At 29.9% G+C, this 57671-nt stretch carries 46 protein-coding genes (1 of these 46 running past the window's edge); 14 read left to right on the top strand and 32 right to left on the bottom strand.

What is annotated here, in order from left to right; translation table 11 throughout:
* The 5 genes from recQ to L1S47_RS18420 all read right to left on the bottom strand — a co-directional run.
* Positions 1-941 carry the start of a DNA helicase RecQ gene (gene recQ, locus L1S47_RS18440; protein WP_275297878.1) on the bottom strand. The gene continues 1495 nt to the left of window position 1, outside the view, so 941 of the gene's 2436 nt are visible here — the first part of the coding sequence; its start codon is at positions 939-941; its stop codon lies beyond the left edge, outside the window.
* Positions 942-1040: 99 nt separating this feature from the next.
* Positions 1041-1826, bottom strand: coding sequence for a nitroreductase family protein (locus L1S47_RS18435; protein WP_238885979.1), 786 nt, complete (start codon positions 1824-1826; stop codon positions 1041-1043).
* A 111-nt stretch (positions 1827-1937) separates the two neighbouring features.
* Entirely contained in the window at positions 1938-2198 is a 261-nt protein-coding gene (locus L1S47_RS18430; RefSeq protein WP_202766130.1) for a late competence development ComFB family protein, read from the bottom strand.
* A gap of 67 nt (positions 2199-2265) precedes the next feature.
* Positions 2266-2919: an HAD family phosphatase gene (locus tag L1S47_RS18425; protein WP_238885977.1), complete on the bottom strand. Its 654-nt coding sequence runs from the start codon at positions 2917-2919 to the stop codon at positions 2266-2268.
* A gap of 145 nt (positions 2920-3064) precedes the next feature.
* Entirely contained in the window at positions 3065-4162 is a 1098-nt protein-coding gene (locus L1S47_RS18420) for a glycosyltransferase (RefSeq protein WP_238885975.1), read from the bottom strand.
* Positions 4163-4555: 393 nt separating this feature from the next.
* Here L1S47_RS18420 and L1S47_RS18415 point away from each other — a divergent pair, with 393 nt between their 5' ends.
* Positions 4556-4747 carry a hypothetical protein gene (locus tag L1S47_RS18415; protein ID WP_202766127.1) on the top strand — a complete coding sequence of 64 codons (192 nt, stop codon included), beginning with the start codon at positions 4556-4558 and terminating at the stop codon, positions 4745-4747.
* An 82-nt stretch (positions 4748-4829) separates the two neighbouring features.
* Here the strand turns inward: L1S47_RS18415 and L1S47_RS18410 are convergent, their stop codons facing one another.
* Positions 4830-6059, bottom strand: a complete 1230-nt coding sequence (locus L1S47_RS18410) for a PucR family transcriptional regulator (RefSeq protein ID WP_238885973.1) — start codon at positions 6057-6059, stop codon at positions 4830-4832.
* A 304-nt stretch (positions 6060-6363) separates the two neighbouring features.
* On the opposite strand from L1S47_RS18410, the gene gatC reads away from it, so the two are divergent.
* From gatC to deoC, 4 genes are all read left to right on the top strand, one after another.
* Positions 6364-6651: an Asp-tRNA(Asn)/Glu-tRNA(Gln) amidotransferase subunit GatC gene (gene gatC, locus L1S47_RS18405; RefSeq protein ID WP_238885966.1), complete on the top strand. Its 288-nt coding sequence runs from the start codon at positions 6364-6366 to the stop codon at positions 6649-6651.
* 12 nt (positions 6652-6663) lie between these two features.
* A complete protein-coding gene (gene gatA / locus L1S47_RS18400; protein ID WP_373689123.1) occupies positions 6664-8124 on the top strand; it encodes an Asp-tRNA(Asn)/Glu-tRNA(Gln) amidotransferase subunit GatA in 1461 nt (486 codons plus the stop codon).
* Positions 8125-8149: 25 nt separating this feature from the next.
* Positions 8150-9604, top strand: a complete 1455-nt coding sequence (gene gatB / locus L1S47_RS18395) for an Asp-tRNA(Asn)/Glu-tRNA(Gln) amidotransferase subunit GatB (RefSeq protein ID WP_238885964.1) — start codon at positions 8150-8152, stop codon at positions 9602-9604.
* A 142-nt stretch (positions 9605-9746) separates the two neighbouring features.
* A complete protein-coding gene (deoC, locus tag L1S47_RS18390; RefSeq protein ID WP_373689122.1) occupies positions 9747-10436 on the top strand; it encodes a deoxyribose-phosphate aldolase in 690 nt (229 codons plus the stop codon).
* Positions 10437-10524: 88 nt separating this feature from the next.
* Here the strand turns inward: deoC and L1S47_RS18385 are convergent, their stop codons facing one another.
* The 8 genes from L1S47_RS18385 to L1S47_RS18350 form a co-directional block, all read right to left on the bottom strand.
* On the bottom strand, positions 10525-11061 hold the full coding sequence (locus L1S47_RS18385) for a metal-dependent hydrolase (protein WP_238885961.1): 537 nt from the start codon (positions 11059-11061) through the stop codon (positions 10525-10527).
* An 18-nt stretch (positions 11062-11079) separates the two neighbouring features.
* Positions 11080-12381 carry an MFS transporter gene (locus L1S47_RS18380; protein WP_238885959.1) on the bottom strand — a complete coding sequence of 434 codons (1302 nt, stop codon included), beginning with the start codon at positions 12379-12381 and terminating at the stop codon, positions 11080-11082.
* 500 nt (positions 12382-12881) lie between these two features.
* On the bottom strand, positions 12882-14594 hold the full coding sequence (locus tag L1S47_RS18375) for a methyl-accepting chemotaxis protein (RefSeq protein ID WP_238885955.1): 1713 nt from the start codon (positions 14592-14594) through the stop codon (positions 12882-12884).
* A gap of 104 nt (positions 14595-14698) precedes the next feature.
* Positions 14699-17329: an EAL domain-containing protein gene (locus tag L1S47_RS18370; RefSeq protein WP_238885953.1), complete on the bottom strand. Its 2631-nt coding sequence runs from the start codon at positions 17327-17329 to the stop codon at positions 14699-14701.
* Between the two features lie 113 nt (positions 17330-17442).
* On the bottom strand, positions 17443-17898 hold the full coding sequence (locus L1S47_RS18365; protein WP_238885951.1) for a hypothetical protein: 456 nt from the start codon (positions 17896-17898) through the stop codon (positions 17443-17445).
* Positions 17895-18692 (bottom strand): RelA/SpoT domain-containing protein, encoded by a 798-nt coding sequence (locus tag L1S47_RS18360; RefSeq protein ID WP_238885947.1) that lies wholly within the window; start codon positions 18690-18692, stop codon positions 17895-17897. The genes L1S47_RS18365 and L1S47_RS18360 overlap by 4 nt, the downstream gene beginning before the upstream one ends.
* Positions 18682-19560 carry a S66 peptidase family protein gene (locus L1S47_RS18355; protein ID WP_238886052.1) on the bottom strand — a complete coding sequence of 293 codons (879 nt, stop codon included), beginning with the start codon at positions 19558-19560 and terminating at the stop codon, positions 18682-18684. Before L1S47_RS18355 ends, L1S47_RS18360 begins: the two co-directional genes overlap by 11 nt.
* 137 nt (positions 19561-19697) lie before the next feature.
* Positions 19698-20762: an HD-GYP domain-containing protein gene (locus L1S47_RS18350; RefSeq protein WP_238885945.1), complete on the bottom strand. Its 1065-nt coding sequence runs from the start codon at positions 20760-20762 to the stop codon at positions 19698-19700.
* A gap of 336 nt (positions 20763-21098) precedes the next feature.
* Here L1S47_RS18350 and L1S47_RS18345 point away from each other — a divergent pair, with 336 nt between their 5' ends.
* On the top strand, positions 21099-21707 hold the full coding sequence (locus tag L1S47_RS18345; RefSeq protein ID WP_238885942.1) for a DedA family protein: 609 nt from the start codon (positions 21099-21101) through the stop codon (positions 21705-21707).
* A 42-nt stretch (positions 21708-21749) separates the two neighbouring features.
* Here L1S47_RS18345 and L1S47_RS18340 read toward each other — a convergent pair whose 3' ends face one another.
* Together L1S47_RS18340 and L1S47_RS18335 are read right to left on the bottom strand one after the other, a co-directional pair.
* Complete coding sequence (locus L1S47_RS18340) at positions 21750-23495, bottom strand: ABC transporter ATP-binding protein (RefSeq protein WP_238885940.1); 1746 nt, start codon at positions 23493-23495, stop codon at positions 21750-21752.
* On the bottom strand, positions 23492-25225 hold the full coding sequence (locus tag L1S47_RS18335) for an ABC transporter ATP-binding protein (protein ID WP_238885937.1): 1734 nt from the start codon (positions 25223-25225) through the stop codon (positions 23492-23494). Before L1S47_RS18335 ends, L1S47_RS18340 begins: the two co-directional genes overlap by 4 nt.
* Before the next feature lie 144 nt (positions 25226-25369).
* On the opposite strand from L1S47_RS18335, the gene L1S47_RS18330 reads away from it, so the two are divergent.
* Together L1S47_RS18330 and L1S47_RS18325 are read left to right on the top strand one after the other, a co-directional pair.
* Complete coding sequence (locus L1S47_RS18330; RefSeq protein ID WP_238885935.1) at positions 25370-26236, top strand: LysR family transcriptional regulator; 867 nt, start codon at positions 25370-25372, stop codon at positions 26234-26236.
* 103 nt (positions 26237-26339) lie between these two features.
* Positions 26340-26717 (top strand): CBS domain-containing protein, encoded by a 378-nt coding sequence (locus L1S47_RS18325; protein ID WP_238885932.1) that lies wholly within the window; start codon positions 26340-26342, stop codon positions 26715-26717.
* 71 nt (positions 26718-26788) lie between these two features.
* Here L1S47_RS18325 and L1S47_RS18320 read toward each other — a convergent pair whose 3' ends face one another.
* From L1S47_RS18320 to L1S47_RS18275, 10 genes are all read right to left on the bottom strand, one after another.
* Positions 26789-28939 (bottom strand): transporter substrate-binding domain-containing protein, encoded by a 2151-nt coding sequence (locus L1S47_RS18320; protein WP_238885919.1) that lies wholly within the window; start codon positions 28937-28939, stop codon positions 26789-26791.
* A 196-nt stretch (positions 28940-29135) separates the two neighbouring features.
* On the bottom strand, positions 29136-30299 hold the full coding sequence (locus L1S47_RS18315; RefSeq protein WP_238885917.1) for an iron-containing alcohol dehydrogenase: 1164 nt from the start codon (positions 30297-30299) through the stop codon (positions 29136-29138).
* A 31-nt stretch (positions 30300-30330) separates the two neighbouring features.
* The gene (lon, locus tag L1S47_RS18310) at positions 30331-32712 is read right to left on the bottom strand and encodes an endopeptidase La (RefSeq protein WP_238885915.1); all 2382 of its coding nucleotides are present in this window, start codon (positions 32710-32712) and stop codon (positions 30331-30333) included.
* Between the two features lie 123 nt (positions 32713-32835).
* Positions 32836-33396 (bottom strand): TetR/AcrR family transcriptional regulator, encoded by a 561-nt coding sequence (locus tag L1S47_RS18305; RefSeq protein WP_238885913.1) that lies wholly within the window; start codon positions 33394-33396, stop codon positions 32836-32838.
* A gap of 128 nt (positions 33397-33524) precedes the next feature.
* A complete protein-coding gene (gene rsgA, locus L1S47_RS18300) occupies positions 33525-34562 on the bottom strand; it encodes a ribosome small subunit-dependent GTPase A (protein WP_238885911.1) in 1038 nt (345 codons plus the stop codon).
* Between the two features lie 444 nt (positions 34563-35006).
* A complete protein-coding gene (locus tag L1S47_RS18295) occupies positions 35007-35609 on the bottom strand; it encodes a DUF3793 family protein (protein WP_238885901.1) in 603 nt (200 codons plus the stop codon).
* Between the two features lie 202 nt (positions 35610-35811).
* A complete protein-coding gene (locus tag L1S47_RS18290; RefSeq protein WP_238885897.1) occupies positions 35812-37134 on the bottom strand; it encodes an SPFH domain-containing protein in 1323 nt (440 codons plus the stop codon).
* A gap of 35 nt (positions 37135-37169) precedes the next feature.
* On the bottom strand, positions 37170-38204 hold the full coding sequence (locus L1S47_RS18285) for a Tim44-like domain-containing protein (protein WP_238885894.1): 1035 nt from the start codon (positions 38202-38204) through the stop codon (positions 37170-37172).
* A gap of 157 nt (positions 38205-38361) precedes the next feature.
* Positions 38362-39054, bottom strand: a complete 693-nt coding sequence (locus L1S47_RS18280; RefSeq protein WP_373689120.1) for a L,D-transpeptidase family protein — start codon at positions 39052-39054, stop codon at positions 38362-38364.
* Between the two features lie 168 nt (positions 39055-39222).
* Positions 39223-40443: an MFS transporter gene (locus L1S47_RS18275; RefSeq protein WP_238885876.1), complete on the bottom strand. Its 1221-nt coding sequence runs from the start codon at positions 40441-40443 to the stop codon at positions 39223-39225.
* Positions 40444-40663: 220 nt separating this feature from the next.
* On the opposite strand from L1S47_RS18275, the gene L1S47_RS18270 reads away from it, so the two are divergent.
* Complete coding sequence (locus tag L1S47_RS18270) at positions 40664-41548, top strand: AraC family transcriptional regulator (RefSeq protein ID WP_238885873.1); 885 nt, start codon at positions 40664-40666, stop codon at positions 41546-41548.
* A 482-nt stretch (positions 41549-42030) separates the two neighbouring features.
* On the top strand, positions 42031-44124 hold the full coding sequence (locus L1S47_RS18265; RefSeq protein WP_238885871.1) for a glutamine synthetase III: 2094 nt from the start codon (positions 42031-42033) through the stop codon (positions 44122-44124).
* Between the two features lie 53 nt (positions 44125-44177).
* On the opposite strand, the gene L1S47_RS18260 is transcribed toward L1S47_RS18265, so the two are convergent.
* The 5 genes from L1S47_RS18260 to L1S47_RS18240 all read right to left on the bottom strand — a co-directional run bounded on the left by L1S47_RS18260 (position 44178) and on the right by L1S47_RS18240 (position 47310).
* Positions 44178-44906, bottom strand: coding sequence for a 4Fe-4S binding protein (locus tag L1S47_RS18260; RefSeq protein WP_238885868.1), 729 nt, complete (start codon positions 44904-44906; stop codon positions 44178-44180).
* A gap of 2 nt (positions 44907-44908) precedes the next feature.
* Complete coding sequence (locus L1S47_RS18255; RefSeq protein WP_238885865.1) at positions 44909-45337, bottom strand: DUF3021 domain-containing protein; 429 nt, start codon at positions 45335-45337, stop codon at positions 44909-44911.
* 13 nt (positions 45338-45350) lie between these two features.
* A complete protein-coding gene (locus L1S47_RS18250; protein WP_238885862.1) occupies positions 45351-45800 on the bottom strand; it encodes a LytTR family DNA-binding domain-containing protein in 450 nt (149 codons plus the stop codon).
* A gap of 185 nt (positions 45801-45985) precedes the next feature.
* A complete protein-coding gene (locus L1S47_RS18245) occupies positions 45986-46453 on the bottom strand; it encodes a chemotaxis protein CheX (RefSeq protein WP_238885860.1) in 468 nt (155 codons plus the stop codon).
* Positions 46435-47310, bottom strand: a complete 876-nt coding sequence (locus tag L1S47_RS18240; protein ID WP_238885856.1) for a response regulator — start codon at positions 47308-47310, stop codon at positions 46435-46437. The genes L1S47_RS18245 and L1S47_RS18240 overlap by 19 nt, the downstream gene beginning before the upstream one ends.
* Before the next feature lie 373 nt (positions 47311-47683).
* Here L1S47_RS18240 and L1S47_RS18235 point away from each other — a divergent pair, with 373 nt between their 5' ends.
* From L1S47_RS18235 to L1S47_RS18225, 3 genes are all read left to right on the top strand, one after another.
* On the top strand, positions 47684-49012 hold the full coding sequence (locus L1S47_RS18235; RefSeq protein ID WP_238885854.1) for an FAD-dependent oxidoreductase: 1329 nt from the start codon (positions 47684-47686) through the stop codon (positions 49010-49012).
* Positions 49013-49133: 121 nt separating this feature from the next.
* Positions 49134-49604: a spore coat protein gene (locus tag L1S47_RS18230; RefSeq protein WP_238885852.1), complete on the top strand. Its 471-nt coding sequence runs from the start codon at positions 49134-49136 to the stop codon at positions 49602-49604.
* Between the two features lie 501 nt (positions 49605-50105).
* Complete coding sequence (locus L1S47_RS18225; protein ID WP_238885842.1) at positions 50106-51806, top strand: methyl-accepting chemotaxis protein; 1701 nt, start codon at positions 50106-50108, stop codon at positions 51804-51806.
* Between the two features lie 100 nt (positions 51807-51906).
* Here L1S47_RS18225 and cooS read toward each other — a convergent pair whose 3' ends face one another.
* Positions 51907-53820, bottom strand: a complete 1914-nt coding sequence (cooS, locus tag L1S47_RS18220; RefSeq protein ID WP_238885840.1) for an anaerobic carbon-monoxide dehydrogenase catalytic subunit — start codon at positions 53818-53820, stop codon at positions 51907-51909.
* Between the two features lie 224 nt (positions 53821-54044).
* On the opposite strand from cooS, the gene nifJ reads away from it, so the two are divergent.
* Positions 54045-57572, top strand: coding sequence for a pyruvate:ferredoxin (flavodoxin) oxidoreductase (gene nifJ, locus L1S47_RS18215; RefSeq protein WP_238885837.1), 3528 nt, complete (start codon positions 54045-54047; stop codon positions 57570-57572).
* The last annotated feature ends 99 nt before the right edge of the window (positions 57573-57671 follow it).

The following is a 57671-nucleotide window of genomic DNA, read 5'->3' as shown; positions in this document are numbered from 1 at the left end:
TTAGGCATATTATAATGAATTACATATCTAATATTGGGTTTATCTATTCCCATCCCAAAAGCATTAGTTGCTACCATTATATCTGTCTTGTCATAAATAAACTTTTCTTGATTTTCCGCTCTCTCTACATCACTCATACCAGCATGATACCTACCAGCATTAAAGCCATTCACTAATAATAATTCAAATATTGAATCCACTTCTTTTCTTGTTGCTGCATATATAATACCAGATACATCCTGGTTAGCTTTTAAATATTCAAGTAAATATTTGTTTTTTGGTGCAGCTTTTACTATATCTATCTTTAAATTTTCTCTATCAAACCCCGATATAAATATTTCAGGATTATTTAACCTTAACAATTTTATTATATCTTCTCTTACTTCCTCAGTAGCTGTAGCAGTAAATGAAGTTACTACAGGTCTTCTTTGAAGCATATCTATAAATGAGGATATTCTTCTATAACTGCTTCTAAAATCATGTCCCCATTGAGATACGCAATGTGCTTCATCAATTGCAATTTGAGAAATATTTTTCTGTGAAATTACTGAAATAAACTCATATGATTCAAGTCTTTCAGGTGCTACATAAATTATCTTATACTCATCATTTTTTACTTCTTCAATTGCTTTATTAAATTCCTTTGAACTTAAGGAACTATTTATATATAAGGCATTAATTCCATTTTCTTTTAGTGAATCCACCTGATCCTTCATTAGAGAAATTAATGGAGATATAACAATTGTAATTCCCTCAAGCAAAAGGACAGGAACTTGATAGCATATTGATTTCCCTCCACCTGTAGGCATTATAGATACAACATCATTTCCTTCTATTATTGTGTTTACTATTTCGAGCTGTCCTTTTCTAAAACTTTTATAACCAAAATACTTTTCTAATACATCTAATGCTTTTACCAAAATCTGCTTCACCTCAAACATAATTACTCTATTAAATAATTATAGACTAATTTCATAAAATAGTTGTTCTAAAAAGAAAAAAATCACATGACAAAATCATATGATTTTCTATACTTATTCTTATAACATAACCGAAGTTATGTATTTTAAATTCTTTTTATCTTCAAGCTTTTGATTTTTAATCTCAAAAGTTATATTTCTTTCTTTGCATCCTAGTTCTAAATGCTTTAACGCAATTCCTGAATCTAGTTCACTAAAATGACTTAACCCCTTAGTTAATATATTCCCTTTGTTAGCATACAAATCTATACTATTTTCATTTACATATAGCCTCCAAGGTTGCAAATTGATAGCTGAAGGAGCAACTCTAACTAAATTAAATATCTCTTTAAATTTCTCCTCATAGTTTCCAATAATTATATCCTCTAAAGCTTTTCTTTTAAAGTTTTCAATTTCTTTTATTTCTAACTCTGGCTCATTTGCTGGATATCCAAAAGCCACTACGATAATTGGTTTTTGATTACTTGGAATTTCCATTATATCTTTTAACAACTCTTTTTTAATGGATCCTCCTATATAGCATGTCCCAATCCCTCTATCTGCCAATTCTAAAACTAATTGTTCTAGTGTATATCCTATATTCTCGAGGTAGCCTTCTTTCTCTTCAGAAGTAATTACCATATAATGAGGAGCTTCAATCTTTCCATAACTCCCAATTATGCCCTTACTTATTTCTTGTATCTTTATACCTTCTTTAATTAATGTGATTTTCATTTGTATATCTGAATATAGACTTTGAACATTGTTTACTAAATTTTCTACTTCTCCAAAGTCGCTTTGAGAAATGTTATAAGGTACGTATTTTCTTATTGATTTTCTTTTATAAATAGCTTCAATAATATTCATAATATCACTCCAAAATATAAGTATCAGTTATATTTTATACCTATTATCTTGAATAATCTATACTATTGTATGTATTATAAAAAAATTATCAAAGTATTAATATCTTAGGCATTAATGTTTTGGATTTTTTAGTACCATTTCCGTTGCACTAACCAATTGATTTATAACATCAATTCTAAACTGATTTTCTAGTTCCTTCATTTTAGAATATACCATTCCTTCACTTGTAACTGCATACAATGGCTTCAAGTTGTTAAGTGCAATTGCCTTAATATCCTGGATACACTTTTCACATTTACACATCTCTTTATAATCGTTTAAAACTATTGTTATTACATTATTAACTATATCTTCCATACAATTTCTAATCATTACTTATCCCTCTCCTGAAGTAATTTAAGCAATGTCATTATATCACATTTTATTTACTTATTGTTTTTTATATCAAATCCAATTCTTTAATATCTATTAAGCTCTCTAAAATTGAAGAGGCAAGATGTCTATTTTCATTTGAAATTTCTATTAAATCTGGGATAACTAAACACTTGATATTTCCAGCATTGGCAGCTAAAAGTCCTCTTTCAGAATCCTCTAATACTAGTGCATTTTCAGGAGCAACATTAAGCTTACTACAGGCCTTTAAAAATATTTCAGGATCTGGTTTTCCTTTCGTAACTTCATCTCCACAGACAATAGTATCAAATCTATCTAAAACTCCTGCTTTTGAAATTAATTTTGTTGCTTTCACTCTACCACTTGAAGTAGCTACAGCCTTTTTAATCTTTTTCTCATCTAAATAGTCTAATATTTCTAAAAGTCCTTTTTTAATTTCAAAGCCCTCATTATCTAATATATTCTCCAATTTTTCTTTTTGAAATTTATTAACTTCATCGAACGGAAACTCGTCGCCATAAGCCTTTCTAAACACATTCCCAATAGAATTTACATTCATTCCAATGAATCCAAATAAAAAGTCTTTATCCAATTCATACCCATATGCTTGTCCAGCTTCATACCAGGCTCTCGCTGATATTATCTCTGTATCAAACATCAAACCATCCATATCAAATATAATTAATTCAGTATTATTCATTCTATCACTCTCACTTTTTCTGTAATCTCTTGTGTTACTAAATTATATCATTGTTTATTATTTTATTTTTTCTTTTTTTGAAAAGTAATCTAAATAAAATTAGTGAATCAACAAAATTGATTCACTAATTATGATTTATTTATCACTATCCTACTGATAGTGTTTTAACTAAAGCCAGTGTATTTTCTAAAGATACATTTTGGCTTAACTTTTCTATATTTACTCTCATTCTATTTAACTTTTCTTTATCTCTTACCAAACTGGTAATTATCTCATCTATTTCATCTATATCTGGACAGATGGCTATATTTTCACTTAATAAATATCTTGCATTCTCCTCTTCTTGTCCTGGTATATAGTATGGTATTATAAGCGGTAATTTTTTAGTTAAGGCTTCTGTAACAGTTATTCCTCCCGGCTTAGTAATTATAACATCAGAAATATCCATTAAATCTGGAATATTATTTGTATATCCTAATACAACTAATTCTTTATCTAGTGGTACACTAGAATATATACTTTCTAGCTGATTTTTTAAAACTTCATTATTTCCGCATACAGCTATTACTCTTAGAGGTACTGATGCTAACATCAACCTTTTCAATGCTTTCTTCATGGATTTTAATCCCATGCTTCCCCCCATTAGAAGTATTGTGAATAAATCATCATTTTTATGATTTGCAGTTGTCTTTAAAAAGTCTCTTTTTACCGGAATTCCAAAGGTATGTATCTTTTTCTCTTCTACTCCATTATAAACTAAGCTTTCTTTAGTATATTCGCTGCCAACCACATATGCATCAACATTTTCTTCCACATATGCTCTATGAGCCTTATAATCTGTAACAACTGATATAAATGGGACATTTATAGAACCATCATTTTTTAAAGATGCTACAACACTAACCAATAATGGATGAGTAGAAATTATTAGATTAGGCTTATATTCTTCAATTATTTTTAAAATATCTTCTTTAGTACATTTCTCTATCAACTTATTAATACCATGACTAGTTAGTTTATGATTAGAAACTTTATATAATAATCCAAATAAGCTTGGAGTTTTTGTTGCTAAAATCTCATACCCTCCAGTCATAAACTTGTCTAATTTATCTCCAGTTACTCTAAACGATTCAATACAGTTAACATCATTTCCTTGTAACTCTAATTCTTTTTTCAACGAATAAGCAACCGAATTATGCCCTTGGCCTGTAGCTGCTGTCAAAATTAGAATTCTTTTATTCATTACTACCACTACTCCTTATTATTTCTTGAGTATCCAACTTTCATTGAGTTTATATTCAAATTACTTATATAAAAATTATTCTTATCTATATATTACCTAAATAAAAGTATAAACCTAGCTACTTAATAAAAACTTAAAAAAATCTAAACAAATTCTGAACAATTTATAAATTAATCTTATTATCCATTATTTACCATATTGACTAATTTAAATCATAGCTGTACCCCTTGTATATATATTTTATCTATGAACCTTTATGGATATTCTCCATAAAATGGCCATATAGGAAATAATAAAAATCATATTTATACCTTTACAGGGTTGTTTATTCCTTAACTCGATGTTATAATAAACTCATAATAAGATATTAAATACTATTTAAGGAGGGCCTTTATGAAATACTGTACCCATTGTAATTCTGATAGAGTAATCGAGAGATTCAACATGAGCACAGGTGAAAAGACCTATAGTTGTACAAACTGCAAAGCTTCATTTAGCTCAACAGGAAAAAAGACAAAAACTGTTTATGAAATTCCAGATAAATTAGCTTTTGTAAAAAAATTAAAGTCTTATGGGATTATTTAATCAGTATAGTGATGTAACATTTTAGTAATAGAGAACAGGTATGCTATATAAACATACCTGTTCTTATATTTTATTGAATTTTTTATAATAAATTAGGCTCTACATATCCAATAAATTTTTTTATTTTATAAGCTAGTCTTAAAGTAAAACATTCATTAACATTCTCAAAATCACATGATAAAATTTCCTGAATCCTTGTAATCCTATATTTCAATGTGTTTCTGTGTATAAATAACTCCTCAGCTGTTTTACCTATATTACAATCTTCTGCTAAAAATATATCTAATGTGTGTACTAAGTCACTATTATTTTTTTTGTCATACTCTATTAAATCTTTGAGCACTCCATTATATATACTCATTAATTCCTCATTATCTCTGGCTCTAAAGAATATTCTATATATCCCTAGTTCCTTATAACTTCTTAAATCATTACTTCTTTCGCATGCTTTTAATATTTTAAGTGCCTTTTGTGCTTCCCCTACACTTCTTTTGAAATACTTTAAGTCATTACAAGGTTCACCTATACCTATACTTACTGTTAATCCATTCAGTTTTTTACAAACAGTATCTTTTATTTCACTATTAATTTTATTTATCTCAATATCCCATTGATCTTCATTACTTATTGGCAAGAAATAAATTAAATTAGTTCCTTGTAAAATATAAAATATACTCTTCTTATACTTATTAGAGATACATCTAACTATATTTAATATTGCTGCACCAATATCTAAATTTTTACTCTCTACAATAGATTTGTTACTTAACAAATCTTCAAGTAAATTGTCAACTTGAATTGTTGATGCAACATATTTACTTTGTGGATTATATCCATAGTATACGGCTCTCTCATAAAATTCTTCATTAAATTCTTGATAAATAAGTTCACGCATCAAATCATTCATTGATTTATCTTTAATATAATTATCAAACAATATTCTGCTCATGCTGTATGTTATATCAATTGCTCTAATTTCATATGGGATTTCTAAAATCGGAATCGCACATTTATTTGATAATACTTTAACTGAATTTGGAATTTCCTTTATATATGGGCCCATTACTAGAACTAATCCAGCAGCACTTTTTTTATACAGCTCTTCTACTATTCTAAGCAAATCTTTTTCATGGTTTTCAAGTCCTATTCCTGTTGTAAATATTAGTTCTCCAGAATTAATCCAATTAAATGCATCTGGTAGCTCAACTACATGGCTCCATTCAATAAATTTATCTAATCCTTTTTCTCCAGATACAACTTTAGCCTTTTTCATTTGTGGCAAACTTAGTAAATCATCATAAGTAATATACATTCTGGTTTCCCCCCAAAAATTTCTTGATTATTGATTAATTTATACTATTTTTTTATAAATAAAAAAATGGCGTCCAAAAAAAATTGGACGCCATTATCCTAAGCAAATTAGTTTTTTATTATCTTAATTTTAAACTTATTTCAATCCAATGTAAAGTTTAATAATGACTTTGCTAAAACTTTTTTAATTAGTATTGATTTTCCAATAATGTGCTAATATATTAATATTAACATTATCAAGTATTAATAAGTTATTAGTTGAACTTAAAACCCTGTCCTACAGACTTAAATAGGAGGATTTAATAATGAAAATTACTGCACAGACAGTCAATTATATTTCAAGATTAGCTATGCTTAAATTTTCCGAGGAAGAGGAAATAAAAATGTCCAAGGAGCTTGAAAGTATATTAACTCATTTTGAAACTATTGATAAATTAGATTTATGTGATATAAAATTAGATACTTTTTCTAAAAACTTAAAACCAGTGCTTAGAAAAGATGAGGATATTTATTTTGAAGAAAAAGAAAAACTATTTGCTAATGTGAAATCTTTTAGAAACTCTGCAATTATTGTTCCTAAGATTATTGAATAGGTGGTTGAAAGTATGAATATCGAAGCAATGGAAGCAACTGAAATAATTAAAGGAATTAAAGAAAGACTTTTTTCTTGTGAAGAAGTTATTACTTCACTTTTTGAAAGAATTAAAGTTGTGGAACCGAAGGTTCATGCATATCTAAAGCTATGTGAAGAGGGAGCGATTGTTCAAGCAAGAACTATTGATGAAAAAATTAGAACTGGCATCCCTACTGGAAAACTTGTAGGTGTCCCGATTGCAATAAAAGATAATATCTGTACAGATGGAATAACTACTACTTGCGCATCGAGAATGCTAGAAGATTTTGTCCCACCTTATGACGCTACCATAGTCAAAAGACTATTAGAAGAAGATGCAATACTAATCGGTAAAACAAATATGGACGAATTTGCTATGGGTTCTTCTACTGAAAATTCTGCTTTTGAAGTAACTAAAAATCCTTGGAATCTTTTGAGAGTCCCTGGAGGTTCTTCTGGTGGTTCTGCTGCAGCTGTTGCTGCTGGTTTAGCTACTCTCTCAATTGGTTCAGATACAGGTGGTTCTATTAGGCAGCCTGCTTCATTTTGCGGTGTAGTTGGATTTAAACCTACTTACGGATTAGTTTCTAGATATGGACTCATTGCCTTTAGCTCTTCCCTTGATCAAATAGGGCCATTAACAAAATCAGTTAAAGATGCTGCATTAACTTTAGAAGTAATTCAAGGAGATGATCCATTAGACTCCACTACTTGTAAGGAGAAAATACAAAAAGACTATTTGTCTTCAATCGGATCTGGTATTAAAGAAATGAAAATAGGAATTCCTAGGGAGTTCTTCAGAAATGGACTTGATAAAGAAATAAAGGATTCAATTTTTAATGCAATTGAGAAACTAAATAATTTAGGCACAGTAATTGAAGAGATTTCATTACCTATTACTGAAGAAGGCTTGTCAGCATATTATGTTATTTCTTCAGCTGAAGCAAGCTCAAACCTTGCTAGATTTGATGGCATTAGATATGGTTATAGACCAAAAGAATTTACTAACACTCACGATTTAATTGAGAGAAGTAGAACTGAGGCTTTTGGTCCAGAAGTAAAAAGAAGAATAATGCTTGGGACATATGCACTTTCTTCTGGTTATTATGAAACTTATTACAAAAGAGCTCAACAACTTAAAATAAAAATTGAAGAAGAGTTTAAGAAAGTTTTTGAGAACTATGATGTTATTCTAAGCCCTGTATCTCCAACTTTGGCATTTAAGCTCGGTGATAAGATTCAAGATCCATTATCAATGTATTTAAGTGATATATATAATATTAACATCAATATTGCTGGTTTACCTGCAATCTCAATCCCTTCAGGAATAAGTAATGATGGACTACCAATTGGTATGCAAATAATTGGTCCTCATTATAGTGAGGAAAAAATATTTAAGATAGCTTATGCTTTAGAGCAAGAATTAAAAATTTCTACTCTTGCACCAATTTAGGTTACGAAGAAAGGAAGAATCATTTATGAGTTTAGAAACAATCATCGGCCTTGAAATACATGCTGAATTAAAAACCAAATCTAAAATCTTCTGTTCTTGCTCTACTGAGTTTGGTGCAGAACCCAACCATAATACTTGCCCTATATGTCTTGGTATTCCGGGCACTCTTCCTGTTCTTAATGAAGAAGTAATAAAATTAGCAATTAAAGCTGGAATCTCATTAAACTGTGAAATTAATAAATTAAGTAAAATGGATAGAAAGAATTACTTCTACCCTGATTTGCCTAAAGCCTATCAAATATCACAATTTGATATTCCTATTTGCTCCGGTGGATATGTAGAAATAAACATAAATGGAAAAACTAAAAAAATAAATTTAAATAGAATTCATATTGAAGAAGATGCTGGAAAGCTAGTTCACTTAGAAGCTGACGGAGTCTCATTAATAGATTACAATCGCGTAGGTGTTCCTTTAATTGAAATAGTAACTGAGCCAGATCTTCGTTCTCCTGAAGAAGCTGTCATATTCTTAAGGGCACTTAGAAGTATACTTCAATATGGAGAAATATCTGACTGCAGAATGGAGCAAGGATCTATAAGATGTGATGCTAACATTTCCATAAGAAAATTTGGTGATACTTCATTAAATACAAAAGTAGAAATTAAAAATATTAACTCTTTTAAGGAGCTTCAAAAGGCTCTTGAAAAAGAAGAAAAACGTCAGAATTCATTATACTCTTTAGGTGAACAACTTGAGATAAAACAAGAAACTAGAAGGTGGGATAGTACTAGAGGTGAAACTATACCTATGAGAAGTAAGGAAGATGCTCATGATTATAGGTTTTTCCCAGAGCCTGATTTACTTCCTATAATAATTACTCAAGAACAAATTAATTCAATTAAATGCTCCATACCTGAAATGCCTAGAGAAAAGAAAATAAGATTTATTAGTGAGTATGGCTTAACAGAAAGAGAAATTGATATAATTCTAGACAACAAAGAGTTAGCTTCTTTTTATGAGGAAACTGTTGCTCTTGGCACTAATTCAAAAACTGCTGCTAATTGGATTCTTGGCGATATGTTAAGATTATTAAAAGAAGTAGATGATGAAGCAGATTTATTTACTTCAATAAAAGTTACTCCTAAAGCTCTATATGATTTAATTAAGCTTATAGAAGATGGCAAGATAAGTTCTACTACTGGAAAAGATGTATTAGATGAAATATTTAAAACTGGTATGTCTGCAACTGAAATAGTTAATTCTAAAGGCTTATTTCAAATTAGTAATACTTATGAATTAGAACAGATAATTGCTGAAGTTCTAGATGACAATCCCCAATCGATATCAGACTTTACTTCTGGTAAAACTCAGGCTGCTGGTTTTTTGATGGGGCAAGTAATGAAACTTTCTAAAGGGAAAGCAAACCCAAAACTAGCGAAAGAAATGCTTTATATAAAATTAAAAGAAAGATGTAAATAGCATCATATTTGCAGAAGCCTACTATATATTATGGCTTCTGTTTTTTTACCTAATAAAAATTATGTGTCTACTTTATAAATCTTTATATATTTTATGTGGTAAAATATATATATAACTTTAGCAATTATAGGAGGTATTTTAATTGAATGTAAACTTGTCAGTAAACGATTTAGCTAATATGATTGATCAAACTCTTTTAAAACCTTACGTAACTAATAATGATTTTAAAAAACTTTGTGAGGACAGTAAAAAATACAACTTTAAAATGGTAGCCATAAATCCTTCTGCTACAGAGTTATGTTGCATATACTTAGAAAACTCAACTGTACATGTAGGTGCTGCTATTGGATTTCCTCTAGGACAAACTACCCTTGAATGCAAAATCTTCGAAACTAAGGATGCTATAAAAAAAGGCGCCGATGAAATAGATTATGTTATAAATATTGTTGAACTTAAGAATGGAAATTATGACTATATAACTACTGAAATGGAAAATATCGTTTCAATTTGCAGAGAAAATAATGTAATATCAAAAGTTATTTTTGAAAATTGTTATCTTACAAAAGATGAAATAATAAAACTTTGTGAAATAGCTCTAAAAGTAAAACCTGATTTTATTAAGACTTCTACAGGCTTTGGTACTTCTGGAGCTACATTAGAAGATGTAAAACTTATGAAATCTATAGTTAAGGATAATGTTAAAGTAAAAGCTGCTGGAGGTATCAGAAATCTAGAAACAGCATTACAGTTTATAGAAGCTGGAGCTGAAAGATTAGGAACCAGTGCTGGAATCGAAATTATAGAGGAATTTAAAACTAAATTTAATGTATAAATATCTTGAAGCTGTAAGTATAACCTTACTATTCTTACAGCCTCTTAGTAAATTATAATAGAACTTGTTTATTCTTGGACCCTTATCACTATAACTCACCCTTTAAGATAAATTCCTTAATTTTTTTTCTCTTAATTACACGTATAAAATAATATCCTATAATACAAAAACCTATCAATTCAGGTATAAAGTAACTTGGATCAGTTATTAATCTAATGAAATCACTTTTTAACCAATCTCCTTCTGCCCTTATTGGAAACTTAAATCCAAAATAAGGCCAAAACAATATTGATGGAAATAACCACATGCTATCCAGTATTAAATGTATACTACTACTTATTCCTAACAGCAATATTCTATTTTTATTACTTTTATACAACTTATAACATCCAATAAGTAATAAGCTAATTGAAAAAATTAAAGTATGCGCAAATATTCGACTATTATGAAATATTCCTCTAAATATACCTGCTCCAATTGGTTTATCTATAATATCTGGTAGTATAGACCCAATTAAAATTACTCTATAATCCAATTTTGTTTTAATATCATATTTTTCACTTGAAACTTTTTCATAAATCTTCATTGCTCCAGTTGTTATTCCTAAATGTCCAAAGAAAATCATATATTTCTCCCCTTTACTTTACGAAACATTCATGCAACTCATTTCTTTCTCTTCTATACTTACTTCTTTATCTTTAATAAAAGTCATAATTATACCTAGTATTGAAATGACTAAAAAAATAAAAAATGCTATTTTATATTCTACTAGCCCATAAATCTTTACACCATTACTTATTTCACCACTCCAATTAAAGTCTAAAAAATAACCTATTAAAATACTAATTATTGAGCTTCCAACAAATTCCCCTGAATTAACAACACTTGTAGCTATTCCTATATATAAACTATCAACTTTTTCCTTAATATCTGTAAAGCACAGAATATGAGCCATTGCAAACATCCCCATTGTAAAGAACAAATATGGAACTACTTTTATTGGAGGTTTTCCGCCTTCAATTATTAATATATATATCCAAATACTTGTGTTAACAATTAAACTTATTCTTGGGAATGTTCTAATAGGATTAGATAGAAACCTATCTACATTTCCCACTAAAATTGACCCTCCAACTAATCCATAAATTATAAATGATATGTAAAAGGCTGATGTAGTCTTATCTACTCCATAAATTGATGTAAAATATGAAACTCCCCATAATCCTGTTAATGCTGTTGTGCAGCCTACTAACGAAAATAAAATAAAAAAATTTCTCCAAGTTGCCCTATTACTAACAACTCTTTTTAATGCAAGTCCTAATTTAATTTTTTGAACTTTAGTTTCATCTCCTACAGCGCTAAACCCAACATCCATTGGAGATGAATATACATATTTATAAACCATAAATCCAATAAAAAAACAAGCTAATCCCATTATATAAAAGGATTTCCTCCAACCTAGCGCTATAGCCATAGCAGCTAATGGAAATGTTGCTATTACTCCTCCTAAATTGCCTATAAAAGATAGTTTTGATGATGCTTTAGAAAATTGTTCCTTACTAAACCAAATAGATTGAGCTTTTAACACTGAAATAAATATTACTGAAGTTCCTATACCAACTAAAAGCCTTCCTCCATACGCCATCCAAATATTTTCCGAAAATCCTAGTAAAATTGAACCTATGCCAGTGAAAACTACTCCAAAAATACTTACTTTTTTATATCCGTAAACATCTAGTAATATTCCTGCAGGTATTTGCATAATAGCATAGCTATAAAAAGTTATTGAAGCTAAGTTTCCTAACTGAATAGCTGATAAATTTAATGTCCTTGCTATATCATCTGACACTACTCCTAACGCACTTCTATGAAATAATGACATAACAAAAGTTAGTGAAAGAATTATCCATATTCTCCACTTATAAAAATCATATGATCTTTTCATTTTAGTCCCCCTAAAAAATGTTCTGTAATAATTATGCTTTATGTTTCATCTGTTGTACAGTTATAATTTTATTTTATTGAAATACTTTCCATAGTATACTTCAGCTTATTTGGGGTAACATAATATCAGAGAACAGATTAGATAAGCCACCTTACAATTCTTATTATGATTTGTAAGAAGTTATGGATTTTATAGAGTTAGGAAAAGTGTTATAGTGGTTGAAGTCTTTCTATCACTATGATATTCCAACTTATTCTATAGAGTCTAGCTCACATCATATTCGGTGTTGTAGTGATTTTACTAAGCCATAAGGTTTTTTAAAGTTATGTAAATATCTTATATGGTGGAACGAAGCATTATTACAGGTAGTGATTTGTTTATATTTAGTCTATAGATTAAATATAGATAATAAGTTATTTATAATAGTGTTAGTTATCTAATCTGTTCTTTTTAGTTAAAAAGAACTATATCAAAAATTTGATATAGTTCTTTGTTACATCTTATATTTTAAAATCACTAACTAATGCACTTAGAACTTCTGCAATTTCAGCTTGATGTTGAGCTGCAATAGAAACTTGTTCTATTGCTTTTGAAGTTTCATCAATACCTGTTAAAATATCTTCTGATCTATTTGTTGTATTTTGCATGTTTTCTGCCATGCTTTGTACAACCCTTGCTATTTCATCAGTTGATGCATTTAATTGTTGAGACATTGACGCAATATTTTGTGAAAGATTACTTACATATGTAGCATCTTTACCATATAACTCTCCTGTTTCAACAAGAAGATTATAGTCTTCTTTAACTTTATTATCTATAAATCCAAGAACATCTCTTGAATTTGCAGATAAATTATCAAAGGCTCCTTGAACATTCTTAATAACTCTTTGAATATTTTCTACATAACCTGCTGATTCTTCTGCTAGCTTTCTTACTTCTTCCGCAACAACAGCAAATCCTTTTCCTTGTTCTCCTGCTCTAGCTGCCTCAATTGCCGCATTTAAAGCTAAAAGATTAGTTTGTTCAGCTATTGATGCTATAGAATTAGCAATTACTGATATTTCACTAACAACTTTTCCATCCTCAATAGATTTAATGATATTTTTTTCTTTTTCTTCATATAGATTATCTGCAACTTTAACGGAAGTTACTCCTCTTTCTTTAATGTTTTCAGATCTATCTTTTATTTCTACTGATTGTTCACTTGCATCAGTTGAATTATTCGATAATTGTGTTATCCCTATATTTACTTCTTCCACTGTCGCTGATAATTCTTCTGTTACTGCATTTATATCCTGAATGTTTTGAACTATGTTACTTGTATTTTCTTCGATATTTACAAATGTACTTGACATCTCTTCAAGAGTTGCTGATAATTCTTCACTTGATGCTGAAACTTCTTGTGTTTGTTCTGATATCTTCTTTATTATAAACTTGATTCTTTCTCTTGCTTCATTTAAAGCTCCAATTAATTTACCAAATTCATCTTTCGAATCTATTTCTAATGAATATGTTAAATCTCCTTCTGATAGAGCTTTAGCAAAATTCAAACCTTGTCTTATTACCTTTATTATGTAAATTGATAATATTGTTGCAAGTGCTAGAGATATTATAAAGCCAGCCCCTATTATAAGGTACATTTTTATTATTACTCCACTTTTAGTTGAAGCATTTGAGGATTCTTGTACTTTTGCATCATTTTGATTTTTAGTAATTATCTTTTCTAAATTATCTGAAAGCTGCTTCCTTATATCACTTACATCTTCTAATCTACTAGTCGCTGTATCATAATCTCCTTCTTTTGTTAAATTCAATACTTGCTCCCTAGCATTGGCATATTTTAAGTAATCTTGATTTATTGATTTCCAAACTTCTTTATCTTCATTTTTTAACAATTCTTTACCGTAAAGATCCATAGATTTTCTAAGATTTTTATCTAAGTCACCAATCGCTTTTGTTGCTTCTTCAGTTTGTGCTGCATCCTTATAAACAATTATATTTTGAAGATAAACATTAATACCTGTTACATCTTCTTTAATTGAATGAATAGTATCTACACTTCTTAAATTCACATTGTACATATTATCTGCATTATTAGATATAGTACTAACCCCATAATTACCTATAATCCCTACTGCTAACATCATTAAAACTATAACAACAAATGTAATTATTAGTTTTAATCTAATTGACAAATTCTTGATAACTTTCACTTCTCTTACCTCCTAAGTACCCCAATTAAGAAAACTTAAACTTAAGCTTTTCTTTTTCTAAATCTATAGTATAATTCAATAAATCTAATTATAACATATATTATCTATTTTTTATTAATTTCTTTAAATTTTATCACTTTTTCTATCATTTCCTCAGGCATAGGCTTTCCTAAATAGTATCCTTGAAAATTATCACATTCTGCCTTTTCTAAATATTTAAGCTGATATTCATCTTCTACGCCCTCTGCAATTGTTTCTATATTAAGCTTGTGAACTAGAGAAATTATTGAATCAGTAAGTATTACTTCTTTATTGTTTTCATCAATCTCATCTACAAAAGATTTATCTATTTTTAAAATACTAATAGGTAACTTTTTCAAGTAGCTTAGTGATGAATACCCTGTTCCAAAATCATCAAGTGCTATTCTTATTCCATAATTCCTTAGTCTCTTTAATGTTTCAATACTATTGTCAAAGTTATCAATAAATACGCTTTCTGTAATTTCTAGTTCTATATTTTCTGGTTTTATTTTAAGTCTATCAATTACACCTAAAACTAAATTAACAAAATTCTTCTGTCTTAGCTGAATAGGAGAGATATTTACACTCATTATTACTTCTATTCCATACTTGTTTTTTATCTTTTTATACATTTCAGCTGCAGTATTCAGTACCCATTCACCTAGTTGAACAATTAATCCAGTTTCCTCAGCAATTGGTATAAATTCTAATGGACTTAAAAACCCAACCACGGGATTGTTCCACCTTATTAATGCTTCAAATCCTCTTAATTTTCTTGTTTTTGCTTGATATTGTGGTTGATAGTATAAAAGAAATTCTTTCTTCTTTAATCCATTTCTTATCATACCTTCAATACTTATTTTCTTAATTAATTCCTCTTTCATATTTACATTGAAAATCTGATAGGTATTCTTACCTAATTCCTTAGCTCTATACATAGCAGTTTCAGAATTTTTCATTAAGTCTTCAGCAGTTTGTCCATCATCTGGATAAACTGAGATTCCGATACTCGCACTTAAGTTAATGAAATTCTCATTAATATTAAAATCATCAATAAATAGTTTATTTATATTTTCCACTGTCTCAATAATATCAGTAACCTTATTAATATTTTCAAAAAGAATTGAAAATTCATCTCCTCCAAGTCTAGCAATTAAATTCTTCTCATTTACACATTCGCTTAATCTTTGAGTTGTAAGTAATAGTAATTCATCGCCAACTGAGTGACCTAAAGCATCATTAACTTTTTTAAAATTATCAACATCTAAGAATAATACTGCAACTTTAGTGTTATTTACATTTGAATCTGAAATTGCCTCTTTTAATTTGTCTAAGAAAAGATTTCTATTAGGTAAATTGGTTAAATTGTCGTGATATGCCATATGAGAAATTGTTAACTCATGTTCTTTTAGTGTAGTTATATCATGATTTGTTCCCGTAACCCCTATAACATTTCCTTTACCATCAAATATTGGGCATAACGTAACATTAAAGTACCGTGTTCTACCATCTTGAGCTATAAATTTCCTTTCTGTGATTATTGTTTCCTTCGAACTTATAACTTTTTGAATAACTATGTCCCACTTCTTTGAGTTCTCTTGTTTATTTACTATTTCAGCCATAGTTTTTCCAACAATATCTTTTGAATCGTGTTTCATTATCTCACAAAACTTCTTATTTACAGTGGTAAAAACCCCATTTATATCACAACTATATATCATGTCTTGAGATGAATTAACTAAAGTTTTATATCTTTCTTCACTTAATTCTAACATTTCATTACTATCCTGAATTTCTTGTAATTGTCTAGTTAATTCTTCTTCTGATGCTGCAATTTGTTCGTAAAGTGCTTCTAATTCTTGATTTTTATTGCTTAATCCAATCTCATAATTTACCTTATCAGTAATATCATTAATTACACCAATAACTCGTATTGAATTTTCATTAATGTCTTTTTCAACATCTGCAATTGAATGAATATATCTAAGTTCATTGGTATCTTCCCTTATTATTCTATATTCAATATCATACTTTCCTTTTCCACAAATCAAATCTTCAAAAGCTTTAATTTTTCTCTCTTTATCATCCTGGTGAACATAGAAATTTAAATCTTCAAATTTTAATATATCCCGGTTTTCTTTTAGCCCATATAATTTGAAAGCTTCTTCTGATGCATTCAGATTTCCTGTTATTAAATCCAGTTCCCAGCTACCTAGATTTCCTATTTCTTGTGCTCTTTTTTGTCTTTTTTCTTTTTCTAAAGCCATAGAAATTTTAAGTTCAAGTTCTTCAACTTGCTTATTTAATATTGAATTCTTTTTTTCTAATTCTAATTGTCTTTCCTTTATAGCCGTTACATCTATAAATATTAAAACAAAATATCCATTCTCTATTGAGTATGTATTTATTAGGTACCACCTATTAGTAACTTGACTATATCGTTCTATAATATTACATTTCCCGCAAATAGAAACATCATTATAAAATTCAAGCCAATGAGCCTTTTCCTTGCTGCTATTTTTCATTTCTTCTTTTATACGCTTTCCTATTATCTCTTCACGTCTCATTTCTGCAGCACTTTCAAATGCCTTATTAACTTCAACAATTTCATAATCTATAGCATTACCTAGTTCATCTGTTATTATTTTATTATACGAAAAAGCATTTATCATATTTTCAATTACAGCTCTAATGAATTGCACTGAATATAACATCAAATATACCTACTTTCTGGAATAAAGTTTTGATATAAACCTTCTCTTTTATTTTCGAATTAAACACTTTTATTACATAACAACTTTATCGTATATTTTAGTTTTTTCTTAATTTAATTAAATATAATATTATTTGCCTTACACCAGTCTTTTGCTAAACTTATGAAAAAATTATCCTTATATTCATACCATGCTTCGCCATCAAAAATTTCACTATAATTTTCTCTTATATATCTAATATCTTTCCCTCTAGACAGGTCGGCCTCAATTTTTTCCCTTACACTTTCATCAATTTCTTTTATGAATAATTTTAATATTGTAGTATCATCGAACTCTAATTTATCAGGTAATTTTATATAACTTTCTTTATTTTCAACTATATCATAGGCCCATTTTACTGCTTCTTGCTGCCACTCAGGATAATTATCTATCTCCACTCCAGTTTTAGCTGCTAAATATTCTCTTTGTGATATGGATAAAACTATTTCACTTTTCTTATGATAATACGCCCCTGCTCCCTCATCCATAAAATCCATTGCATATATAATTTCTTCTAAATCTACTCTCATTTTTTCTCCTTTAATCTTTTTATTTCTTCGTCTTTTTCAGTTATTGCTTGGGCATACTTTTGCTCTATTTCACCCAAGTCTTTGCTTAATAAATTAATTAATGATGCCATTTCATCAGCACTTCCAGCAATTCTATTGAATAGTAATAAATTTGATTCAAGTATACTTGGTATTTCTTTATGAGAATACCTAAGTTGATGATCTATCTCCCCATACCCTTCTTCAAATATAGTTCTAACTTGAATTTCTGCTATAACCTTTTGATTAGTAGGATAAAATTCTATGAGATAATGGACTGATCTATATCCAGATTGTCTAGACTTAATTTCAATTCCTAGTTCTTCAAATCTCTTAGTGTCATCTCCTGCTCTTACATTTGCAGTAATTTCTATTACCTTCCAAGTAGCTTGTATAAATTCATGTATACTTTCCCAATCCTGTTTAAATATATGTATTGCTCTTATGCCGATTAAATCATTTATTTCATTTTTATAATTTTCTGTTGTAAACTTAAAACCTTCCCCATACTTTTCCTTCCTATCTGATGTCTTTCTAATGATTTTTTCTATCAATCTTTCAGGTTCCTTAACTCTTGATTTAACTGAGTGAATTTGATTATGAGTTCTTAATATATTTGATATAAAATCTGCTTGAGATTCATAGTTATCTTTAAAATTCATGTAATCATCATATATATTATTTAATTCTACTAAATCAACATAATTATTCTCAATTTCATCCTTTGCATAAGGATACTTTTTTATAAATTTCTCTAAGTTAAATTTATTTTTCATAAAATGTCTCCTTAAATAAATTAATACTCTTACCTATTGAAATAGCCTTACTATTTTGTCTATGCCCTAAATAAGCTGTCTTAATAATAGGGATCTTTTTATCTTCTATAATATTTAAAAGTATTTCTTCAACCTTTGGATAATAATTTCTATCCTCCATTTCCGAAAAAGAGCCTAAAATAATACCACTTATCTTCTCAAAAGCTCCTATTTGCTTGTATTGAGTTAAATATGTAGTTATCTTCTTAGCATCTCCACCTAAACTTTCTAAAAAAAGAACTTTATTATCAAAGCTCGGCATATATTTTGTTCCTGATAGCTTTAAAAAGCATCTTAAATTTCCTCCAATTACTTCACCCTGAAGTTTATCCCCTTGAATCCAGTTATATTTAAAATTTATCAAATCATTATTTCCTTGGAAAAATGTTCTCATAAATTCTTTCTGTTGTTGTTCTTTATATTCTCCTACTAAGTTTCTAATTTGATAATAATAGGTTTCAATCTTTGCCTTAGTGTTTAGTGGATTTATAATGACCGTTAAATCACTATATCCACAGAATATTTTGGGATTATCTTTTATCAAATTAAAATCTAATAAATCTAATACTCCATTAGCTAAATCTCCACCAGAAATATCAAATATTACTTTAACTCTTTTATCCATAAATAGATTCATAAGCCCTTGTGCTTTCTCTCTTGGTTCTTCATAACAACACTCTTCTTCATATATGTTGTTGCCATACTTAATCTTTAAACCTAAACAATTAATAAACTCCTCTAGTTCATGAATTTTTTCTCTATTCCTCAATTGTAATTTATTAGAGCATGCTACTATTCCTATGAAATCTCCAGCTTTTAAACTTTTCATCATATAAATTCCACCATCCAATAAATATCTTCCTTAATTATATCCTTAATTGGCTAAAACTAATATCCATGCAAAAGCAAAAGGATATTATTAGTTTACTTAATAATACCCTTTTAGTCATCAAATTTATTTTTATTTTAAACAAGCAATTTCTCTATGTATATATCTTTTTCTTTCTTTAAGTCTAAGAAACCATCTTTGCTAAATAATAATGGTCTTGCTATATCATTTATATCAATCTGAATTATTTTACATTCTTCTCCATTGCTCAAAAGTACCTTTTCCCCTGTATAATAATTTACTATATTACTTAGAAACACATTACAGAATTCATAATGTAATTTCCCTTTACTTTCTTCTTTTATTATCTCTAATGCTTCAAAAGGTCTTCTCTTCTTTTTATGAACTCTGTCTGAATTAATTGCATCAAATACATCTGCAATTGCTATTATTTTTGCGAAATCATGTATCTGCTCATCTCTTATCCCAAATGGATAACCTGAACCATCCATTCTTTCATGATGCATTAATATACCCAGACTAACTGAACTATCTAAGTATGGCACACTTCTTATAGAATTGTATGCTAATACAGTATGATTCTTGATTTCACTAAATTCTTTAGTTGTTAATGGGTCTACCTTATATAAAACATCTTCTTTTAATTTTGTTTTCCCAAAGTCATGAAGTATGGCTGAATATGTAAGTAAGTTATTATCCTTATCGCTAAGCTCTAACCAATTTCCTAGGATACAACTTAATGCTGCTACATTAACACAATGTCTATATATAGCATCATCTCCACTACCATAGAGTACAATGTTTTTAATAATTGCGCTAGTTGAGTCAAGCTCATCCTGAATCTCTTTAGCAAACTTTCTTACTTCATCTATCCCTGATATTTTAACATTAAATACATTATTAAAAATGTATTTTATATTCTCTGAAAATCTATTAAATTCTTCGGCTATCTGTTTTACTGTTTTCTGTTTTTCAAGAGTGGTATTCATTAAAACTGCATCATCTTCAGAATAGACTTCAATTTTTGTTAAAATATATTTTTCTTTTAACCTATGTAATACTGCCTCGGTAATTGGGAATCCCTTTGCAATAAGCACCTTGCCCTCAGCTCTTATTTCCTTCGCGGCAATCATGCCTGGTTTTAAATCTTCAACTAAAAATGATTTTTTTGCAGCCTCCATATAATGTACCTCCACTTTTGATAATATGACTTTATTTTAACACTTAATTACACACTTAATAAATATATTCTAGATATACAATATTTCGGATAATTACTTACATTAGTTTATATGTAAGACAAAATTTTTCAATTTTATCTAAATTAATCATTAAAAAAAATAATTTCATAAATTTATGAATTGTTTAAGAGGTTTTTTATACAAATTTAACATTGAGTATTTTAACCAAGCCCTTATAAGTAAGCCATTTTATTCACATATTTTTTGTTTATTAAACATTCATATGTTATAATTATGTCTACATAATATATTAACTTTTAATTAAGGAGATTTTAAATGATTGAGTTTATTGTTAATTGGGCTATCTTTGTCTTAGGCAAATTAGGATACTTTGGTGTTTTTTTATTAATGGGACTAGAAAGTGCGTGTATTCCTATTCCAAGTGAAGCAATTTTACCTTTTGGTGGGTATTTAGCTTCTTCAGCATATGCGGGCACACGTCTTAGTCTTCCGCTTGTTATTATCATTGGAACATTAGGTGGAACTGCTGGTTCTATTTTTGCATATTACCTTGGTGCCAAAGGCGGTAGACCTTTAGTTGAAAAATATGCAACTAAATTGAGATTATCAAAATCACATCTAGAAATGAGTGACAATTATTTTAATAAATATGGAGAGAAAATAGCCTTTTTCTCTAGATTACTACCTATTATTAGAACATTTATCTCACTTCCTGCTGGAATTAGCAAAATGAATTTCAATAAATTTGTTATATATACATTCTTAGGCTCATTAATTTGGAGCATAGTACTTGGCTATGCAGGCTATATTATGGGGGAAAATTGGGAAGTAATTCGTTCTTGGCTTCATATAGCTGACTATATAGTTATAGCTGCTGTACTAATATTTATTGTTTATGTATTTGCCAAAAAGAGAAAAAAGTAAAATGTACATGAAAAGGGAGCATTAGAATTAATGCTCCCTTTTTTATATATCTTCAAATTGGCTATTATACAACTTGTAATAGTAACCTTTCATCTTTATTAATTGATCGTGATTTCCACTCTCTACAACATTCCCATTATCCATGACTAATATTAAATCTGCCTCTTTAATAGTTGACAACCTGTGCGCTATAATGAAGCTAGTTCTTCCATTAAGTAATTTTAAAAATGCTTTTTGTATTCTTATTTCCGTTCTAGTATCTATATTACTAGTTGCTTCATCTAATATGAGCATAGGAGGATTTATAAGCATAACTCTTGCAATAGTTATTAGCTGTTTTTGTCCTTGAGATAAATTTTCTCCGGCACTACTAATTGTAGTGGAATACCCTTTCGGTAGTTGCATAATAAAATTATGAGCTCCTACATCCTTAGCTACCTTTACTACTTCCTCATAGCTTGCATCTGGTTCTCCATAGGCGATATTATCAAATATGGTTCCTTCAAACAACCATGAATCTTGAAGTACTATTCCAAAATATCTTCTTAATTCATCTCTAGGTATTTCTGAAATATCAGTATTATCTAAATAAATACTCCCTGAATTAATATCATAAAATCTCATTAGTAAATTTACTAAGGTTGTTTTTCCCGATCCAGTTTTCCCCACTATCGCAATCCTACTTCCTGCTTTTACCTTTAAATTAAAATTCTTAATTAATGATATATCAGGAGAATAGGAAAAACTAACATCTTTGAATACTAAATTACCGATTTCATTTGCCTCCATTAATCTGCTATGTGATATTATCCCATCTTTTTTTTCTTGCTTCATATCCATTATATTAAAAATTCTATCAGCTGAAGCAATAGCTGCTTGTATTTGTGTTAGTACACCAGATATTTCATTAAAAGGCTTTGCAAATAGGTTAGAATATATAAGAAAACTACTTATATTTCCAACAGTTATTTTTCCCAGAATTGCAGCTATCCCTCCTATAATACCGACTATAGAATAGGTCATATTATTAATTAATCTAGTAGATGGATTAGTTAATGATCCATAAAATTGGGCTTTTACGCCTGTATTATACAACTCATTATTTATCTTATTGAATTTATTAAATATCTCTTCTTCTGCATTAAATAATTGAACAACCTGTAATCCTCCAATATACTCTTCAACATACCCATTCAATTTTCCTAGTATTTTAGCTTGTTCTTTAAACATCCTTTGAGAATTTTTTGTAACATACCTTGCAACAAAAAATGAAGCTGGAGCTGATACTAATACAACTAAGGTCATACTTGGATTTATATATATCATAAACACTATTGCTCCTATTATTGTACTTATTCCTGTTAATAATGTTGATATTCCTTGCACCATTCCATCTGAAACTGCATCTATATCATTTGTAAATCTACTAATTATATCACCATGATTACTAGTATCATAAAACTTTAATGGGAACTGGTTCATGTTATTAAATAATTCACGTCTCATATCATTTGTTGCTTTAAATGATATATAATTTGTTAAATAACTAAGTATCCACACTAAAGTATTACTAATGGCGTATATGATGAAAAGCAGAAATAAGCTTTTAGCAATATACTCAAAGTCTACCATTCCCTGTGCAACCATATTATCTATAGCTACTCCAATTAAATATGGACTTATCAAGCTCATTATCACACTTAATATAGCACATATAATTGATGCTGCGAAAAGTAATTTATATTTTCCAAGATACCCTAGTATCCTTAGAAGTGTATTCTTTTTCATATTTTCTCCCCCTTAGCTAAATGCTGAGAGGAGTATATTTCCTTGTAAACATTGCAATTCATTAATAAATTTTTATGAGTATCAACACCCACTATTTCTCCGTTATCAAACACAATAATTCTATCAGAATTTTTTACACTAGAAATCCTTTGAGATATAACAATTAACGTAACATCCTTCTTTTCCTCTTTAATGCTTTTTCTTAATGTGTAATCAGTCAAGAAATCCAACGCACTTGATGAATCGTCTAATACTAGTATTTTTGAATTACGTGCCATAGCTCTAGCGATTGATAAACGTTGCTTTTGACCTCCTGAGAAATTTCTGCCTTCCATATTAACCTCACTATTATATCCTTCTGGTAAATTATCTATGAACTCTTCTATTTGGGCTATTCTACTAGATCTTTTGATATCTTCTATAGCTGCCTTCTTATTTCCAAGTTGTATATTGGTTAATATACTTCCACTAAAAAGTACTGATTTTTGTGGTACAAATACTACTTTTTCTCGTAATTCCTTTAGATTGTATTTCTTTATATTTTTTCCATCTATTCTAATTTCACCATTACTAGCATCATATAACCTAGCAATCAAGTTCACAAACGTAGATTTTCCTGAGCCTGTCCCTCCAATTATTCCTATAGTCTCACCTTGATTTATGTTAAGAGTAATATTCTTCAACGCAAGATTTCCTGCTTCACTATATCTAAATGAAACATCCTCGAATTCTACCACTGGAGATTCAGAATTCTCAATTACTTCTTCAATATTCTCACTAGTAATTGAAGGAGTTGTATTAATTACTTCTATTACTCTTTTGGCAGACGAGTTTGCCTTTGTAAAAATTATTACTAAATTTGATACAACAATTAATGCTAAAAGAACCTGCATTATATAGTTAACGAAGGCAATAATCTCACCTTGGGTAATATCTCCTGCATTGATTCGTATTCCTCCAATCCAAAGAATTATAATTACTGCTATATTCATTCCGAAGGTTGTTAATGGATTTAGTAATATAGATATTCTCCCAACTTTTATTATGGTATTAGTTAATTCATCATTTGCATCGTCGAATTTCACTTTTTCTAAATCTACTTTCGCAAAGGCCCTTATCACTCTTATACCGGTAAGGTTATCACTTATTGTTCTCCCTAGCTTATCCAACTTACTTTGATATATTGTGTATAAAGGCGAGGTTTTATTAATAATAAAATAAATTACTATTCCAAATATAGGAGTTGAAACAATTAAAATCAATGATAATTTAAAGTCTAATAGCATGGACATAAATATCGCACCTATACATATGAAAGGAGCTCTTATTACCAATCGAATAAACATAGCCACTGCAATCTGTAATTGATTTATATCATTTGTAATACGATTTATTAATGATGCTTTTCCTAGTTTATCTACTTCGGCACTAGAAAGCTGTAATATATGTAAAAACAACTTCTCTCTAAGATTAGTTCCAAACCCTTGAGATGCTCTTGCAGCATAATGCTGACATACTAATGAACTTCCAAAGCCAAGTATAGACATTGCTAACATTAATACACCCATCTTAATAACGTAGTCTATATCCTTACTTTTTATACCATTGTCAATTACAAGCACCATAATTGCTGGAAGTAATAACTCTAAAATCGCTTCAATTAACTTAAAGATTGGTCCTACTATACATTCTTTTTTATATGGTCTAATGAATTCCTTTAATACATTCATACTTAACTTTCCCCCGCAGTCAATAAAATAATATTGCCTTTGTTGCTTCTTGCAGCTATGATTATAACATAGCATTTTCCATATTAAAAATATTGGTTATATATATACACCATACGAAAAAAGTATGGTTAATTGGAGGTTACTATGGATTTAAAACAATTAAAATATTTTTTAACCATATCTGAAGAAGGACAAATCACTGCTGCCGCCAAAAGGCTTCATATGGCTCAACCACCTCTTAGTCACCAACTCAAGCTTCTAGAAGAAGAATTAAACGTTAAACTTTTTGACAGAGGTGCAAGAAGCCTTCAACTTACTGATGCTGGAAAAATACTAAAAAATAGAGCTGAACAAATTATAAATCTTTCAGAATATGCTATTAATGAAATAACTGATTTTAGCAATGGTTTAAATGGCAGTATTTCAATAGGTACTGTTTCTTCCTCAGGTACTATTTTGCTAAATAATAAGATAACAGAGTTTCATAATAAATATTCTGGAATAAAATTTGAACTATATGAAGGAAATACATTTAAAGTGTTAGATTTACTTGATAAAGGAGTAATAGAACTTGGAGTAGTTAGAACACCTTTTGCTACTAAGTCTTATAATTGCATATATACTGATCCAGAACCAATGATTGCTGTTATGACAAAATCATACCTTGAATCAGAATCAAGTACCATATCCATAAAAGATTTAAAAGGTATTCCTTTAATTATATATAGAAGATTTGAACAACTAATTAGCGACACTTGTGTAGAAGAAGGATTTACTCCAAATATTTTTTGTAAAAATGACGATGCCAGAACCACAATATTATGGGCAAATGCGGGTTTAGGTGTAGGAATAATCCCCAAATCTGCATTTCCACTAGCTTATAATAAAAATTTGTATACAAAAGTGATATTAAATGAAAACTTAACAACCAGAATTGCTCTCATCTGGTCAAAAAGTAAATATATTTCTGCTCTATCTAAAAAATTTATAGAGTCTTTTAAAGAAGATTAGTTTAAATTTATATTTTAAACTTCTTCTTTTTATAGTAAAATACTAATATAACTATCAATCGTTTACATTTAGTTAGTATAACAATTTTAAAGGGGATGATATTATGAAAATAACTGAAATTATTAAACACGATTTACATACCATTAATGTAAATGACACTGTAGATAAGGCCTTAGAAACCTTACAAAATCTTAATCTAAACGGTATGCCTGTGGTAGATGAAACCAATACCTTAGTAGGTATGGTTGTAAAAGCTGATATATATAGATTCATGATTCATCCTGGTCATTATGATAGTTGTCCTGTAGACTGGGTTATGTCAAAATCAGTAATAACTGCTAGATCTGATGAAGATATACTTGTTGTTGCAAAACGCCTACGTGATAACAATATTATTGCTATGCCTGTAGTCAAAAATGATAAAGTGGTTGGTATTGTTAGCATAGAGGATTTACTAGATTATTTTATTAATAAAGATTAATTTCAAAATAAAAAAGAGTTGTGGCATTAGTGTTCAAAGAAACACCCCTGCTCAACTCCTTTTTTTTATTTCTATTCAATTTTCTTTTTAAACATTCGTTTATTCATATACATATTCTCATCTGCTGCTTTATATAAATCTTCAAATGATATTTCTGATGAATATCTAATAGAATATCCTATAGCTCCAGTTGGAACAAACATATCCTTTCCATCAAGTGATACTCTCTTTTTCTTAGAACTTTCATGTATTTTATTTATTACCTCTACTGCAATTTCCTCATTTGAATTATTGATTACTATAAAAAATTCATCTCCACCAATCCTAAATATAACACTATCATTTGGGCACGCTTCTCTTAAAGCATCTGAAAATAATTTTATGTATGTATCTCCATAGTAATGTCCATATGTATCATTTACAATCTTTAAATTGTTTATATCTGCTACAATTAGTACTTGAGGATACATTAATTCATCAGTATTGTTTAAAAACTTAGTATTAAAGTAACTCCTATTATAAAATTCTGTGAGAGGATCTATTGAAAGATAATATTCTCTCTGCTGCAATAGTTCTTTCTCCGTTTTTGCGCGTATTAATGCGCCTATTAATTTAACAATAAATAGTATTATTATAATTATAATCATTAATAAAACTATTACTAGTATAAAGAGATTTTCATTGCTTTTATCGTAATTCATATGGGGTACTTCCTCGTAACCCTTTTGATATATCTCATCCATATCTATCATAGGTAATACCTTATTTATTATCCCTGCTAGCTCAGGCTTATTTTTTGAAACTCCTAAATACAAAAATGAATCATTACTAGTATTTCCTCTTTGAACTAAATCATAATACTGAAGTTCCTCAGTATAGTATCTAACAACAGTTGGATTTTCGATAAGATAATCTGCTTTTCCCTCATGAACAAGTTGCATAGATTCTTGAATATTGTTAGTTCTTCTTATCTTTACATTTGAAAGACTTTTAACTAAAACTTCATCCTGCCAAAAACCATTTATAACTGCAACAGTTTTCCCTTCTAACCCATATATATCTCTGGCTTCTTTTTCATCTTTTCTTCCAACTATTATGTTTCTTTCTTTACTAAAAGATTGAGGATATAATACAGAACTCACTCTTTCATCCGTTTTCGCAATATTTAATACATCTATTTTCCCTGCTCTAAGACTATCTGACAAACTATCAAAATCACTAAGAGTATAGCTGAATTTTATACCAGTCATTCTTGATATTTCTTTTATTAGTTCTCCATCGATTCCTTTGAATTCACCTTCATCATAATAGTCGAAAGGAAGATAATCTTCTATTACACCTACATTTGCTTTTCCATCTTCTAAAAGCCATTTTTCTTCTTCCTCAGTCAAATTCATTACTTTCAGGTTATATTTTATCTGTGCACTATTTATAATTTCTGATAAATTTTTGTTTTTTAAATATTCTATTTCTTTATTTATTATTTCTATCAATCGAGTATTTTCTTTTTTCGCTGAAAAAGTCATATCAGAGTTTATATTACTTATCTTAGATACATAAGCTAAATCAGGGTATTTATATAAATAATCGTAAATTACTGAACCTCCAGACATAATAACAGCATCCACTTCATTATGTAATAGCGCATTAATTTCTTGTTGTTGATTTACATATGTTTTTTTATTATAGGTAATATTTTTATATACTTTAGGCAGGTTATCAATTATGTAGTCCTTTTCCATAAATCCAACTGTTTTTTTATCTATATCTCCAATTGTTTTGATTGAATTATTCTTTCTTGAAATTATTACATAAGGTATTTTAATAATTGGATCTGTGAATGCCATAAACTTGTCTCTTTCTTGAGTTTCATTGGCACCATAAAGTAAATCTATTTTATTACTTTCTAAGTCTGAAAAAATTTTTCCCCAGTTATCAGTTTCTATCTTAACTTTTATTCCAAGATCGTCACTTATATTTTTCATAAGGGGAGTAAGATAACCTTGTTTTTCATTATTATATTTGAAATACTCTGACCCTAAATTGGGATCCACTCCTAAGGTAAAGGTCTTGTCCTTATTTTCTTCAAGCCAGTTTATCTCATCTTCTGTAAGACTTAGTTTATTATTCATCTTTGCCTTAACTATTGCTTTATTATTAAAAATAATGGTTCCAATAACCAAAACAATGGCAAAAATTATTATTCTTTTGGTTTGCTTCATTATAATGCACTTCCAATCAAACTATTATCTATTATCTATTATTTTATTTAATTATCCATATAACTTAGAATTATTATAGTATATCCAAGCTAATTCTTTAAGCTTTTTTATGAATATTTTTCCTATAATAAAAAATCTCTAATGCCTTATCCATTATTACAGGATGACATTAGAGATAAATATCATTTTCTATTTACTATAGTGCTAATTTATATATATTTAATACATCTTGCGAACTAAGTTGTCTTAGATTTCCTAAAACCCCTCTTCTAGTAGCTTGATTTGCCATTACTTCTAACTTTTCAGAATTAATGCCCACTTGAGATAATCTTGATGGAATTCCTAATCCATTGAAATATTCTCTAGTTTTTTCTATTGCTTTATTTGCTATAGCAATTTTATCTTCATTCTCATCTATTCCCCAAACATTTACTCCATATTGAACAAAGTTATCTAAAGTATCTTCATTTAATATATATTTCATCCAATGAGGAGTTAATATTGCAAGACCAACACCATGTGTAATATCATAAAAAGCACTCAATTCATGTTCCATAGCGTGAACACTCCACTCAGTTCTCTTACCATAGCTTAGTAATCCATTTATCGCTAAGCTTGATGCCCACATTAAGTTAGATCTAGCTTCATAATTTTCTGGCTCTTCCATTGCAATTGGTCCATATTTTATACAAGTTTTAAGCAATGCTTCTGCCATTCTATTCTGTAAATATGCCTCTTTTGTCCTGCTGAAGTATACTTCAAATATATGACTCATTATATCTGCAGTACCTGCTGCAGTTTGAGAAGCAGGTACTGTAAATGTATAGGTTGGATCTAATATAGAAAACTTTGGTGCCATTAACGGATGTCCTGTTCCAAGTTTTTCATTTGTGTCTAAATTGCTTATAACAGCTCCTGCATCCATTTCAGAACCTGTAGCAGATAATGTTAGTATGCTGGCTAAAGGAAGTACATTTGTTATTTTTCTTGGATCTTTTACTATATCCCATGAATCTCCCTCATAGTAATAACCAGCTGCAATTACTTTTGCACAGTCTATTGAACTTCCTCCGCCTACTGCAAGTACTAATTCTATATTATTCTCTTTGCATATTCTAACACCTTCACGAACACTTGTTATTCTAGGATTAGGTTCTACATCAGAGAGTTCCCAATATTCAATATTATTTCCTTTTAAAAGTTCAATAACCTTATCATATAGTCCACTTCTCTTAATGCTTCCTCCACCGTATACAATTAGCACTTTAGATGCATATTTTTTTATTTCATTCGGTAAAACACTAACTTGTTCCTTTCCAAAAAATATATTAGTGGGTATTGAATAGTTAAAATTAAGCATTTAATTAATTCTCCTTAAATCTATAATTTACTTATACTTCTGATATATTAAACTGTCCTACAAGGGATAGTTCTGGGTTTAACACGCGTTGTACTGATGGTAATGATATTCCTAAAGCTTCTTTTATTACTTCCTCTATTGTCTCCACAGCTATTATCTCTAATTCTTCCTTGATTTCTTCTGGAACATCCTTTAAGTCAACAACATTATCTTTTGGTATTAATACTTTTTTTATTCCAGCTCTTTGAGCCCCTATGAGTTTTTCTTTTAATCCACCTATTGGTAATACAGCACCTCTTAAAGTAATCTCACCTGTCATTGCTAATTTAGGATTTACTCTCACCCCTGTAACTAAAGATGCTAGTGCTGTAAATAGGGTTATTCCTGCGGATGGACCATCCTTTGGAACTGCTCCTGAAGGTACATGAATGTGTAAATCTTTTTCTTTAAATGTATTCACTGCAAATCTTGACTTTAATAGACTTAAAGATATTCTAGCTGATTCCTTCATTACATCTCCAAGTTTACCAGTTAAAATAACTTGTCCATTACCAGGCATATCTGTAGCTTCTATGAAGAGAATTTCTCCCCCTACAGGTGTCCAAGCAAGACCTGTTACTACACCAGCAGGATTGCTATCCTGAGCTTTATCATGTATTGATACCTTTCTTCCTAGTAGTTCCTCTAATTGTTCTTCTTTTACTATAAACGCATCCTTTTTCTTGCTTGATACAATTTTTTCAGTAGCTACTCTAGCTATTGTTGCTAATTGCTTTTTAAGTCCTCTAACCCCTGCTTCCATAGTGTAATCACTTATGATTGCTTGCAGTGCATCATCTTCTATAATTAATTTCTTGGATGTTAATCCATGTTCCTCAATTACTGAAGGAATTAGATGATTTTTAGCTATATGAAACTTCTCATTAATTGTATAGCTTGATATTTGAATAACTTCCATTCTATCTAATAGTGGTGCAGGTATTCCTTGAGTAGAATTTGCTGTTGCTATAAAGAATACTTGTGATAAATCATATGGTACATCTAAATAATGATCAGTAAATGTACTATTTTGTTCTGGATCAAGAACTTCTAATAATGCACTTGCAGGATCTCCGTTGTAACCAGTCATTAACTTATCAATTTCATCAAGTATCATTACTGGATTTTTAACTCCTGAATTTTTAATTCCTTGAATTATTCTTCCAGGCATTGCTCCTACATATGTCCTTCTATGACCTCGTATTTCAGCCTCATCTCTAACTCCACCTAAACTTAAACGTATATACTCTCTATTAAGCGCTTCTGAGATACTTTTACCTAAGCTTGTTTTACCTGTTCCTGGAGGCCCTACTAACAATAAAATTGAACCCTTTTTATTTTTCTTAAGCTTCATTACTGCTAAATATTGCAATATTCTTTCCTTAACTTTTTCTAATCCATAATGCTCATCATTAAGAATTTTTCTTGCTCTAACAACATTTATACCTTTTTGCTCATCAACATTCCACGGAAGCTTTAATAAAAGTTCTAAATAATTACGTATAACATTATATTCTGAACTACTTGGGTTTTGATTTTCGAGTTTTGTTACTTCTTCTAATGCAACTTCCTCCACTTCTGATGGCATTTTTGCTTCTTTTATTCTTTCTCTATAATCTGCATCCTTCTTCTTACTTCCATCTTTGCCTATACTTAGTTCCTCTTGTATGGCTTTAAGTTGTTCCCTTAAAACAGCTTCTCTATAGCTCTTATTGGCTTTTTTATTGAATCGTTCAGCCATCTCAAATTGCAATTGAATACTTTCTCTTTGTTTTAGAAGATAATCTATAAACTTTAAGCTTCTCTCTTTTACACTTTGAGTCTTCATTAAGTCATATTTTTCTTCACTAGATATTTGCATGTATTGAGTTAAGTATCCGATTAGTGCATTTAAGTCACTCATGCCCTCGATAATCTTAACGAAGGCTTCTGCTCCTTTAAAGTTTTCACCAATTTCTTCAGTTGTTTTCTTAATATACTTAAGCATATCTTCTTTATTTTTTCCGTCAATATCATTTATATCTGAGGCCAATTCATATTCAGCTACTATAGTATTTTCTTTAAAACTTGATGTTTTTATTTCTACTCTATCTATAACTTTGATTTTTGCTTGATGTGCATCATCCTTATTAACTATATCAATTATCTTAAACAATGCGCCTACATTATGTAAGTCTTCTTCCTTTAAGTCCTCTCTATTAAAGTTTTGCCTTAAGGGTAGAGCAATAGCATTATTATCTCCATTAGATAAAATCTCTAATTCCTCTTTTGTTAATCTATTTATTCTTAATGTATATGTCATACCTGTTAATAAAACTAAGTTTGCTACAGGTATTACTATTGCTTCATTATTCTTTAAATTATATTTTTCCATATTACTCACTCCTTCTAATAAATTTTCTTAAGTGAATGTTCATTTATTATATTCTATTTTTTTAACGAGATTATTTATTATAATATTATAAAAATAGCCTCGCAAAATAAATGAATCATTTACTTATACTAATAGAGCATATTGAATTATTTGTATCATTTCTTCAATTAACTCTTTTTCCTTATCATTATCATTTTTGTTAATAGCAATTGCTTTTAGTGGTGAAAATAATATTGCAACTATATTTTCATTTCTATAATTTTTAATTATTTTCTTATCCTTCATATTATCTAACAAATTATAAAGAATACATATTCCAGACTTCCCTTTGCAATTATTAGACAGTGCTGGACAACTTGAGAATTGATCAACGAAATGAAAAACTTCTTCATTTTCATTTATATATGAATAATAATTTCTAATAAGCTGTTCTATTATTTTCTTTCCATCCATTTCATTTTTAAGTTTGCTTAATAAATATTCAAATACTTCTTCTGAATATTCTCTATAAATATCCCTAAGCATTACTTCTTTATTATCATAATAGATATACACTGTTGCAGGTGAAACTCCAGCTTCTTTTGCAATTTTAGAAATTGATGCACCATGAAAACCTTCATGAAGGGTTAACTTAATAACAGCTTCTTTTATTTTCTTTTGTTTTTCATCATCTTTCTTTCTCATTAACTCACCTCTATTTTATTCTATAATAAATGTTCATTCATTTATTGTCAATAGTAATTATCAATTAAAAATTATACTTTCTTGTTTTATTAAGCTGCCTTAACACTTTAAGGCAGCTTTTAATTAATCTATTTCTTTTTTAATTTCTTTTGTTGTTGTCTAATATTAGCTTCTTCTTTTCTCTTAGCAAATTCAGCTTCCTTTTTTAACTTCAAATAATTATTCCAACGATCCTTTGATAATTCACCGTTATCTAATGCAGCTTTAATAGCACACCCAGGTTCACTTTGATGATTACAATCTCTAAATTTACACTTAACTGCTAGTTCCTCAATTTCAGAGAATGCAATATCTAACCCATCTGTTACATTCCACATTTCCAATTCCCTCATTCCAGGAGTATCAATTATCATAGTACCATTATCTAACATAATTAATTGCCTATGAGTTGTTGTATGCCTACCTTTACTATCATCTTCTCTAATTGAATTTACCTTCATAACTTCTTTACCTGAAACTCTGTTTACAAGTGATGACTTTCCTACACCAGATGATCCCAAAAATACAATTGTCTTTTTAGGTTTAATATATTTACCTAATAAATCAATTCCTTGACCTGTGTAAGAACTTACTGGTATTATATCTACTCCCACTGCTATATTTTCGATCTCATTCTTTTGAGTATCATAATCATCATAGAGATCAGCTTTTGTTAATATAATTACAGGAGTTCCTCCACTCTGCCAAGCTGTACTTAAATATCTTTCTATTCTCTTAATATTAAAATCTTTATTAAGTGATACCATAATAAATACATAATCAAAATTCACTGCAACAACTTGCTCTATTCTATTCCATGAATCTAACCTTGAAAATTTAGTCTTTCTCTCAAGCACCTTATAAATAGTACTCTCTCCATATGGATTGTATTTTAGAAGTGCAAAATCACCAACTGTAGGGTATATATTTTCTACTTTATCGCTATAAAAAATAGATCCTTTTAGCTTTCCAGGAACCTCGCCATACTCTGTTATAATTTTATACTTTTCCTTATGAACCTCTACAATTCTTCCTGGTATCAATTCATTATCTAAATTATCTTGTTCTAATATTTGTTTTTCGTAAAAATCTGTATAACCATAGTTTTCAATAATACTACTATTCATCTAATCCCTCCAAATGTTTATTAATTTTTCTCATAATATAAAATGAATTCATCATATAACATCACTCCTCTCAAAAAATAAACATCCTTCTAAAAATGGGCATAAAAATTCCGCAGGAGTAACCGTAAAAACACTTGTCACCTTCTGCGGATAAATGAGTATATTCTAAATTTAAGTAAAAAAAATACGCCCTTTTCACGGCGTTACTTATCCAAATAAGTTTTTATGAAAGGTTACTTTAATCTGCGGAAATGTATGTTTATAAAATCACATTTTAATCATTACATTTTCGCCCATATTCAGTTTTAAATCATAACCACCTTTAATCTGTTATTCATTAATACCATCTCCTTTCATAAAGATATATTTACTAAATAAAATATATCTTACTATTACAAATAATACTATTTGTAGTTTTAACTGTCAATAAATTTATGTATTTCTTCACCTAAATATTTCTGTAGGTTTTATTCCAGATATCATAATCCTAACCAAGTCATTTCTAATGCTATCATACTTTTTAAAGATATTTTGAGCTTCTTCGGTGTTATTATATACCTTCCAATAACCAACTAACTTACAGTCCTTTTTGCTATCCTTCATAAACTGAACCACATCATCTAATGGATATCCTAGAAAAATTCCAATTTCATGGGGGCAAAATTCTCTATATCGTGCCTTTAGAACTAATAAGCATTCATTTATTGACATTTCCCTCTTATATCCAAGCTTCTCTAAAAGCTCTATAACCCTTTTTTCTCTCAAGATTTTATTTAAAATCTCTTCATTATAGAATAATACAACTGTGCTTTTTTGATCCTTTTTAAGTTCTAAGAACTTTATACCTAATTTATCTTTAACCTCGTCTTTAAAATTCTCCCAATCTTTTTGTAGATTACGTTTATCATTACAAAATATAACCAATGAAGCTGCTTTTTCTTTGGTTAATGTTGGGCCAGCACTATACATTATCGTTGAGAATAAAAACTCTACTTTGTTATATGTATTTAAAACCCTTAAGTAACTATCAACTTCATCCCTCCTCATGCTTTTACCTCCACTGCTTTGTTTATATTCTTTTAAACTCATTACTTTTTATTATATATATTCCCTTCTATTTTGAGCTTTGCAATCTATTCTTATTCTATTGATTCTACTTCTTTTAACAATAGTTATTATCTTGAGTTCACCTCCTCTTTTATAAAATAAAAAAGATAAAGCTTAAAAGCTTTATCTTTCAGTTTATAAATCATATTTTATTTTCTGCTCCGCATTCTGGACAGAATTTAAATGGTTTATCTGCTTCATAGCCGCAGGTTTCACACTTACTATCAAGTGGTTTTTTTGCACCACACTCTCCGCAAAACTTTCCTGTATTCTCAGTACCACATTGACAAATCCATGTATTTGCTGCTTTGACTGGTACTGGGGCTGTTTTCCCACACTCCATACAGAACTTCCCAGTATTTTCTGTTCCACATTCGCATGTCCATGTTTGAGAATTCTGAGGTTTACTTTGACTCGGAATGCTTTCTTCTTTCACTCTTTGTTCTTGCTGTGGATTTTGAGTTAATGAGTTAAATAACTGAGATTCATCAAAGCCACCATTACCACCAGCTTGCTGAGCAAATCCCATTCCCATAAAACCAGTCATAGCTCCAGCTTTATTTGATGCAGCTTTTTCAAGTGCAGCACCCTTTGATTGTATATAACTAGCTGCAAGCATTCTTGGATCTGTATAAACTCTTGTACTTTGGAATTCTTCTATCTTCTTTGCACTATCTGCATCAGGTGTTACTGATGCCAGCGCAAAAGATACTACTGATATACCTCTTTTCTCTACCCATTCAGTAGTCATTTCAGAATTCAAAGCTTGAGCTAGTTCTTTTGTAAATAACGTAAGCTGATCATATGGGATCCCTTTTAAACCTATTTTACCTAAAGCATATTGTAAATTATTTTGTATCTCTGACTTAAATTGAGAGTCTATCTGATCTCTGGTAAATTCGTAGCCTATATTTCCACAAACATTAGTATAAAACATTATTGGATTGGTAATCTTATAGGAATATTCTCCAAAACATCTTAGTTTAATAGTAAAGTTGAACTCACTATCCCTAAATGGAATATCTCCAGCGCCTATTTTATTTCCCATTAGTTCTTTCATATTTACGTAGTAAACCCTTTGATCATGGTCTTGCTGTCCACCTGCTTTGAACCTATCCATAGCAGTTCCTAAACTTTTCATAAATCCATCCTTAAGTTCCTTCATTCCACCTGTTAACATTGATGGCGATGTTCCTGTTTTATAAATATATTCGCCTGGTTCAGCGCAAAAATCAATTATCTTTCCATCTTCTACTATTATCATACACTGTGAATCTGAAACTACTAATCTAGAACCATCTGTTATAATATTATCATTTCCTCTATTTGTACTTCCTTCTAATCTTTTATTTTGTCCTTTTCTCACAAGTACATCCATTGGCATTGAATCACAGTACATAAACTCTTTATATTGATCCTTTAATGTACCTTTAATTGCATTTGCCGCTGCAGCTATTATCCCCATTTTTTAAGTCCTCCATCTTTATTTATATTTGATAATTAATTTATAATTACTCCACCATTTCCTACTTGGGTATCTTCATTTATACAGTCTAAATCACTTAATACCCAGTCATGCTCTCCTGTTGTTACAATAAAATCACAGTACTCACATTTACCAGCACTTGTGACTTGAATTGGTGCTCCACAATGTGGACATTGTTTTGTACTCATATTGCTTGTAGCAGGATCAGTCTTCACCCCAACATTTCTCATGAATGTCAAAAGATATTGGTTAGTGAATCTTGTTTCATCGTCTCCTTTAACTATCTCTCGGGTATTTTCATCTATGATGTAATCATTCATTGATGCATGTAAGTATACAGTTAAATATTCATACTCTGCATCTCTTACATACTTAAATAGATATGATTGATTAACGGAAATACGTTCAACCACATTAATTCTATGCATTTTCTTATATTCTTGTAATTGTAATTCATGCATTCTAAATAGCTCTTCTTTTTCAAATGGTCTTATCTTAGCCCAATCTCTTGAAGTCCAAGCTTCTTGTAATGATACAAATACCTCTTGACTCCAACCTATAAACTTATCAGGTGAGAATAATGGATCCGTCTTTACGATTTCATTTCTAATTGCTACTGTATTATCTGTTACTTCCTGTCTAACACTTGGTGAAATATCTCCCTCGCTATTCTCGTTATTAAGAATATCTCTTAAATTATCTATATCCTCTTGTTTAATTACACCCTTTCTTTTTAGTCCAAAGACTATTAATAGTACTATTCCAATTAATATTATTGCTCCTATAGATAGTCCTCCTCCAATGAATGATTTTTTTGACTTACTATTTGTTGTACTTTTAGAACTACTAGATTTAGCCTTGTTACTAGAAGGCTTTTTTTGATTATTATTGTTACCAACATCTGCTTTTACATTGTCGTAATCACAAACAGCATATTGAACCCCTACCTGATTCAAAAGCTTTGCTGTTGATTTTTCAATATTATTAGCTTGTCCAAAAGTAATGAAAACTACTACTGCTATCAAAAGAATTCTATTGTATTTTTTCATTTTTACTCCCCCGCTATTACCAATATATTAATATATAGTTTATAACTTATATAAATATAACAATTTTCATATATATGTTAATTATTATATATATCTCTCTAGTGAGTTAATCCCTATAACCAAAATTAATAAGGTAGCTTCATTCATCTGAAGCTACCTAATCAATTAGTCTTATTCCTAGACTTTTATATAGTTCTTTATCTATAAAATGATTAATAGATAAATTATTTTCCAGTCTATATTCCATTATACTTTTCTTCATGTTTTCCCCATAAACTCCATCAACTTTTCCAAAGTAATATCCTTTTTCTTTTAATATTCTTTGTATTTCAAGGACATCTGCTCCTCTATCACCTGGTTTTAATGTCTTTACTCCTTTCCCAAAAGGACCATAGGGTCCTGCATATATTGTTACTATCATTCCATATGAAACTTTTTCGTATAATTCTTCAATATCTTTGTTAAACATTCTTATACACCCATGGGACGCCTCTGAACCAATTGACCCAGGATTATTCGTACCATGAATTCCATATTTACCCCAAGGAACATTTAATCCAATCCATCTGGTTCCAAAGCCTCCACTCCAAGCACCCATGCTAATAACCTTCCAAGTTCCTATAGGTGAGGGAGTATTAGGTTTTCCACTTGCCACAATATAACTCTTAACAATTGTATTTCTATCCTTATTTATTAGATAAAGTCTTTCTTCATTTAAATCGATTAAAATTGCATTATTATTATTTTTATCACTAGCATTACTTCTAATAACAGGTACATTTGAAGTAATACTAAAAACACATAAAAAATATATAGCTCTTTTAAGAAATATTTTTCTCAAGTATAACACCTCAAATTCGTCAATAATAATTTTATTTTGCCCTAAGTAATTAACATAATTAGAGGTATTTTGTTCCTATCTTTAATCTTTACGTTATTTTATAAAAAAAGATGTGAAATCCTTAAGACTTCACACCATTTGTATCATTGTATTTTACCCCTTATATGTACTAATTTATTAACTATTTTCTAATTTATCAACACTCCAAAGCTTAGGAAATAATTTTATCCACAAAAGTACCACTATTATTGTACCTATTCCTCCAATTAAAACTGCATTCACAGGTCCAAACCACGCTGTTGTTATCCCTGATTCAAATTCTCCTAGTTGATTTGAGGTTCCTATAAACATTTGATTAACTGAACTCACTCTTCCTCTCATATTGTCTGGAGTTTCTAACTGTACCAATGTAGATCTTATTACTACACTAATTACATCTGATGCTCCTAGTACAAAAAGAAACGCTAATGATAAAATAAAAGATTTTGATAATGAAAATAGTATTGTAGCTATTCCAAAAAATATTACTGCCGTAAACATAATATGTCCTACTCTTCTTTTTAATGGCCTTCTTGCTAATACAATTGACATAAGTAACGCACCTACCGCAGGTGCTGAACGCATAACACCTAATCCTATTGGTCCTACCATCAAAATCTTACTCGCAAATACCGGTAATACTGCTGTAGCTCCCCCAAATAGCACTGCAAAAAGATCCAAAGATATTGCACCAAGAATTATAGGTTTGCTCTTTATGAATGAAATTCCAGCAAATAAAGATTTAATAGTAGCAGACTGTGTATTTACCTGTTGATTTCTTAATACTATTAGTGAAATGAGAAAGCTTGTACAAAGTGATAATACTCCTGCTATAGTATAAACTACATTAGGGCCAAATGAGTAAAGTATTCCACCGAAAGCAGGTCCCATTATTGTTGCAAATTGAAATGCTGATGCTAATAATGCTGCTGCTCTTGGAAAGTTTTCCTTACTAACTATATTAGGAAGCATAGCTTGCATTGGAGGTCCTTGAAATGAATTCACTATGCCTAAGACAGATACTGTTATAAGAATTATTTCTTTAGTTATCCATCCTTTATAACTTACAAATGCTAAAAAGAGAACTGCCACTCCCTCTAATGCTTTGCAGAGACAAATTATAACTTTTCTATTAAATCTATCTGCTACATACCCAACAAATATGGTAAGAAGAAACATTGGAATAAACTCCACAAGCCCAACTAATCCAAGATAAAAAGCACTATCTGTAATCGAATATATCTGCCACCCTACTGCAATAGTAACCATTTGAACTGAAAATGCACCTATTACTCGGGCAAATAATAAAAATGCTAAAGATTTATTTTCTAATAATTGTGTTGATTTTACTGGCACCATAAAACTCAAAACCTTTCTACTTGTTAATAAGCTAATTACTAGTATAAAATTGATATAATAGAAATTGTTAATAAACATTTTCAATTTATATTTTGTTATTATAAAAGCTTTAAACTTAGTATTTTTATATAACATTATAAACACTATACTAAGTAATTTCATTAATAAATTTGCTCCAAAACAGCACTATATTGACTTTAACATTACGAAAGGAATTATTATGAATTCTATATCTCAATCAGACTTTGAAGTCCCGAAAATGAAAATTGATTACGACATAAACATTGAATTCCCAATAAAAATTAATTGTTACGAACATTCTGAGCCTGGTCCAATTGTAGAAAGTCACTTTCATGACCACTTTATGCTATGTTATATTTCTAAGGGGAAATGTATAGTCCACTGCAATTCTAAGCATATAGTTGCAAACAAAGATGACTTAGTTCTAATAAATACTAATGATGCCCATTATATAGAAAACTTATGTAATAATCTCACTTATTATATAATTAAAATTGATTTTGCTTTTCTATTAGGTAACCAAAAAGATTTAAACAAAACTGATTATATTGAAGCCTTAATGAAAAATAATGTTAAGTTTTCTAACGAAATTCCTAAGAACACGGAACTATTGCAGGAGATAACTACATTAATATATGAGTTTCAAAAAAAGAGTTTGGGATATGAATTGATTGTAAAATCTTCTGTTTTTCGAATAATTGTTATGTTGCTTAGAAACAATTTGGAATCTATATCTATATCAAAAAATAATAGAAAAAGTCTTTATAGTATGAATAACTTAAAGGAAGTATTAGAATATATAGATTCTCATTATAGTGAAAAGATAACTCTCACAGAGATTGCAACTATGTCAAATCTAAGTAAACACCATTTTTGCAGATTATTTAAAAGATTTACAGGCAAAACATTTACTGATTATATTAATCTTTTACGCATAAATAAAGCTATTTCACTATTAAAAGATAAAGATTTTAATATAAATGAAGTTGCCCTGAGTGTAGGGTTTAATGATAGCAATTATTTTAGTAGGATATTTAAAAGATATAAAAATATTTCACCTAATAAGATTAGAAACCTAAAATAATCCTTTATAAAAAAGTACTTAACAAACATAATACTTCATGAGAAGTTCATAATTTATTTTTGATTTTATGACTAATTTAATATTAAAATTTGATTTTTCATATTGAATTAATGTTATTGGACGAGTATAATTGATGTATAATATTATACAAGCTATGGCAGTTTATATAATATGTAATTAATGAATTTTTATTATATTAGAATTAAAATGTAAATTTTTAGCAATGGAGCTAGAGAACCTTTCTCTAGCTCTATCTTTTTTTAATGTAATATTGTTCCATTTATTCATATATTTAGATTCCATCACTGTTATTATTATAATTTTAAAAATATAACAAATTAGAAAACAACTTGTCAAAATTCGTATATTTTTCATTGACAATTTATCAGTTATATTCTAGAATTTTTTTATAATTATTATTTTTTTGAGTTAATTAATAACATTTTAAATAATCTTGCCTATATTGAAAGGAGAATTTATTAATGAGTAAAGTCACTGAAATTTTTGGATCAAATGTATTTAATGATGTTGTAATGAGAGATCGTCTTCCAAAGGCTACTTATAAAGCTTTAAAAAAGACAATTCAAGAAGGAACTTCTCTTTCACCTGAAGTAGCTGATGTTGTTGCTTCTGCTATGAAAGATTGGGCCGTTGAGAATGGTGCTACTCACTTCACTCACTGGTTCCAACCATTAACTGGTATTACTGCTGAAAAACACGATTCTTTTATTAGTCCAACCTCTGACGGAAAGGTAATATTAGAATTTTCAGGTAAAGAATTAATCAAAGGGGAACCAGATGCTTCTTCTTTCCCATCAGGTGGATTAAGAGCTACATTTGAAGCTAGAGGATATACTGCTTGGGATTGTACTTCACCAGCCTTTTTAAAAGATGGTTCTCTATGTATACCAACTGCATTCTGTTCTTATAATGGAGAAGCCTTAGATAAGAAAACTCCATTACTACGTTCTATGGAAGCTCTATCAAAACAAGCTTTACGTGTACTAAGAGCTCTTGGAAATACTACTACACAAAGAGTTATTACAACTGTAGGACCTGAACAAGAATACTTCTTAATCGATAAAAAAATGTATGATGCTCGTAAAGACCTTATATTTACTGGAAGAACACTATTTGGTGCAAAACCTTCAAAAGGTCAAGAACTTGAAGATCATTACTTTGGAACAATAAAAGAAAGAGTTTCTGAATTCATGAAAGAAGTGGATGAAGAACTTTGGAAGCTAGGAATTTCAGCTAAAACTAAGCATAATGAAGTTGCTCCTGCTCAACATGAATTAGCTCCAATATTCACTACAACAAATATTGCAACTGATCACAATCAACTTACAATGGAAGTTATGAAAAAAGTTGCATTAAGACACGATCTTTATTGCTTATTGCATGAAAAGCCATTTGCAGGCGTAAATGGATCTGGTAAGCATAACAACTGGTCAATGGGAACTGATGATGGAGTAAACTTACTTGAACCTGGTAAATCTCCACACGAAAATCAACAATTCTTATTATTCCTTTGTGCAGTTATAGAAGCTGTAGATGAATATGCTGATTTATTAAGAATGTCTGCTGCTAATGCTGGAAATGACCATCGTTTAGGTGCTAATGAAGCTCCTCCAGCTATAATATCAATATTCTTAGGAGATCAATTAACTGATATATTAGAACAAATTGAAAATGGACCAGCTACAAGCTCAAAATCTTCAAGTAAATTAACAATAGGGGTAAATACTCTCCCTGCACTTCCAAAGGATGCAACTGATAGAAACAGAACTTCTCCATTTGCTTTCACTGGAAATAAATTTGAATTCAGAATGGTTCCATCTTCTGCTTCAATTGCAGCTTGTAACTTTACTTTAAATACAATAGTTGCTGAAGTATTATCAGGAATTGCTGATAGACTTGAAAAAGCTTCTGATTTAGATGCAGAAATTCAAACTATTCTTAATGAAATTGTTAAATCTCATAAGAGAATAATATTCAATGGTAACGGATATTCAGATGAATGGGTAGCTGAGGCTGAAAAGAGAGGTCTTCCAAATATAAAATCAACCGTAGAAGCTACTAAATCATTAATTGCTGAAAAGAACTTAGCTGTAATGGAAAAGCATGGTGTATTAAGCAGAATTGAAATGGAATCTCGTTATGAAATAATGCTTGAAAATTATAACAAGACTATTAATATCGAAGCTTTAACTACTCTTGAAATTGCTAAGCGCCAAATACTACCAGCAGTTATTAAATTTGCAACTAGTCTTGCTGGCTCTATAAATACAATTAATGCAACTGGTATTAGTGTAGATTTATCTGCTCAAACTGAATTATTAACTGAAGTATCTACTTTAACTTCTTCATTAAAGAAGAAAATAGCTGTTTTAGAAGAAGCTGTAGCTAAGGCAGACAACTTCGAAGGTGATGCATACGAATTAGGTATGATTTATAGATTTGAAGTGTTTGAAAAGATGAATGAGTTAAGAGAAGATGCTGATAAGCTTGAAACTATAGTAGATAGCGAATTCTGGCCACTACCAACTTATGGAGATATGTTATTTAACGTTTAATTTATGAATACTAAAAACAGAAACCTTTTAAGGTTTCTGTTTTTCTTTATTTATTATTTCTTTATAAAACTATACTTAATTACATTCTTTGGACACGTATCAACACATTGTCCACATAAGATACATTCAGAATTTTTCATATCTCCTTTTTGAACCATTGAACTAACCTCTAAGCTCATAGGACATTTTTTATTACATAATTTGCAATCAATGCACTTCTTCTCATCCGCTTTTAAATGTAATGAAGGATATTTAAACTTGTTTTTAATCTTGCTACCTATTATCATAAATGGCGCCATCCAACAGCCATAATGGCAAAATGCTCTTTTTCCTACTAGTAAACTTAATAAGGCTATTCCTCCAACTACAAAGTAATAAATTACATAAGCTTGTACACTGATAACAGATATACCATAGTAAGTTTGGTAGAAAAAGTCTACTTTTTTAATTCCCCCTGCAGATATAAACATCATGATAATTAATATAATCCAAGGTACCCAGATTAGATACTTTATCCAATTTAATTTACCACCTTTAACCTTTCTATCTACTGCCATAAAACAACATTCTTGAAGTCCTCCTGCAGGACAAATCCATCCACAAAAACCTCTCCCAAATAATAATGAGACTAAAAACATTATCCCAAAAACTATAAAACTTCCAGTAATTACCCCTTCAGAGGCTCCCATGACTATAAGGTACGGAGAAAGATAGTATAGAACTAATGGAAATACTAAAAATGTTATTATTAATAATGTGCTTCTAATTCTTTGTCTTTTCATAATTATTCCTTCCTCCTAATATTCAATTCCATATTTATTTGCTTAATATACTTTTTCCATTGCAAATAACATATTAACCAAACTATAAAATAAGTGGCAATAAATATTGTTATTGTTGAGATTATTACTCCCGAATCATTAATAAGCCATCCTGCCATTATTGCACAAGGGATATAAACCAGTGAAACTCCAATAAAATGTAATATGGTAGCTCCTATTAAGCCTAATTTCTCAGATTGATATAATATATTTAATGCACCGAATGTAAATCCAATAATTGAAGCTGCAACATATTGATTAATTAAAAATTCTTTACTAAAGGTCGCAGATTCCTTTGAGAATAACATCATTAATACACCTATAGTTTGAATCAAAAATACTCCAATCACTATCCCTTTGAGACCTCTTCTTATAACATCTTTTAAATTCATAACCGTACCTCCTCTATAATCCTAGATAGCTTTTTATCTTACTTACATATCTTCGTGATGAATATTCAATATCACCGTTTATAAATTTAATGCACATTGTTCCATTTAGGGACATCTCTAAATTTTTTATTTTATTCACATTAGCTATTACTGAATTTGAAATTCTTATGAAATTTGTTCCACTAACCTGCTCTTCAATCTCATATAACTTCAGTTTTATTTGTAATATATCTTTTTCAGTTTTAGCTAGTACCTTTTGGTTTTCAGCATAGAAATAATATATATCTTTTGGATTTAATAAATATATTTTCTGATTCATGGTTCCATTAAAAACTTTATTTTGATTATTTTTAAGTTTATTAATCACTTCTTGAACTTCCTCTGTAATTTCATTAGTGAAGATGACTACTTTACATTCCTTTATATTTTCTTCTATCTTTACTTCTACCTTCAAACAATTCACCTCTATTCTTTACTTCTCTCTTTGTTACTTAAAGTATAAAATATATTTTGCAGCTTAACTACAGTTCTCATATAAGTGGTAGTTTTCTCTATATAAATGGTCCTAATCTTAAAATATTATAAATTCCTCTAATGAGTAAAAAAAAACTGACACCAATGTATGATGTCAGTTAATTATTAACTTTATTAAAGAGTATTTTTTTCAAGTGCTATATTAACTTCAAATACCATGTCATTTACTTGCATTTCAACACAAACAACTTTATCTGAACTAGAGTTTGCTGTAAATTCTCCATGTACTAATGTAGGCGTCGAAATATTAATTTCAATGTTTTCTTTAGAAAAATTAATTGCTGCATTTGCTGTTAACATGTTTGTTAATTCTGAGATAGCGCTCTGAGCTAATTCATCAAGTTCATTTACTGGCATTCCCATCATCATTGAAGATGCTATTTTCTTAGCACTCTCTATACTAGTTCCGTAAATAACATTACCTTTAATATCTCCCATTATTCCTAGAATAATCATTACTCCAGGGCTTTCTATAAATCTACCCTTTAAGCTAATTCCTTTCTTTTGAACATCTGCCAAACCTACTTGAGGCATAACATTTAAAAATGAATCTAAAAAAGGATTTATATGCTTGACATCCATTCATCATCACCTCTTCCAAAACCTACATTTATGGACATATCTCCAAATGCTGTTTTAACTTCTGCAGTATATGTAGTTTCTAATTCTGCCTTTGATATATTAATTGATTCTCCATGAAATATAGTTGGTGGTGCAACTCTAAGTCCAAATATCTTATTCTTTTTGTTCATCATTGAGCAAGCATTACCTGCTGCCATATTAGATATCTCACCCATTACATTTAGAATTTCTTCACTATTTTTAGGATCTCTCTTTAATAATATTTTAGAGATATTTTCGGCTGTTTCAAATGACATATCAAAAATCATTCTTCCAGAACATTTTCCTATAATACCTAGTACTACAGATATTCCCCTACTGCTTTTCTCTACATCTATATTATTTTCCTCAGTCACTTCAGGAACTGTCTTTGTAAGCTTATTAAATAAATCTAATAAAGCCTCCTTAAATACTTTAGAATATACCCCTTCTAATTCTAAAAACAATTCCTCATTTGCCATAACTCTATTTATTAATAATGTTATTTCCTCACTATCAACTGGCTTCTGAACGTATCCTGAAACACGATTCTTTTTAGCTTTTCTTACAATTTCTTCATCCATCATTGAACTAACAACTATTACTTTTACGTTAGGATCAATTTTATGTATTGCTCTTGTACATTCAAGTCCATCAGTTCCTGGAATAGTCATATCCATTGTTACTAAGTTTGGCTTCAAAGTCTTAGTAACCTCAATTACCTCTTCTAAAGAACTAGCACTTCCAATAACATTGAATCCACTTTCTGTCAATAAATCCGTAAGGATTGAAATTTGGAAAGGAGAATCATCAACTATTACAACGTTTACACTGCTCATATTTCCACCTACCCTTTCATTAACACATGCTAATTAGATTTCTCTAATATAATCATAGATAATTTCACTAGAAAACTACATAATAATTATCATGATACAATTATATTGTAATTTTTGATAATACTCAATAGCATTTTCCCAAATTTGAAGTTAAAATACATATATTTATCGTTAATCTTATATTAAATTATTAATTCAATTAAACATCTATCCTTTTCGATATTCTTAGCTATTTAAAACTTCTAACAACTACAATTTATTACATAATTGTCTTTTACTTATCTTAATTTAACTTTCTAAATTAAACACAGAATATAATTATCTTCTATTGAAAAAATAATATTATATTTTTTAAATTGAAAGGAGAAGTAAGATGAGGATAGCAGTTATCGGTTGTACTCATGCTGGCACAGCTGCAATAATAAATGTTGCGAAAAGGTATCCGGATGCTAGCATAACAGTCTATGAAAGAAATGATAATATTTCCTTCTTATCTTGCGGCATTGCATTATATGTAGGTGGAATTGTTTCAGATCCTAAAGGCTTATTTTATAGTTCTCCTGAAGCCTTAGCTGAGCTTGGGGTAAAAACAAAAATGTCTCACGATGTATTAGATATAGATATGGATAGTAGGATACTTAGAGTAAAAAACTTAAAATCCAATGAGGAATTTGAGGATATCTTTGATAAACTAATTATAACTACAGGTTCTTGGCCAATAATTCCTTCCATAGAAGGAATTGATTTAGATAATATATTACTTTCTAAAAATTACAATCACTCTACTACTATTATTGAAAAAGCTAAAGACTCTAGCAAGATAGTAGTTATCGGAGCCGGATATATAGGTGTTGAACTTGCAGAAGCCTTTGAACTTAATGGCAAGAAGGTCACTTTAATTGATAGCTTAGATAGGATTTTAAGTAAATATCTTGATAAAGAATTTACTAGTTTGGCAGAAATGGCCTTTAGAAATAGAGGTGTTGAGCTTGCTTTAGGAGAAACTGTAACAAGATTTGAAGGCATAGATGGCAAAGTTACAAAAGTCATAACAAATAAAGGCGAATATGAAACTGATCTTGTAATTCTATGTATTGGTTTTAGGCCAAGTACAGATTTATTCAAGGGGAAATTAGATATGCTTCCAAATGGAGCGATTATCGTTGATGACTATATGCGCACAAGTAAGGAAGGTGTTTTTGCAGCTGGAGATTGTTGTGCTGTAACTTATAATCCAACTGGTGAAAGAGAATATATCCCCCTTGCTACCAATGCTGTTCGAATGGGTACTCTTATAGGAAGAAACTTAGTTATTCCAACTACTAAATATCTCGGCACTCAGGGAACTTCAGGAATAAAAATCTATGAATATAATATTGCTTCAACTGGGCTTACTGAAGAATCTGCGAAAAAAGCTGGCTATGATATTAAAATAACATCAGTAACTGATAATTATAGGCCAGAATTCATGCCATCATTTGATGCTGTAACTATAAAAATCACTTATGAAACTAATACGGAAATCATCCTTGGTGCGCAGATTATTTCAAAAACTGATTTAACTCAGCTTATAAATACCATGTCTGTCGTAATACAAAATGAAATGACTATTGACGAACTTGCTTTTTTAGATTTCTTTTTCCAACCACACTTCAACAAACCATGGAATTTACTGAACCTAGCTGCTTTAAATGCAAAATAGATAAAATTAATACTTCTATTAATAATTAGAGTGTGTATATTTTTTATTTATTTTTCAAACAATAGTTGTGAATATTACTTGTATTCGTATTTAATATATCAAAATTAAAGAGGTGGAATTTATGGCAACATTAACACAAAAAGAGACCCTTCTTCTTAAGGATGAGAAATCTCATGAGGACTTATGTATAAAAAAATATACTAAATATTCTAATGAGGCAGAAGATCCAAAATTAAAACAACTATTCTCTTCTATTCTTGAGCATGAAAATCAACATTTAAATACTATAAATAGTATACTTAATGGTCAAGTTCCAAATGTTAATCAACAAGGACAGCAAGGCCAACAAAGTCAGCAAAATCAACAACAGAATGTCAAATCAACAACAGGCTTTAGCCAAAAAGACTGTGATCTTTGCCAAGATGCATTAACAACAGAAAAGTATGTTTCTTCAACCTACAATACATCAATTTTTGAATTTAAAGACCACAACATTAGGCAAACTTTAAATCATATACAAAAAGAAGAACAAGAGCATGGTGAGCAGATTTTTAATTATATGAGTGAAAAAGGTTATTATACAACTGAATAGTTGTTTATATAACATTAATGCCGGTGAAGATAAAATTAAATTTTACTTCAACCGGCTATTTTCATTCTTGAATATTTCACTTCTAATAACTAAATCTCATTCCCTTTCTTGAAACTTTCTCCCAATTAAGTTCCGAAATTCAAATCTCGTATTTTTTTTACCATATAAGTATATCCCTGAACTAATTAACAAATACACGGTTAATTTTTTTAATAATTTCTATCCTCATTTAGTAGCGAATAAATCAAATATTTCTTTAAGTGAAATTTTTACCGTTATCTCCATAGATTAAGCGTTGATTGGATATTCATTCTCATATAGAATTCACTTAAAAGAAACTTTAATTGTTTTTTTAATTTAATAATAACCCAAATAAAAATATTCTATCAATAGGAGGTTTTAATTATACTAAATAATTTTATTTTGTGTTATGTAAACTCATTTTAGTAAACGTTTTACTTTAATTACAAAAGATAATTTACAAAGGGGGACAACCATACCATGTTTAAGCTATTAAATAATATGAAAATAAGAAGTCTTATACTCACTATGTCCAGTTTATCATTAATATTAACTTTCAGCATTGGTGCTCTGGGTATTATAAATATGTATAAAATCAATAGTAACCTTGATACTATGTATGATCAAAATTTAATTTCCATATCACGTTTAGCTGCTATTAGATCAAGTTTCTTAAATATCCGCTTAAACGCAACATCTATTAGCCATAGTGGTTACACCCAAAATGAAAATGATCTTATAAATAATCATGATAATATTGTAAAGACAAACATCTCTTCTTATGTTCAAGATACTAAGAATCTTGACAAATTAGAAGCTATAAAAGAACTTAGTAATTATTATAACCAATATATCAATCTGTGGAATAAAAACATAGATTCTATAAAGGCTGGAGGTAAATTACCTTCAGAAGATGCTAAAGCCTTTGGGGACTTAGGTGATAAAATAGCACCTCTTATAAACACTGCTATGGCCAATGACCAAGCAACTGCAGCTCAAGTTAACAAAGATAGTCATACTGTTTTTATTAATAGTATTTATATCTTTATAATTCTTCTCATTCTAATAGTATTAATATTAACCATAACTTCAGTAATATTAATAAAAACAATAATAAAATCATCCCATAATATGATAAATAACTTAGAAGCCGTTGCTTTAGGGGATTTTTCTATAGAGTTAAGTACTGGTAATAAAAATGAATTTGGAATTATGGAAAGTGCCTTAGCAACTAGTGTAGAGAATATACGGACTATACTTAAAACTATAAATTCACAATCTGAAAAAATAGACAGTCATTCAAGTAATTTATCAGCAGTTTCTGAAGAAATGGCCGCTGTAACAAATAATATCTCTACAGCAATTCAAGAAACTGCACAAGGTACTGGAAGTCAAGCAGAAGATATGCAATCTATTAATAATATTCTAAATAAATTAGGCAGTGAGATTGAAGGTATTGCATACTCTATTTCAGATATAAATTTAAAATCTAAGAACATGAGTGGACTAGCTATAGAAAGTAGTTCAAAGATGGAGACTACAGTTACTTCTATAAACAATATGGCAGACTCTTTTAACTCATTTGCAGATAAAATGCTTCACCTTGACAAAAATGTTAATAAGGTGAATGAAATTACAGACTTAATTAATGATATTGCAGATCAAACAAACCTTCTAGCACTTAATGCTGCAATTGAAGCAGCTCGAGCTGGAGAAGCTGGAAAAGGCTTTGCAGTAGTAGCAGATGAAATAAGAAAATTAGCAGAACAATCTAAATCTTCTGCTGGACAAATTAATAACATTACTTCAGGTATTTCAAATGATACTAAAATAATTGTTAATACAACTAACATCATGAATAATGAATTAAATGTTCAGCTGAATTCTATTGAAGATGCGACCGCTTCCTTTAATAACATTATTAAGCAAATTAATGATGTAATACCAAGAATAGACTCAGTAACTAATTCTGTTAAAAATATCGATGTTGAAAAGAATACTATCATAGGGAAAATTACTGATACTACTGCTATATCAGAAGAAATAGCAGCCTCTTCTGAAGAAATAGCATCCTCTTCTGAAGAATTAAACTCTTCTTCTGAAGAAGTTGCAGTATCAGCACAGGAACTTTCTTCCATGACTCAAACCATGGTTGGGCTTATTAAGAAATTCAAATTATAATATTACTTATTTATGATAACTAATTAAGTATTTGCAAAAAAGTAAAGAGATTGAATGAAATAATCATTCAATCTCTTTATGCTTCTTATTCATTACTTATTTAACTTAATCCTAACCCTTTTCTCTTTGCATTAATATGAGCTTCTATACCATTTGCAACCTCTACAGGATCATCTCCTAATGCAACTTTCCCGCCTGTTAATCCTTCAACATCTTGAGTAAGAAGTTTAACTAATTCAGGTGCTCCAGTTACAAACGGCGTTGGTGATAGGTGGGTATAAGCACCATATGCCACTGCAAATACTCCATCTATTGTTGCTTTTTGTTCCATCCATTCTGGTGCAGTTACAGCTATAGGTAATTGTGGCACATCTACATCTAAATGATCTGCAAGTGCTGTAACAAGCATTGATATTCTTCCTGTATCAGTGCATGTTCCAAAGCTTAATACTGGTGGAATCTTTAACATATTACATACTTCTTTTAATCCTTCACCTGCCATATTTGCTGCTTCTAAGCTACATAATCCTGCTACCTCAAGTGCATGATTTCCACATCCTCCACTTACCACAAGAATATTTTTCTTAATAAGTTCTTTTGTAAGATTTACTGTATTCCAGTCTTGAGGGCCATTTCTTAATGTAGAGCAATTAGCAAGAGCTACTACCCCTTTAATTTTTCCAGCTGAGATCACATCTACTAATGGATCTAGCTTATTTCCAAGAGCTCCAAGCACAGCCTCTGTTGAAAATCCAGCTATTGCCTTTTGTACTATCTTTGGAACCATTGGTTTAACATTATCCTTACGCTTTTTAAAGTTTTCAATAGCTAGATCAATCAATGCATCAGTCATTTCATCTACCTTATCTGGATGATATGGTATTTTATGTTGAAGTCCTGGTATATCTATAATTGTACTTATTGCCACTAAAGTTGCTTGGTATTTTTCTGCATAATGATCAATAGCTGGTGGAGAACAGTTTTCTTCCATAGCCATTACGTCCACTGTTCCAGTCGCAAGCAATGGCTCTATGGCAAGCCAATTTCCCATTAATCCTACAAAAACATCATCAACTTCAAATCTTTGAAGCAATTCTTGGCCAGTCTCTATTGAACCTACTACACGAAGCCCCTTAGCACCTGCTGCTTTTGCTTTTTCTTGCACCTCAGCCATTCTTGCCTTTTCAATAGTTCTAGCTCCTGCCCATGGCTGGTGTCCATTAAATACTATATTTACGTAATCTGGATCCATAATTCCTAAGTCAACATTTACCTCATGAGGCATAGGAGTTCCAAATAAAATGTCTTGAGTCATTTCTAAGCCTATTTGAGCATTGTATATAGTTGCTAAACCTAGCTTCAGTGCCTTAATTGCAAGAGAAGCATAATTTCCATCAACATTAGTTAAGCAGCTTGCTACGCTATTCTGTTCTTCATGTTGTACTCCTGCTGGATATATGCCTAACTTTCTCCATACTTCTTTTCTCTTTTTAGGTGCAAAAACTTCAACCATTAAGTTCTTGTCTTCAGAATCTATTTTCATTTGTTCTTCTAGTAATTCAGCTAATTCAATTGCCATTTTATTAATCTCTTGATTAGTACTAACACCTAATTTCTCACACATCCATTTAAGTTTATTTTCATCTTTAATTTTAAATGGTGTTTTACCTTCACCTGTTGCCTTAAGTGTTCTGAATGCTTCATAGGCATGATGACTATATGTACCTGCTCCCATAATATTCTGTAGCAAGAGATTTCTCATAGCCATCGCATCTGGTCCTATTCCACATACACCTTTAACTTGACCTCCTTTTTCACTAATTCTGCAAGGTCCTTGAGAGCATAATTGGCAGCTTAATCCTTCAAGGCAAAATTTACATCTTATTTTTTCTTGTAATGCCCATCTATCAAATACATTTGACATACCGTCTTCTCTGATTCTTTTTACCATCTCTTCTACAGAATCATGATAGCTTACACGACCCTCAGTTTTCTCTAAAATAGTCTCACTCATATATTCATTCCTCCAACATTTACATTTTCAGCATAAGTTTTCTCTAAACAAAATAAAAATATTCAAAAATTTATCTCCTTTATGAATTCATAATCTAATCTTTGTAAATACTAGTGAGGAATATGAATTATTTAACCTATGTAATCTAATAAACTAGTTCATTAAGCATAAATTAATGAATTAACTTTAATAGATTATATACTACTAATTAAGGAGGAATCGATATGCCCAAGAAAATGAAAACCATGGATGGAAACCAAGCTGCAGCTGAGGCTTCATACGCTTTTACAGAAGTAGCTGCTATTTATCCAATAACCCCATCAACTCCTATGGCAGAAGGTGTTGATGAATGGTCAGCCCATGGTAAAAAGAATATATTTGGACAGCCAGTAAAAATCGTAGAAATGCAATCTGAAGCAGGGGCTGCAGGTGCAGTTCATGGTTCTCTAGTTGCAGGTGCACTAACAACTACCTATACTGCTTCTCAAGGATTACTATTAATGATCCCTAACCTATATAGACTTGCTGGAGAGTTGTTGCCAGGAGTTCTTCATGTAAGTGCTCGTGCTATTGCTACCCATGCTCTTTCTATTTTTGGTGATCACCAAGATGTTATGGCTGTAAGACAAACTGGAGTCGCTTTACTAGCTTCTTCTAACGTTCAGGAAGTTATGGATTTAGCAAACGTTGCACATTTATCTTCGATTAAATCAAGAGTACCATTTGTGCATTTTTTTGATGGTTTTAGAACTTCTCATGAAATTCAAAAAATAGAAGTTATAGATTATGATGATGATGCAAAACTGATAGATTATAATGCATTACAGGAATTTAGAAATAGAGCCCTAAATCCTGAGCACCCTACCCTAAAGGGAACTGCTCAAAATCCTGATATTTATTTTCAACAAAGAGAAGCTTCAAACAAATTCTATGATGCTACACCAGATATCGTAGAGAATTATATGAGAGAAATTGAAAAAATAACAGGCAGAGTATATCATCCTTTTGATTATTATGGAGATCCAAACGCAGAAAACATAATTATAGCTATGGGATCAGTATGCGATACTATTGAAGAAACTGTTGATTATTTGATGAAAAAAGGTGAAAAGGTTGGTGTGCTTAAAGTACATCTATATAGACCATTTGCATGCAATTATTTCTTCAATGTTCTTCCTAAGTCAGTTAAAAAGATAGCTGTTCTTGATAGAACTAAAGAACCAGGTTCAGTAGGCGAACCTTTATATCTTGATATTTTAAAAGTACTTTATAATGAACCAAATAAGCCAATAGTAGTTGGAGGAAGATATGGATTAGCTTCTAAAGACACAAGACCATCTCAAATTCTAGCTGTATTCAATAATCTAAAAGAAACTCAGCCAAAAGATAAGTTCACAATAGGTATCGTAGATGATGTTACGCATACATCACTTCCTGAAGCTGAGCCAATTGAAACTACTCCAGAAGGTACTATTAGGTGTAAATTCTATGGTTTAGGCTCTGATGGAACAGTTGGTGCTAATAAAACTGCAATAAAAATTATAGGTGATAATACCGATCTTTATTCACAGGCTTACTTCTCCTACGATAGTAAAAAATCAGGTGGAAGTACTGTATCCCATTTAAGATTCGGTAAAAATCCAATAAAATCTCCTTATCTAGTTTTTGAAGCAGATTATATAGCTTGTCATAATAAATCATTTTTATATAATCTAGACGTATTAAGAGGTTTAAAGAAAAGTGGAACCTTTGTTTTGAATTGTCCTTGGTCAGATGAAGAACTAGAAGATAAACTTCCTGCATCTGTAAAGAAATATATAGCTCAAAATGATATTCAATTCTATACAGTAGATGCTATATCAATTTCACAAGAAGTTGGATTAGGTACTAGAATTAACATGGTAATGCAATCTGCATTCTTTAAATTAGCTAATATTATTCCTATAGATCAAGCAATGGAATATTTAAAGAACTCTGTTGAAAAGACTTATGGCAAGAAAGGCCAAAATATTGTTGATGCTAATAAGGCTGCTATAGATAGAGGTGCAACAGCAGCCCATAAGGTTACCTTTCCATCTGGATGGGCAAATGCAGAAGATAATCTTCCAGAGAAGAAGCAAGTACCAGAATTTATTACAAAAATTGAAAGACCTATGGCAAGACAAGAAGGAGATGAACTTCCTGTAAGTGCATTTAATGGAATGGAAGATGGTACTTTCCCTTTAGGTATAACTGCATACGAAAAGAGAGGTATTGCTGTAAGAATTCCAGAATGGCAAATTGATAAGTGTATTCAATGTAATCAATGCTCATTAGTTTGTCCTCATGCTGTTATTAGAGCTTGCTTATTAACTGACGAAGAGAAGGAGAAAGCTCCTGAAACCTTCTATACTAAGACTCCAATGGGAAAAGGTGGATTTGAAAAGTTACACTATCGTATTCAAATAAGTCCGCTTGACTGCACTGGTTGTGGAAACTGTGCAGATGTTTGTCCAGCTCCAGGTAAGGCTTTAATAATGCGATCTGCTGAAGAACAGATTAAAGAACAAGCTGAAAACTTTGAGTATGCTATTAAGGTAATTCCTAAAGAAGGATTAATGGATTTACATTCCTTAAAGGGAAGTCAATTCGCAAGACCACTATTAGAATTCAATGGTGCTTGCCCTGGTTGTGGTGAAACACCTTATATCAAGCTGTTAACTCAGCTTTATGGTGATAGAATGATGATTGCTAATGCTACTGGATGTTCTTCAATCTGGGGAGGTAGTGCACCAGCCATAGCTTATACTACAAACGATTTTGGCAAAGGACCTTCTTGGGGTAATTCACTATTTGAGGATAATGCTGAATATGGATATGGAATGTTCTTAGCAGTTAAGCAAATGAGAGAAAAATTAGCTGACTTAATGAGAGAAGCTGTAACTATGAATATAAATTCTGGACTTAAGGATGCCTTTAATGAGTGGCTAAGTGGAATTGATGATCCTGATATTTCAAAATCTGCTACCAGCAAAATATTAGATTTATTAGGCAAAGAAAATCTTAATGAAAATAAAGTACTAAAAGATATAATGGACAGAAAAGATTACCTAATCAAGAAATCTCATTGGTTACTTGGTGGAGATGGTTGGGCATATGATATTGGTTATGGAGGACTTGACCATGTATTATCCTTAGGTGACGATGTTAATATTTTTGTTATGGATACAGAGATATATTCAAATACTGGAGGTCAGTCATCTAAATCAACACCTACAGGTGCAATTGCTAAATTTGCTGCTGGCGGTAAAAATATGAGAAAGAAAGACCTTGGTTTAATGGCTATGAGTTACGGTCATGTTTATGTTACACAAATAGCTATGGGTGCAAATATGAATCAAACAGTAAAAGCTATATCTGAGGCAGAGGCTTATCATGGAACCTCATTGATTATTGCTTATGCTCCTTGTATCAGTCATGGTATTAAAACTGGTATGGGAACTAGTATAGCTGAAGAAAAGAAAGCTGTTGAATCAGGTTATTGGCAACTATATAGATATAACCCTCTATTAAAGATTCAAGGCAAGAATCCATTTATACTAGATTCTAAGGAACCAAAAGGTTCTTACCAAGATTTTATTAATGGAGAAATTCGCTACTCTTCATTAAAGAATGTATTCCCCGATAGGGTTGAAGAAATGTTTAAGCTATCTGAAGAACATGCTCGTGATAGATATGATTTCTATAGAAGACTAGCCGAAATGGAGTACTAATAAATATTAAAAGAGCTATCTTAATATAAAATGGACCCTATGTCAAGGACATTTTAAAAAAAGAGCCTACAAAGAATACCCTCATTTCATTAATTGATT

Origin of the sequence: Clostridium sp. YIM B02551 (assembly GCF_022324735.1) — a bacterium.
GTDB lineage: Bacteria > Bacillota > Clostridia > Clostridiales > Clostridiaceae > Clostridium_T > Clostridium_T paridis.
The sequence above is the reverse complement of the archived record's forward strand: the minus strand, read 5'-3'. Positions and strand labels throughout refer to the sequence as shown.

Excerpts from the sequence above, each read along its gene's own strand:
- L1S47_RS18325 (WP_238885932.1), top strand. The coding sequence starts at position 26,340 with ATGAAAATAACTGAAATTATTAAACACGATTTACATACCATTAATGTA.
- L1S47_RS18270 (WP_238885873.1), top strand. The coding sequence starts at position 40,664 with ATGAATTCTATATCTCAATCAGACTTTGAAGTCCCGAAAATGAAAATT.
- L1S47_RS18385 (WP_238885961.1), bottom strand. The coding sequence starts at position 11,061 with ATGATTTTCTTTGGACATTTAGGAATAACAACTGGAGCAATGAAGATT.
- L1S47_RS18410 (WP_238885973.1), bottom strand. The coding sequence starts at position 6,059 with ATGTATATTACTTATGATGATTTACTAAGTTTGCCACAAATGAAAAAG.
- gatB (WP_238885964.1), top strand. The coding sequence starts at position 8,150 with ATGAGTTTAGAAACAATCATCGGCCTTGAAATACATGCTGAATTAAAA.
- L1S47_RS18360 (WP_238885947.1), bottom strand. The coding sequence starts at position 18,692 with ATGAAAAATAAATTTAACTTAGAGAAATTTATAAAAAAGTATCCTTAT.
- L1S47_RS18255 (WP_238885865.1), bottom strand. The coding sequence starts at position 45,337 with ATGAATTTAAAAGATGTTATAAGAAGAGGTCTCAAAGGGATAGTGATT.
- gatC (WP_238885966.1), top strand. The coding sequence starts at position 6,364 with ATGAAAATTACTGCACAGACAGTCAATTATATTTCAAGATTAGCTATG.
- cooS (WP_238885840.1), bottom strand. The coding sequence starts at position 53,820 with ATGAGTGAGACTATTTTAGAGAAAACTGAGGGTCGTGTAAGCTATCAT.
- L1S47_RS18240 (WP_238885856.1), bottom strand. The coding sequence starts at position 47,310 with ATGAGCAGTGTAAACGTTGTAATAGTTGATGATTCTCCTTTCCAAATT.
- L1S47_RS18420 (WP_238885975.1), bottom strand. The coding sequence starts at position 4,162 with ATGAATAAAAGAATTCTAATTTTGACAGCAGCTACAGGCCAAGGGCAT.
- L1S47_RS18330 (WP_238885935.1), top strand. The coding sequence starts at position 25,370 with ATGGATTTAAAACAATTAAAATATTTTTTAACCATATCTGAAGAAGGA.
- lon (WP_238885915.1), bottom strand. The coding sequence starts at position 32,712 with ATGGAAAAATATAATTTAAAGAATAATGAAGCAATAGTAATACCTGTA.
- L1S47_RS18350 (WP_238885945.1), bottom strand. The coding sequence starts at position 20,762 with ATGGAGGCTGCAAAAAAATCATTTTTAGTTGAAGATTTAAAACCAGGC.
- rsgA (WP_238885911.1), bottom strand. The coding sequence starts at position 34,562 with ATGAATAGTAGTATTATTGAAAACTATGGTTATACAGATTTTTACGAA.
- L1S47_RS18225 (WP_238885842.1), top strand. The coding sequence starts at position 50,106 with ATGTTTAAGCTATTAAATAATATGAAAATAAGAAGTCTTATACTCACT.
- L1S47_RS18260 (WP_238885868.1), bottom strand. The coding sequence starts at position 44,906 with ATGAAAAGACAAAGAATTAGAAGCACATTATTAATAATAACATTTTTA.
- L1S47_RS18355 (WP_238886052.1), bottom strand. The coding sequence starts at position 19,560 with ATGAAAAGTTTAAAAGCTGGAGATTTCATAGGAATAGTAGCATGCTCT.
- L1S47_RS18290 (WP_238885897.1), bottom strand. The coding sequence starts at position 37,134 with ATGGGGATAATAGCTGCAGCGGCAAATGCAATTAAAGGTACATTAAAG.
- L1S47_RS18305 (WP_238885913.1), bottom strand. The coding sequence starts at position 33,396 with ATGAGAAAGAAAGATGATGAAAAACAAAAGAAAATAAAAGAAGCTGTT.
- L1S47_RS18315 (WP_238885917.1), bottom strand. The coding sequence starts at position 30,299 with ATGCTTAATTTTAACTATTCAATACCCACTAATATATTTTTTGGAAAG.
- gatA (WP_373689123.1), top strand. The coding sequence starts at position 6,664 with ATGAATATCGAAGCAATGGAAGCAACTGAAATAATTAAAGGAATTAAA.
- L1S47_RS18345 (WP_238885942.1), top strand. The coding sequence starts at position 21,099 with ATGATTGAGTTTATTGTTAATTGGGCTATCTTTGTCTTAGGCAAATTA.
- L1S47_RS18275 (WP_238885876.1), bottom strand. The coding sequence starts at position 40,443 with ATGGTGCCAGTAAAATCAACACAATTATTAGAAAATAAATCTTTAGCA.
- L1S47_RS18415 (WP_202766127.1), top strand. The coding sequence starts at position 4,556 with ATGAAATACTGTACCCATTGTAATTCTGATAGAGTAATCGAGAGATTC.
- L1S47_RS18335 (WP_238885937.1), bottom strand. The coding sequence starts at position 25,225 with ATGAATGTATTAAAGGAATTCATTAGACCATATAAAAAAGAATGTATA.
- L1S47_RS18425 (WP_238885977.1), bottom strand. The coding sequence starts at position 2,919 with ATGAATAATACTGAATTAATTATATTTGATATGGATGGTTTGATGTTT.
- L1S47_RS18370 (WP_238885953.1), bottom strand. The coding sequence starts at position 17,329 with ATGTTATATTCAGTGCAATTCATTAGAGCTGTAATTGAAAATATGATA.
- L1S47_RS18295 (WP_238885901.1), bottom strand. The coding sequence starts at position 35,609 with ATGAGGAGGGATGAAGTTGATAGTTACTTAAGGGTTTTAAATACATAT.
- L1S47_RS18365 (WP_238885951.1), bottom strand. The coding sequence starts at position 17,898 with ATGAGAGTAGATTTAGAAGAAATTATATATGCAATGGATTTTATGGAT.
- L1S47_RS18380 (WP_238885959.1), bottom strand. The coding sequence starts at position 12,381 with ATGAAAAGATCATATGATTTTTATAAGTGGAGAATATGGATAATTCTT.
- L1S47_RS18230 (WP_238885852.1), top strand. The coding sequence starts at position 49,134 with ATGGCAACATTAACACAAAAAGAGACCCTTCTTCTTAAGGATGAGAAA.
- L1S47_RS18340 (WP_238885940.1), bottom strand. The coding sequence starts at position 23,495 with ATGAAAAAGAATACACTTCTAAGGATACTAGGGTATCTTGGAAAATAT.
- nifJ (WP_238885837.1), top strand. The coding sequence starts at position 54,045 with ATGCCCAAGAAAATGAAAACCATGGATGGAAACCAAGCTGCAGCTGAG.
- L1S47_RS18430 (WP_202766130.1), bottom strand. The coding sequence starts at position 2,198 with ATGATTAGAAATTGTATGGAAGATATAGTTAATAATGTAATAACAATA.
- L1S47_RS18245 (WP_238885860.1), bottom strand. The coding sequence starts at position 46,453 with ATGGATGTCAAGCATATAAATCCTTTTTTAGATTCATTTTTAAATGTT.
- L1S47_RS18435 (WP_238885979.1), bottom strand. The coding sequence starts at position 1,826 with ATGAATATTATTGAAGCTATTTATAAAAGAAAATCAATAAGAAAATAC.
- L1S47_RS18235 (WP_238885854.1), top strand. The coding sequence starts at position 47,684 with ATGAGGATAGCAGTTATCGGTTGTACTCATGCTGGCACAGCTGCAATA.
- L1S47_RS18265 (WP_238885871.1), top strand. The coding sequence starts at position 42,031 with ATGAGTAAAGTCACTGAAATTTTTGGATCAAATGTATTTAATGATGTT.
- L1S47_RS18285 (WP_238885894.1), bottom strand. The coding sequence starts at position 38,204 with ATGAAAAAATACAATAGAATTCTTTTGATAGCAGTAGTAGTTTTCATT.
- L1S47_RS18320 (WP_238885919.1), bottom strand. The coding sequence starts at position 28,939 with ATGAAGCAAACCAAAAGAATAATAATTTTTGCCATTGTTTTGGTTATT.